The sequence below is a fragment of the Pseudomonas sichuanensis genome (assembly GCF_003231305.1).
GTDB classification, from domain to species: Bacteria; Pseudomonadota; Gammaproteobacteria; order Pseudomonadales; family Pseudomonadaceae; genus Aquipseudomonas; species Aquipseudomonas sichuanensis.
This window is the reverse complement of sequence record NZ_QKVM01000040.1, coordinates 1-57,671: the sequence shown is the minus strand read 5'-3', so window position 1 is coordinate 57,671 and position 57,671 is coordinate 1. Positions and strand designations below refer to the sequence as shown.

Below are 57,671 nucleotides of genomic sequence, written 5' to 3'. Positions count from 1 at the left end.
CGGTGGGTAAGGTCGGCGCGGCGATCATCCCCACCGCCTTCGAACTGGCCGGGTTGCTTGGCCCGATCATCATTGGCCTGGCCTCGGACAAACTGTTCGGTGCCCGGCGCATGCCGGCTTGCGTGATCAGCCTGTTGCTGCTGACCATGGCCCTGGCCGGTTTCATGGCGGCCATGCACAGCGGCAGCGTGGTGCTGGTGGTGGCCTTGCTGTTCGTCATGGGCCTGACCTTGTATGGCCCCGACTCGATGATCAGCGGTGCGGCGGCCATCGACTTCGGTACGGCCAAGGCCGGCGCCACCGCCGCTGGCTTCGTCAACGGCTGCGGTTCGGTGGGCGCGGTGCTCGGCGGCCTGCTGCCGGGGTATTTCGACAGCGTCACGGTGTTCATCGTCTTTGCCGGCACCGCGCTGTTCTCCGCCCTGGTGCTGATCCCGCACTGGAACAGCCGCCCGGCCAGCACCACTGCGGCCAATGACGTGGCCCCCAACACCAGCATGGCGATCAAGCCACTGCGTACTTGAAGGAAAGCAAAGCGATGAGACCGTTCTGGCTGCAACAGGCGCTGGACCAGGAAGACGAGGCCCTATGCCCACCCCTGCAGGGCGACGCACGCTGCGATGTGTGCATCGTCGGCGGCGGCTACACCGGGCTATGGACCGCGTTGATGATCAAGGAACAGGCGCCGCAGCTGGATGTGCTGCTGATCGAGGCAGATATCTGCGGTGCCGGGGCCAGCGGGCGCAATGGTGGTTGTGCGCTGTCCTGGTCGGCCAAGTACTTCACCCTGGAGCGTCTGTTCGGGGTGCAGGAGGCGGTGCGCCTGGTCAGTGAGTCGGAACGCAGCATTGCGGCCATCGGCGCGTTCTGCGCCGACAACGGCATCCGCTGCGATTTCCGCATGGACGGCACCCTGTACACCGCCACCAACCCGGCCCAGGTCGGTGGCACCGACGCGGTGATCGCGGCGCTGGAACGGCGCGCTATCAACTCGTTCCAGCGCCTTGAGCTTGCGCAGTTGCAGCGCCTGGCGGGCTCCGAGCGCCACCTGGAGGGTTGGTACTCACCGGCCGCCGCCACCGTGCAGCCCGGGCGGCTGGTGCGCGGCTTGCGCCGGGTCGCCCTGCAGCGCGGCGTGCGCATCCACGAGGGCACGGCGATGACCGGGCTGGAGCACGGGGCCCCGGCGCAGGTGCGTACCCGCACCGGCACCATTCGCGCCGACCGCGTGGTACTGGGCCTCAACGCCTGGATGGCGCGGGCCTTCCCGCAGTTCGAGCGCAGCGTGGCGATCGTTTCCAGCGACATGGTGATCACCGAGCCATGCCCGGAACTGTTGCGCCAGATCGGCCTGGACAGCGGCGTCAGCGTGCTCGACTCGCGAATCTTCGTGCACTACTACCACAACACTTCCGATGGTCGGCTGATGCTTGGCAAGGGCGGCAATACTTTCGCCTATGGCGGGCGCATGTTGCCGGTGTTCGACCAGCCATCGCCGTACCAGCCGCTGTTGCGCGAGAGCCTGGCCGATTTCTTCCCGGCCCTGGCCGAGGTGCCGCTGGCGGCGAGCTGGAACGGGCCTTCCGACCGCTCTGTCACCGGCCTGCCGTTCTTTGGCCGGCTCGATGGGCAGGGCAACGTGTTCTATGGCTTTGGTTATTCGGGCAGCGGGGTAGGGCCGTGTCACATGGGCGGGCAAATTCTCTCGTCCCTGGCCCTGGGCCTGGACAACCCCTGGACCCGCTCGCCGTTGATCAAGGGGCCGTTGGGGCAGTTCCCGCCGGAGCCGATTCGCTACCTGGGCTCGCTGATGGTACGTAATGCCATTCGGCGCAAGGAGCACGCCGAGGATCGCGGCGCCAGGCCGCGGCGGCTGGATGTGCGGCTGGCCAAATTCGCGGCGGCGGCGGGCAAGGCCGACAAAGGCTAACCCAGATCAGGGCCTTTCGCGGGGACTGTGGGAGCGGGTTTACCCGCGAACAAGCTCATGCGATTTCTTGTCGATCCACAGCGTTTGGGCGTATAAACTCTCCCCACTTTTGGCCGGTCGCTTCCTGAACCGGCCCTTGAAACAAGAGAGTTGAAATGGGCGCACAGTGGAAAGCCAAGCATAGAGAGACCGCGGCCAACGCCAAGGGCAAGATCATGGGCAAGCTGGCCAAGGAGATCCAGATCGCCGCCAAATCCGGCGCCGACCCGGACATGAACCCGCGCCTGCGCCTGGCCATCGTCCAGGCCAAGAAAGCCTCGATGACCCGTGAGACCCTGGAGCGCGCGATCAAGAAAGGCGCAGGCCTGGACGGCGAGGCCGTGCAGTACCATGCGGTCAGCTACGAAGGCTTCGCCCCGCACCAGGTGCCGTTGATCGTCGAGTGCCTGACCGACAACGTCAACCGTACCGTGGCCCAGATCCGCGTGCTGTTCCGCAAGGGCCAACTCGGTGCCAGCGGCTCGGTAGCCTGGGATTTCAACCACGTCGGCCTGATCGAAGCCACCCCGGAAGGTGACGCCGACCCGGAAATGGCCGCCATCGAAGCCGGCGCCCAGGACTTCGAGGACGGTGAGGAAGAGGGTTCGACCCTGTTCATCACCGACACCACCGACCTCGACGCCGTGCAAAAGGCCCTGCCTGAGCAAGGTTTCACCGTCACTTCGGCGAAGATCGGCTACACCCCGAAGAACCCGGTAAGTGCTGCCAGCCTGAGCGCCGAAGCGCTGGCCGAGGTCGAAGCGTTCCTCGAAGCGATCGACGAGAACGAAGACGTGCAGAACGTCTATGTCGGCCTGACTGACTGAGCCGAGTGATGCCATCGCGGGGCAAGCCCGCTCCCACGAATCAACCGTGGGAGCGGGCTTGCCCCGCGATTCTTTTCGGACAGCTAGCATGACCCCCACCTTCGCCTCCCTCAGCCTCGCCCACCTGCGCACCCTCGACTGCCTCCTGCAGCTGAAGAACCTCAGCCATGCCGCCGAGCGCCTGGGCTGCAGCCAGCCCGCGCTGAGCCGCCAGTTGGCGCACCTGCGCGAAGCCTTCGACGACCCGCTGCTGGTGCGCCAGGGCCGTGGCTACGTGCTCAGCGAGCACGCCGAGGCACTGGTGGAGCCGCTGCGCCAGGTGCTCGAAGAGCTCAATGCCCTGCGCCAACCGGCGGCGTTCGACCCGGCCCGCTGCGAGCGACGTTTCTGCCTGGCGGCCTCGGACTACGTGGCCGAACACATGCTGCCGCAGTTGGTGGCGGCGCTTGAGCAGGAGGCGCCTGGGGTGTCGCTGGAGTACCGCACCTGGCAGGCCGGGCAATACGCCTTGCTCGCCAGTGGCGAGATCGACCTGGCCACCACGCTGTTCGACGAATCGCCGCCCAACTTGCACGGGCGCCTGCTCGGCGAGGACCGCGCGGTGTGCCTGATGCGCCATGACCACCCGCTCACCAGGCAGGCCGCACTGAGCCAGGACGACTACCTGGCCTGCAAGCACGTGCGGGTCTCCGGCGGCGGCGACAAGGACAGCTTCATCGACCGTCACCTGCGCGCCCAGGGCCTGCAGCGGCGGATCAGCCTGGAGGTGCCGTTCTTCAGTGCCATGGTGCCGGTGATCGGCAACGGCCAGGCGCTGGCCACGGTGCCCGAGCATATCGCCCGCCAGCTGGCCCGCCTGCATGGGCTGGCCTGGCGACCCTTGGGCTTCGTCGAGCATACCCAGCGCTACTGGGTGGTGTGGCACCAGCGCCTGCAGGCCTCGGCCGAGCATCGCTGGCTGCGCAACCGGGTGTTCGAGCTCTGGCGCCAGTCGCAGTTCGGCGTGCAGGGCGGGCATGCGCCTTTGCCATAGGAGCTATGCGCGAAGCGGGGTTATTCGGCTGATGGCGAGCGCCTAGACTGCATGCCACTGTGTTGCCTGTACCGCCGCCATCGCGGGGCAAGCCCGCTCCCACGGTTGACTCGTGGGAGCGGGCTTGCCCCGCGATGAGGCCGATGGCCTCGCCGCAACCCTCAAGGAGCCCGCCTGTGACCCCCGAACAATTCCGCCAACACGGCCACCAACTGATCGACCTGATCGCCGACTACCGCCAGACCGTCGCCGAACGCCCGGTGATGGCCCAGGTCGAGCCCGGCTACCTCAAAGCCGCCTTGCCGGCTACCGCACCGCAGCAGGCCGAGCCCTTCGCCGCCATCCTCAAGGACGTCGACCAGCTGTTGATGCCCGGCCTGTCCCATTGGCAGCACCCGGACTTCTACGGCTACTTCCCCTCCAATGGCACCCTGTCGTCGGTGCTGGGTGACTTCCTCAGCACCGGCCTGGGCGTGCTCGGCCTGTCCTGGCAGTCCAGCCCGGCCCTGAGCGAGCTGGAAGAGACCACCCTGGACTGGTTGCGCCAGCTGCTGGGGCTGTCCAGCCAGTGGAGCGGGGTGATCCAGGACACCGCTTCCACCAGCACCCTGGTGGCGTTGATCTGCGCCCGCGAGCGCGCCACCGACCATGCCCAGGTGCGCGGTGGCCTGCAGGCCCAGGCCAAACCGCTGATCGTGTACGTCAGCGCCCACGCCCACAGTTCGGTGGACAAGGCCGCGCTGCTGGCCGGTTTCGGCCGCGACAACATTCGCCTGATCGCCACCGACGAGCAGTTCGCCATGCGCCCGGAGGCACTGCGCGAGGCCATCGAACAAGACATCGCCGCCGGCAACCAGCCCTGCGCCGTGGTCGCCACCACCGGCACCACCACCACCACCGCGCTCGACCCGCTGCGCCCGATCGGCGAGATCGCCCAGGCCCACGGCCTGTGGCTGCATGTCGACTCGGCCATGGCCGGCTCGGCGATGATCCTCCCCGAATGCCGTTGGATGTGGGACGGCATCGAGCTGGCCGACTCGGTGGTGGTCAACGCGCACAAGTGGCTGGGCGTGGCCTTCGACTGCTCCATCTACTATGTACGTGACCCGCAGCACCTGATCCGGGTGATGAGCACCAACCCCAGCTACCTGCAATCGGCGGTCGATGGCGAGGTGAAGAACCTGCGCGACTGGGGCATCCCGTTGGGCCGCCGGTTCCGCGCGCTGAAGTTGTGGTTCATGCTGCGCAGCGAAGGCGTCGAGGCCCTGCAGCAACGCCTGCGCCGCGACCTGGACAATGCCCGCTGGCTGGCGGAACAGGTCGAAGCTTCGGCTGAGTGGGAACTGCTGGCGCCGGTGCAACTGCAGACCCTGTGCATCCGCCATTGCCCGGCGGGGCTGGAGGGCGATGCACTGGATGCCCACACCCGTGGCTGGGCGGAGCGGTTGAACGCATCGGGCGATGCCTATGTCACCCCGGCCACCCTGAACGGCCGCTGGATGGTGCGGGTGTCGGTGGGCGCGCTGCCGACCGAGCGCGAGCATGTGCAGCGGTTGTGGGCAGGTTTGCAGGCTGTCGTGATGTGCTGACAAGAGCAAGACTCGATAGGCCAGGGGCCTCGACATCAAGATCAATACCGAGTTGTCAGCGGTTTGAATGAGCAGGCCCCTAAGCCGCTGGTATGTACTACTGGGACTTTCAGTTTTTTGTGTTCGGGCCGGTAATGGGGCCGGCAACACCCACGCTGAAACTGTGTCGAGCCAACAAGGCGGTTTCAGCGTGGACGTTGCCGCCGCCCCATAGGACTCAAGGCATGCACCAAGGCAGGCGCCGGTACTTCCACAGGAATAACTGGCCCGAAACAAACTGTGGGAGCGGGTTTACCCGCGAAGCGCCGCGCGGGCGGCGCTCGATCTCACAGGCGCTGCAAAAACACCGGCAGGCAACTGGTAGCCATTACCGAATCCTGATTACCCAGGGCCAGCGGTGTGACGCCCAAGGGCCCGTCTTGAAATCGCATGTGGGCTACCAGGTGCATGGCGATAGATCTGCAGCGCCCTCAAGATCGAGCGCCGCCCGCGCGGCGCTTCGCGGGTAAACCCGCTCCCACAGTTTGTTTCGGGCCAGTTTTTCCTGGGCCGTCACCAGGTCCGCCTTGTTGGTACGACGCGGTTTCAGCGTGGGCGTTGCCGCCGCCCCATAGGACTCAAGGCATGCACCAAGGCAGGCGCCGGTACTTTCACAGGAATAACTGGCCCGAAAGTACCGCTGCCCGCCCTGGCGCATGGCTTGAGACGGGTAGTGGCCGGCCAGATCACACCGCCCCGCGCAACAACAGCTTGAGCGATGCATCGAATTGGCGCAGCGCATCGGCCTGTACCGTCTGTTCCTCATCCACCTGACGCACCAGCTCGACCCCCTCGACCGGCTTGCGTGCCACCCCTTCGGCACGGCCGATATAGGTCAGTTGACCATCGAAAAAGCGTGCCGCCATGCTGGCCTGGATTGCCTCGTCCCCCGCACTGGCCAGCTTGCTCCGAGCATCGAGCAGCACGATCACGTCCGGGCGATCGGCCAGCAGGGTGTCGAGGTCTTCATAGAAGGTCACTTCGGCAAATTCCTGGGCCAGGGACTGCGCCAGCCACCCATAGGCCTGGCTACCGCTCAGGGTCGCCACCGGCGTGCCCTTGGCTGTGCCCGACACGGCCTGGTCGCGATGGCGTTGCAGGTAGTCGAGCGTAGCGGCGGCGTTGCGCCCGAGCAGCACGGCCACGTGCTGGCCGTGGCCGAGGGTGACGCTGGACAGCTCGGTGGCCGAATAGAAATGCCCGTAGGGTTGCCCGTCAGCCTGGTTGGCTGGGCTGGCACAACCGGTGAGGGTGGCGAGCAGGGCTAGCAGGGCTGCGATCATGCCGGTTTTCATGGGAGAGGCCTTGTCGATGTGCGAATGGGGCCATTCTCCCGGCGCCCTGCCATCAGCGGAACTTGATGGCAAGCATGGTGGCTATCGACGAAGTTGATGGTTCAGCCTGGGCGGCCCATGAACTGCAGGATCCGCTCACGCAGCCAGCGCTCGGCCGGGTCGTTGTCGTGGGCGCTGCTCCAGGCCATCGACAGTTCGGCCTCGCTGATCTCGAACGGCGCCGGGTCGGCGCGCAGCCTGCCGTCGTCGGCCAGGGCGCAGGCCGCGTAGTCGGGCACCGTGGCGATCATCTCAGTGTTGCGCAGCAGCGCGCGCAGGCTGCCGAACTGCGGTACCGCCAGCACCACCTTGCGGCAGCGGCCGATGCGCGCCAGGTCCAGGTCGATGTTGCCGCTCATGTCGCCGGAAAACGACACCATCACATGGGGGCGAGCGCAGTATTCGTCCAAGGTCAGTGGGCCGGGGCGGTCGTCGGCGCGCAGCACCCGCACGCCGATATCGCGCAGTTTGCGGCGCTTGGCGTTGGCCGGCAGGTCGGTGGTGTAGCTGACCCCCACCGAAATCTCGCCCGAGGCCAGCAGGCCCGGCATCAGCAGGAAATTGGCCCGGCGCACCACCACGCTGATCTGCGGCGCCTCCTCGCGCAGCGCTTCGAGCAAGGCCGGGAACAGGCCGAACTCGGCATCGTCCGACAGCCCCAGGCGGAACACGTTGCTGCTGTTGACCGGGTCGAACGCCTTGGCCCGGCTGATCGCCGCCGAGATCACGTCCATCGCCGGGCCCAGTTCATTGAAGATCTGCATGGCCCGTGGCGTGGGTTCCATGGCCCGGCCATTGCGAATCAGCAATTGATCGTCGAACAGGTCGCGCAGGCGGGCGAGGGCGGCGCTGACGGTGGGCTGGGTGATGAACAGCTTCTCGCCGACCCGGGTCAGGTTGCGTTCGATCATCAATGCCTCGAACACCACCAGCAGGTTCATGTCGACGCGGCGCAGGTCGTTGCGGTTCATTCGGGGGGCCTTGGGCGCGGGAAGATGGCAGATTCAAGCACAGTTCATGCCGCTTGGCTTGTGCCGATTTGCCCCGCCGACGGCCCTGACAGAGCCACGCTATCAGCCCTCAATAGCGCTTCTATTAGACCTCTGCCCAAGCTCGGCTAGTCTTTCCCGTGGCCCCGCGAAAAGCCGTCGCGGCGGGTGCCCGCGCGGCCGTCGGCAACCCCCTTGCCAGCGCCGTCGCGACACCCTGTGAGCCCATGTCGGCGCAGACCGACCACACCTGATGAGGGGTAGGCACGAGCCCTTGGCTCGGCTGATCGAACACCTGGCATTGCGTCTGGAAACGCGCCCGGAATCTGAAACGACCCGACCCAAAGGTAGAAGCAGATGTCGAACGAATCGAAATGCCCGTTCCATCAAACCGCTGGTGGCGGCACCAGCAACCGAGACTGGTGGCCTGACCAGCTCAACCTCAGGATCCTCCATCAACACTCGTCCAAGTCCAGCCCCGACCCGGACTTCGACTACGCCAAGGCGTTCAAGAGCCTCGACTTCCAGGCCCTGAAAAGGGACCTGACCGCCTTGATGACCGACTCCCAGGCCTGGTGGCCAGCCGACTTCGGCCACTATGGCCCGCTGTTCATCCGCATGGCCTGGCACAGCGCCGGCACCTACCGCATCGGCGATGGCCGCGGTGGCGCCGGCTCCGGCCAGCAACGCTTCGCCCCGCTCAACAGCTGGCCGGACAACGTCAGCCTGGACAAGGCCCGGCGCCTGCTGTGGCCGATCAAGCAGAAGTACGGCAACAAGATCTCCTGGGCCGACCTGATCGTGCTCACCGGCAACGTCGCCCTGGAATCCATGGGCTTTAAAACCTTCGGCTTCTCCGGCGGGCGCGCCGATGTATGGGAGCCGGATGAAGACGTGTATTGGGGTTCGGAAAAGGTCTGGCTGGGCGGCGATACCCGCTATGGCAAGGAGCAGGTCAAGGCCCAGCCGCCAGGGCAGGGCGACCTGGTGGCGGAGCCTGCCAAGCATGGCGAGGAGCAGAATCGCGACCTGTCGGCCGAGCGCAACCTGGAAAACCCGCTGGCCGCCGTGCAGATGGGCCTGATCTACGTCAACCCGGAAGGCCCGGAAGGCGAGCCCGACCCCGTGAAATCGGGCAAGGATATCCGCGAGACCTTCGGCCGCATGGCCATGAATGACGAAGAGACCGTGGCGCTGATCGCCGGCGGCCACGCCTTCGGCAAGACCCACGGCGCCGGCCCCGCCGACAACGTCGGCCCCGAACCGGAAGCCGCAGGGCTGGAACTGCAAGGCCTGGGCTGGAGCAACAAGTTCGGTACCGGCAAGGGCGGCGACACCATTACCAGCGGCCTGGAAGTGACCTGGACCTCCACCCCGACGAAGTGGAGCAACGAATACCTGAACAACTTGTTCAACTTCGACTGGGAACTGACCAAGAGCCCGGCCGGCGCCCACCAATGGCGACCGAAGGATGGCAAGGGCGCCAACACCGTGCCGGATGCCCACGACCCCGCCAAACGACGCTCCCCCTCGATGCTCACCTCCGACCTGGCGCTGCGCTTCGACCCGATCTACGAACCCATCGCCCGGCGCTTCAAGGACAACCCCGAGCAGCTCGCCGACGCGTTCGCCCGGGCCTGGTACAAGCTGATCCACCGCGACATGGGCCCGCTGGCGCGTTACCTCGGCCCGGAAATGCCCAACGAAGAGCTGCTGTGGCAAGACCCGCTGCCCAAGGCCGGCCCACAGCCCAGCGACGCCGACATTGCCGCCCTCAAGGCCAAGGTGCTGGCCTCGGGGCTGAGTGTCGCCGAGCTGGTTGCCACTGCCTGGGCTTCGGCCTCGACCTTCCGTGGCTCGGACAAGCGCGGCGGCGCCAACGGCGCGCGCCTGCGCCTGGCACCGCAGAAGGACTGGAAAGCCAACCAGGGCACGGACAAGGTGCTGACGGCGCTGGAGAAAATCCGCAGCGAGGGCGGCAACAAGATCTCCCTGGCCGACCTGATCGTGCTGGCCGGCAATGCGGCCGTGGAGAAAGCCTCCGGCATCAGCGTGCCGTTCCGCCCGGGGCGTGTGGATGCCTCGCAGGAGCAGACCGACGTCGAGTCGTTCGCCGTGCTCGAACCGCTGGCCGATGGCTTCCGTAACTTCAGCAAGGACCGCTACAGCGTCAAGGCCGAGAAACTGCTGCTGGACAAGGCCCAGCTGCTGACCCTCACCGCGCCCGAACTGACCGTGCTGATTGGCGGCCTGCGCGTGCTCGGCGCCAACCATGGCGGCAGCAAGGACGGGGTGTTCACCGACAAACCCGGGGTACTGAGCAACGACTTCTTCCGCAACCTGCTGGACATGGGCGTGGAGTGGAAGCCGACCTCGGCCGACAACGAGCGTTTCGAGGGCCGTGATCGCAAGACCGGCGCGGTGAAGTGGACCGCCAGCCGGGTTGACCTGGTGTTCGGTTCCCACGCCCAGCTGCGCGCCTTGAGCGAGGTGTACGGCAGCAGCGATGGCCAGGACAAGTTCGTCAGGGACTTCGTCGCGGCCTGGTCCAAGGTGATGGAGCTCGACCGTTTCGACCTGAAGTAGGCCCCGCCGCAGGGGCGCCTGGCGCCCCTGCGCATCACCTGGGCTACCGTCGCTGTCTTCACCCTTCCTGCAACAATGCCGCCAACCGCCGTGCGACATGGCGCGCCTGCGCCAGGCTCAGCGCCCCACGTTTGGGGGCGCTGAAACGGCACCGATGGCGTGACCCCGGCTCAGAACCTGCCGTCCAGGCCCAGCCTGAACATCTCGCTGCGCTCGTTGCTGCCCAGCGCGGTCTTGTACGACAGCCCCAGGCGCCACGCGCGACCAAGGTTGAGGTCCAGGCCCAGGTCCAGGTCCATGAAATTGGTATCCAGCGGGTCGGGCGACAGTCGATACAGCAGCCCGTCGCTGCCCTGGTCGGTGTAGCGCATGCGGTAGTCTTCGTTGCGGCTGAAGTTATGGCCCCAGGCCAGGCCGACCCTTGGGGTCAGCACGCCGACGCCGGTCGCGATGTCGTAGCCCGAACGCAGCCCCAGGAACGAGGTGAAATAGCGCAGGTCCTGCTCGTCGTAGCTCAGCCCATACACGCCGCCGCCCCGCTCGCTGAACGCATCGAGGCGGGTATAGCTGCCATTGATGCGCGCATAGGGTGCCAGCGACAGGGCGCCGTGACGGTACTCGTAGCTGGCGGTGAGCGAGGCGAACAGCTGGTCGGCGTCACGCGAGCCGTGGGCGTAGCCGTTGGACGGGTCGGCGGTGACATAGCGCCGCGAATCGAAGCGAATGCGGTTGTAGCCCAGCAGCGCATCCATGTACATCTCCGATACCGGGTTGACGCTGAGGTAGGCCGCCAGGCCCAGGGCATCGCCTTCGCTGCGGGTGTCATGCTCGCCGATGTCGGCGCGGTCGTTGCCGTAGCCGATACCCAGGCCGACCACCGTGCGTGGCGAGAGCCGGTAATCCAGGCCGGCGCTCAGGCCATAGGTGGTGAAGCTGTTGTCGTCGGCGCCGCGGGCGCGGTTGGAGCCGGTGTTGACGAAACCGTCGGTCCAGAACGCCAGCGCCTCTTCGCGGCATTCGCCGGAACTGGCGCGGGCGCTGTCCTTCTCCTGGCGTCGCTGTTCGTCATCATTGCCCTGGCCGTTGCCTTCGAGCTCATCGCGCAGGGCCTTGCCCAGGCTGCCCAGGCTGACGTCATCGCGACCATGGCGCACGCTGGCATTGAACGAATCACGGTCACAGGTGGGCCGGTGCAACTGCTCCAGGCGGCGGTTGAAATTGTCCATCTGCGTGGTGGCGAAGCGCTCGGCGGCGCGCGACTGGGCGTTGAGCAGGCCGATCACCTCGGGGTCGCGGGTAGGGTCGGGACGCGCTTGTACGGAGAACGTGACGCTGCTGCTGGCCAGGCTGCCGCCGGTGTTCTGCAGGCTGAAACTCACCACCGCAGTGCCGGCGAAGGCCGCTGCCGGGGTGAAGCTCAGGGTGAACGGGCCCGTCATGCTGGCCCTGCCCGCCGACGCCGGGGTCACGCTCAGCAGGCGTGCGCGCAGGAACGGACCGCCCGTGGCGCCGCGGGTCAAGTCGACGCTGGCGCTCTGGCCGGCCGCCAGGGTTTCGCTGGACGGCGGTACCACGATGGCCTGGGCCAGCACCTGCAGGTTGTAGCTGCGGCTGCCGCTGGCGCCGAGGGCGTCGCTGACGGTGATGGTGAAGGTGCTGGTGGCGAGCGCGCTCGGGGTACCGCTGATGACCCCGGTGCCGGTATCGAGGGTCAAGCCGGCCGGCAGGCTGCCGCTGCTCACGCTGTAGCTGTACGGCGCGGTCCCCCCGCTGACGGCCAGGCTGGCACTGTAGGCGTTGCCTTGGGTGGCGTCGGCGAGGCCTGGGCTAGCAGGGGTGATGGCCAGGGTTGGGGCGGTCACGGTAATGCTCACCGTGCTTGGCGATGAGGTGCCGCCAACCCCTGTGGCGGTGTAGGTGAAGCTGTCGCTGCCCGAGTAACCGGCGGTTGGGGTGTAGCTGATGGTGAGGCCGCTGGCCGAGGTGGTGCCGTGGCTGGGTGCGCTGCTCACGGCCACGCTGCTGGCAGCGCCGCCGCTGAGGCTGAGGGTGATGGGGTTGGCCGAGCTGTTCGCCGCCACGGTGGCGTTGACCGCACCCGTGACGGGTGCCTGGCTGGCAACGCTAAGGTTGTAGAGACGGGAACCGGTGAAACCGGTGTTGTCGGTGGCCTGGACGGTGAAGCTGAAGCTGCCGGCTGCGCTCGGGGTGCCACTTAGGCTACCGCCGTTCGACAACGTCAGGCCACCGGGCAGGCTGCCGCTGCTCAGGCTGTAGGTGTAGGGCGCGCTGCCGCCACTGGCAGTGATGTTCGCCGAATAGGGCGTGGCGATCGTGCCATTGGCCAGGCTGGTCGGCGTCAGCGTCACGGTCGGCGCCAAGACGGTCACGGTCACCGTCGCCACATTCGATGTCCCTCCCGGGCCGGTGGCGTTGTAGGTGAAACTGTCGCTGCCGGCGTAGCCGGGAGCGGGGGTGAAGCTGATGCTGGTGCCGCTGGCTGTCGCCGTGCCGTTGCTGGCATTGCTGGCCACGGCCACCGACGCCACCGGGCCGCCGCTCAGGTTCAGGGTCACAGGGTTGGCGCTGCTGTTGGCCGCGACGGTCAAGCTGACGTTGCCGGCCACCGGCGTGGGCGCGGCGACGGTGAGGCCATAGGCGCGCGAGCCGGTGGAGGCGAGGCTGTCGGTGGCAGTGATGGTGAAGTTGCTCGCCCCCGCGCTGGTCGGCACGCCGGAGAGTAGGCCTCCAGGGCTCAGGGTCATGCCACTGGGCAACGTGCCGCTGGTGACCGTGTAGCTGTAGGGAGCGGTGCCGCCACTGGCACTCAGGGTCTGGCTGTAGGCCACGCCCTGCGTCATTGAACCGAGGGTGGTCGGCGCAAGGTTGATGGTTGGGGCGCCGATCACCAGGCTGTAGGCGCTGTCGACGAGCTGGCCATGGGCGTCGGTGCTGCGCACTGTGAAGTTGGATGTGCCGGAGGCGATAGGCGTGCCACTGAGCAGTCCGCCACTGGACAGGGTTATGCCAGTGGGCAACGTGCCAGTGAGCATGCTGTAGCTGTAGGGTGCGATACCCCCGCTGGTGCTGAACGTCTGGCTGTAGGGGTTGCCGGTGCTGCCGCCCGGTACCGAGGCTGGCGACAGGCTCAGGGTCGGGCTGGCGATCGTCAGGGTATAGCCGCGCGAAGCGCTGAAACCGTTGCCGTCGGTCGCGGTGACGCTGAACGAATAGTTGCCGGAAGCCGTCGGCGTGCCGCTCAGGGTGCCGCCGGGGGCCAGGCTCAGGCCGGACGGCAGGCCGCCAGAGGACACAGCGAAGCTGTAACTGCCATTACCTCCACTGGCAGTGATGGCCTGGCTGTAGGCTGTAGCATAAGTGCCGTTGGGCAACGTCGGGGGGCTCACGGCGATGGTGGGCGGGGCCACGCTGATGGTGTAGCTGACGGTGCCAGTGGCGCCATATTGGTCGGTGCTGCGAATACTCAGGTTGTAGGTACCGTTGCTGCTCGGAGTACCACTGAACACCCCCGCGCTGGAGAAACTCACCCCTGGGGGCAGGCTGCCCGACACTGGCGCGTAAGTGTAGGGCGCAGTGCCATTGCTGCTGCTCAGGGTCTGGTTATAGGGGGTACCGGCGGTGGCGCCCGGCAGGGTCGCCGGGCTGATGTCCACGGTGGGCGGGGCCACCGTGACGGTCACGGTGGCTGGGGCCGAAGTGCCAGAGGTGTTGGTGGCTGTGTAGGTGAAGGTGTCCGGGCCCGAATAGCCAGCCGTTGGCGTATAGGTGATCGAGGTACCACTGGCGACCGCGCTGCCATGGCCGGCGGCGCTGGCGACGGCCACGCTGGTGGCGGCGCCGCCGGTGATGTTCAGTGTGATCGGGTTGTTGCTGCTGTTGGCGGCCAGCGTGGCGCTGACTGCGGCGCTGACAGGTGGCGCAAGGTAGGTGTACCTGCTGGCGGGGCTCACCGCGGATGCCCCACCCGTCGCATTCACCACCACGTCCACGGTGCCGGCAGGGTGGCTGGGCGCAGTCGCGGTGATCTGGCTGACGCTGTTGACCGTGAAGCTGCTGGCCGCTGTGCCGCCGAAGGTCACGCCGGTAACGCCGGTGAAACCGCTACCGCTCAGGGTCACGCTGGTGCCACCCGCGGTAGAGCCGCTGCTGGGGCTGACGCCGGTCAGCGTCGGTCCGCCGCCGCCGGCCACGTCCAGGGTGTAGTGCGCCACTCCAGCTAGCAGGGAGTTGGCGTCGTACACCGAAACGTAGAAATCATAGTGCCCCGCCGCGGTCGGTGTACCGCTGATGGTCGTGGCATTGCTGCCGAAGTTCTCATGGATCTGCAGGCCGGGTGGCATGCACTGGTCGCTAGGGTCGTAGTTGTTGTCGTTGACGTTGCACTCGTACCAGCCCATGTAGCCACCGTTGCCGCCGCTGGCCGTGAGCGCCGCGCTGAAAGGCTGACCGACCGTCCCGTTGCCCAGGCTGCCGTTGCCGGGGCTGATCGAGGGCGTTGCCTGGGCGAGGGCCAGCGCCTGGGCGAGCCAGAGCAGGCAGAAGACGATGAAGGACTGGCATGGCCAGTGGCGGCGAGCTGGATGGTTCATAGGGCTTCCTGCCTGTTTCGGTAAGCGCGGGTTACGGCTCTGAGGGACGAAGGTGACGTCGGCAAGGCCGGCGAGGGTTTCACGGAGCATGTTCCGCAGCGCGCTCAGCCGGTCATGGGCGCAGGCTCCCCATGTTGGCCGATGGGCCGGCGCATTTGCAGGGACAGGCCCTGGTCAGCCAGGGCCAGGAAGCCGTGACGGTGGTACAGCCGGCGTGCGGGGCTTTGGGCGTCCACTGTCAGTTCGACGGGGCTGGCACTGTGTTCGGCCACCGTGATCACCGCCCGCAGCAGGCTCGAGCCGATGCCAAGCCCCTGCCACTCGGGCAACAGCGCGACATCCACCAGGCGCAGGGCGCTGGCGCTGGCGCTCACGCAGAAACGGCCGATGGCCTGCCCCAGGTGTTCGACGATCAGGAATGCGGCGTCGGGGTGATGCTGGGCGTAATGGCGTTGTTGCAGGTCGGCTTGCTGGTGCAGGAAGGCCAGCCGCTGCTGGTCGTCCCAGCCCGGCATCGCACAGGTTTCGCTCCAGCGCCGGCTGACGAACAACTGGCGCAGGAACGCCTGGTCGCCTTCGTCTTGTTGGCGCAGTTCGACGACGATCGGGCAGGCACAGGCCAACCGCAAGCGGTTGGCCAGTTGGCTGGGCATCAAGGGCGTTCCGGCCAAATACCATTCTCCACGCAGATGCAGTAGGCCATCACCAGATAAGGCTGCATATTCGCCCGTGGCTTGGCACTGCCCACCTGGCCGACCACCGTGGGCGCGAGGGTCATCCCGGTGGTCAGTGCAGGGTTGAACAGTTTCGTGGTGCGCGGTGCCTGAAGGAAGAAGCTGTTGTCCGGCGCGTCCATCGGCGAGCCCTCGGTGCCGTTCTTCACGGTCACGCTATGGGTGTGCGCAGGGAAGTTGCTGCTGTTCAGAGACACGGTCTCTGTGCCGGTCTTGTCACCGACCGCGCGCGGCGTCAGGTTTTTGCCGGCGCCCGCGCCCATGACCGTGCGGCCCCTGAGGTCGGGCAGGCCGAAGGTCGTCGAACCGTCGCCGCCGAAGGTCTTGCCGAGGAGCGCAAACAGTGCCGGGTACGACCTGGTCGGCAGCAATCTGCCATCGCACGGGATCCAGTTCTGCGGAACATATTTGAAGGGGAACAGCCGGATTTCGCCAAAGAAAGCATCCATGGTTTTTCCACTCGGTGAGTCGATGGGAGGGCCTTTACCCCTGGGACGGATACAGCCCAGTGGTCGCGATGATGTAGTTGAGCGCCATCGCCGGCATCAGGTTGGAATGGGCGGTCACGCTGCTGCTGCCAGCGGAAGGGTTCAGCGTGGCCGCGTTCAGTTGCACCCGACCTAGCTGGTCGATGGAGTTGTTGTACAACCCGGTCATTGCCTTGACCTTGGTGAAGGTGCCAAAGGTGCGGGTTGCGTTGTTGTTGGCATCGGCAGGGATTGTCGTGTTGGCGAGGGCGCTGCTGACGACGAACGGATGGCTATGGGCCGGCAGTTTTGCCTGGGTCAGCGTGATCGACTCGACGCCGAAGGAGTCTCCGAGCCCCACGTCGTACATGGCCACGCCTTGCCCCTGACCGACCGGCAGGCGCCCGCGCAGATCCGGCAGGGCGAACGTGGTTTGTCCGTTACCGCCGTAGATGTCCCCGATCAGGCTGTACAGCACCTGGTTGGTGCTGATGGGAAGGACGCTGCCGTCGCAGAAGCTCCAGCCCACTGGCGCGTATGTGCCTGCGAAAATGCGGATTTCACCGATAAATGGATCAGACATGATGTAGCCCCTGGTCAGAATGGTTTGGATCGAACGTTAGGAGCGAGGTGGGTAGACGCCCAGCAGGGCGATGCAATAGCTCAACCCGAGCGACGGCTGGTGGTTCTCCAGCGGTGAGGAGGTGCCGCTCGTTCCGACGGTGGCGCTGTTGAGCGTCACCGGATTGCCACTCTTGGCCTCGACGTAGGTGGTTCCTCCGGGCGTACCGTTGTTGAGCTGGCTCATGCCGAAGAAGGCGTCTTCTGCCGCGCTGTTACCGGTGTCGAGGGTGCTGACGTTGACCGTGTGGGTATGAGGCGGCAGGTTGTCCGCAGTCAGGGTGACGCTTTGGCTACCCTGGCTTTGACCAGTGGGGTGCGTCCCATCCGCCGTGGCACCCAGCCCGACTCGGCCACGCAGGTCGGGCAGGGCGAACGTGGTTTTGCCATCACCGCCGTACTGGGTACCGAGCAATGTGAACAGCGCGCTGTAGGTCGTGATCGGCAGCAACTGCCCGTTGCACGGGGCCCAGCCCCTGGGAATCACGCTAAACGGGAACAGGCGAATTTCACCCAGGAAGTTATCCATAGTTATTGTCGACTCCATCAGGGAAGTATCAGGCACGGGTATGCGTTGCGCTCCGTGTAGGGGGCGCAGTTTCAAAACGAACAGCGAATAAGTAAGGGTTACGCGGTCAGTGACCGATCACAGCATCCATCTGTGCAGCATGTACCTTCCTTGGCGCGTGAGGGGAGGGTCGAGCTTGGGGCGGGGTAGGGAAACCACCGCGCCCACGGAATGAAATGGATCCTAGCTTGAATGAGTGCCACTTTGCCATCACCCGGTGAACGGTAAATAAAAAAAATTTTCGAGTAGCTGTTCACGGCGCGCTGGAATATTGGCGTCAATTATAAGTTTGTTGCGTTAGTTGTTTGAAATTCAAATTGAACACGCGGCGGATGCGTATTCCAGGCGAGCAAAAGATATAAAGCCGACCCTTTAAGTCGGCTTTATATCTGCGTCCTTATGCTGAACGCCCGAGGTGGTTATCGCGGGCTGGGTCGGTATCGATGGGGTCGTGCAGTGATAGGCGCGAGGTCTCAGGCAACCCCAGCCCGCCGAGCAACGCCAGCAAGGCAATCGCCACCAGGTAGAACGCCGGCGCCAGGCGGCTGTCGCTCTGCTCGATCAGCCAGGTCGCCACCAGCGGTGCGGTGCCGCCAAACAGGGTGTAGGCGATGTTGTAGGTGATCGCCGAGGCGGTGTAGCGGCTGCGGGTGGGGAAGCATTCGGACAGCAGCGCAGCGGTAACCACGCCGCTCATCAGCGCGCCCACGGCCAGCAGGATCACCCCCAGCAATGCTCCCGACAACGAACCGGAGCTGGCCAGCCAGTAGGCCGGGAACACCGCCAGCATGACCCAGATGCAGGTGAAACCGATGGTCCGTCGACGCCCGACCCGGTCGCTGAACGCCCCTGCCAGCGGGCAGCCGGCGGCAGCGAACAGCAGCGCCACGGTGGACACCAGCAACGCCTGGGCGCGGCTGAGCTGGCCGACGGTCTGCAGGTAAGTGGCGAAGTAGGTGGTGAACATGTAGAACGACAGCGCCGTCAGCGAGATGAACGCACCCAGGTTGCGGATGGTGCGGCCATGGTGGCGCAGGGTGTCGCCCAGCGGCGAGTGACTGTGTTGCTTGCCCTCGGCCATGGCCTGGCGAAATGCCGGGGTTTCCTCCATGCGCCAGCGCAGGTACAAGCCCACCAGCCCCAACGGCGCGGCAATCAGGAAGGGCACCCGCCAACCCCAGCTGTTCATCGCCTCGGCCGACAGGCTGGCCTCCAGGCCATAGGCGATCAGCGCCGCGCAGGCAAAGGCCGAGAAGGTCGAGACCGGCACGAAGCTGCCGTAGAACGCCCGCTTGTCCTGCGGCGCGTGTTCCATCAGGTAGGCGCAGGCGCCTGCGTATTCGCCCCCGGCGGAGAAGCCCTGCAGGCAGCGGGCAAGCGTGAGCAGGGCCGGGGCCAGCACACCGATGCTGGCGTAGGTCGGCAACAGCCCGATCAGGGTGGTGGAGCCGGCCATCAGCAGGATGGTCAGCGACAGGATGCGCTTGCGCCCCAGGCGATCGCCCAGCGCCCCGAACACGATGCCGCCCAGCGGGCGCAGGGCGAAGGCCACGGCGAACACGGCGAAGGTCTTGAGCAGGGCGACGCTGGGGTCTTGGCTGGCGAAGAACTGGCTGGCGATCAGTGTGGCGAGAAACCCGTACACGGCGAAGTCGAACCATTCGACGAAGTTGCCGATGGCCGAGGCGGCGATCACCCGGCGCAGGGTGGCGGGCGGGACCTCTAGGGGGATGGACATGGATGTGCTCTCCGATGGTCTTGGCAGCCTGGGCTAATGCGGCGCAATCGGGTGCGCCGTCGTTGTTTTCAGGCCAGTAGACAAGGGCCGTGCACAGGCCGCTGCTTCGAGGGCGACACCGGGATATCCGTTTCGACCGTCGTACCCGGTGGCGCCAGGCTCATTGGCTTGCCTTGAGCTTCCACGGGGCATATTCGAGCTCAACATGGCCACGATTGGCGCCCTGGCTGTCGAGCGCGAAGCCCGGCATGCGGCGCAGGTCCAAGGCCAGGCAGCGGGCGTGGAGCCGCTGCTTCAGGAAGTTGTCCGGCTTGAACCTGGACGGCGCGAACCGATCGGGCGTCAGTTCGACCAGGCAACGGGTGACCTTTCCATTGGCATCGCCCTCGAACCAGAAAAACGCATAACCGGTGCCTATGACCGTCTCGCCCGCCATCAAGTGCTGCCAGGCAAATGCCTGCCGAGGCACCCTCTGGCGCAGGTACTCGCGAACGGCGGACGAGCCTTCGGACGGCATGAAGCGGATCGGCGCCACCACCTGAAGCTGGCCTTGGTGGTTGCGCATTGCCTTGGGGGGAATGGGGAACAGGCTTTTGCGGCACTGGTCGGTCACCAAGGCAGTCAACGCTTGCTCAGGCGCCCACACGGCATCGGCAGGCATGCGGCTTGTATATTTTTGTGGCGCAAGCCTGGCCTGGCAGGCGCTTGGCCTGCCATCACGCTCAAGGGTGACATCGAGCAACACCGCGCCCACCAGGTCTTGCTGATTGGCCAACTGCATGTCGTTCTGAAGGATGTCGAGCATTTGCCGGGTGAACTGTGCTTCGGCCTGTGCCGGTGTTTCGTGTGGGGTGTGCTGGCTGGCGGCGGTGCAACCGGCCAGGTAGAAGGCGTACAGGCTGATCAGCCCATGACGAAGGGAATGCTGGAGGGTGTTTGGCATGGTGGGATATCCGCAGGAACGAAGCCATGCAGCATCCGGTGCCTGGTGCCGGGGAAACAGCCGCGAGTGGCGATTCGGGCGGTAGGAAGGCTCGCTGGGTGGCGCAGGTGGATGTCATGGAATGGCGTGTGGGCGGTCAGGTGCATGGCGACAGATGTGCAGCGCCCTCAAGATCGAGCGCCGCCCGCGCGGCGCTTCGCGGGTAAACCCGCTCCCACAGTTTGTTTCGGGCCAGTCTCTTCTGTGCCATTACCTGGTCCGCCTTGTTGACACGACGCGGTAGTGAGGTGGGCACCACTGGCGCCTCGCCTGACTTGAGACATGCACCAAGGCGGGCAGCGGTACCCTCACAGGCATAATTGGCCCGAAATAAATGTGGGAGCGGGTTTACCCGCGAAGCGCCGCGCGGGCGGCGCTCGATCTCACAGGCGCTGCAAATCCTCCGGCATGCACCTAGAGGCCTTCACCCAATCCTTCGGCATGCCCGAAGAGCCCCCTAGAACCGCACATCCATCGCCACCTCAAACGTCCTCGGGTCCCCCATGTAGTACTGGGTGTTGTACGCCTGCTTGGCATACACCTCATCGGTCAGGTTGCGCACCCGCGCAGTCAGCGTGGTGTGCGCATCCACCCGGTAGCGGGCAAAGGCCCCGAACAGGGTATAGGCAGGCGCTTCCAGGCTGTTGGCATTGTCGGCATACACCGAGTCGACATAACGCGCATCCACCCCCGCCGACCAGTCCGGCGTGAAGCTGTAGGTCAGCCACAAGTTGCCAACGTTGGCCGGCACGTTCACCGGCGCATTGCCCTCACGTGACACCGACTTGCCCGCCACCGCTTCGTTGAACTCGTCATAACGCGCATGCACGTAGGCATAGTTGGCCTCGGCCAACAGTTTCGGCGTCACCTGCAACCGCCCGGACAACTCGATCCCCCGCGAGGTCTGCTGGCCGGCCTGCACCGACTGGTTGGGATTGTTCGAATCGGCCACGGCAAAGTCCTTGCGCACGATCTGATACACCGCCACCGTCGCCGCACCCCGCCCATCGAGGAAGTCGAACTTGCTGCCGGCTTCCCATTGCTCGCCCTTGGACAAATCGAACAGGCCGACGTTGGAGTAGGTCGCCGCCGCCAGGGAGCCCGCCGGCAGGTCGGCGGCGGTGCTGTACTGCACATAGACGCTGGCCGCCGGGGTCAGCGCATAAGTCAGGCCGACTCGCCCGGACAGCGGCTCCCAGCGGCGTTCGAAGTAGGCCGGCGCGGTAGGCGTGACAGCGCCGTAGTTGGTCACTTGCATGTCCAGGTAGTCATACCGCAGGGCGGTCAGCAGCGCCAGGCGGTCGGTCAGTTGCAGGCGGTTCTCGGCGAACAGCGCGCGGTTGGTGGTTTCGTGCCGGCGTTGCTTGCTCAGCCCGGTATTCACGCCGGGGATGGCGTAGAAGCTGCCGGGGTCGAAGTGGTCCGGGTCGACCGTGTCGCTCCAGCTGCCCGATTTCGGGTACAGGCTCTGGCGCATCTGCGACCAGTCCAGCCCCGCCGACCATTGACTGGCCAGGCCGAACAGGCTGTTGTCGTGGCGCAGCTCGAGGCGGTTGCCCAGCACGCTCTGCTGGTGGCGCTGCAGGTAGGGGCTGGAGCGCGTCACATTGCCCGCGTCGTTGTAGCGGTAGCGCTCCAGGTTGCGGTAGTCGCGCTGGGCCTCGTACTGGTACAGGGTGTTGTGCAGGCTGGTGCTGTCGCTGACCTGGTAGTCGAGCATCGAGCGCAGCCAGCGCACCCGCTGCTCGTAGCGGCCGTCGGCGACGTTGTAGTTCTCGAAACGCCGGCTCTTGTCGATCTTCATGGTGCTGCGCCCAGGCAGGATCGGCGAGCCCCAGTACGGGCTGTCTTCCTTGTCCTCCTGGTACTCCAGCGCCAGGGTGTGGGTCAGGTCGGGGGTCAGGTCGCTGAGCAGCGAAAAGGCCAGGCTGTCGGTCTGCCGTTCATTGCGGTCGATGTAGCCGTTGCCCTGGCTGCGGCTGAAGTCCAGGCGGGCGAAGTGGCGGGCGTCGGCCGGGTTGGCGGCCAGCGCCTGGTTGATGCCGAAGGCGTATTCGGCGGCGTCGTAACTGCCGTAGCGGATACGCCCATCGACGGTCTGCTGGTCGCGGCTGGCCAGTTTGCTGATGTAGTTGATCGAACCGCCCACGGCGCCGGCGCCATGCAGGAACGACGACGGCCCGCCAAGCAGCTCGACGCGGTCGAGTACCCAGGCATCCACTGGCCGGGTAGCGCTGCTGTAGCCCAGGTTGATGCCGTTGTAGAGCTGGGTCACCTGGTTCTGGGTGAAGCCGCGGTAGGTGACGAAGCCGCCGTAGCCGGGGTTGGCCGAGGCGTTCACGCCGGTCATGGCGTTGATCACTTCCTGGCTGTCGCGGGCATCGCGCTGCTCGATCACCCGGCGGTCCGAGACGCTCACCGAGGCCGGGGTTTCCCGCGCCGTCAGGCCCAGGCGCGAGCCAGTGGCGATCGGGGTGTCCAGTTGCACGCCGCTGGGCGCTTCACGCTCGCCATCGACGGTGGTGGCGGACAGTTCGACAGGCGCGCCTTGCGCCCAGGCACAGTGGCAGGTGGCGCTCAGCACGAGCACCAAAGAGGTATTGCGGATCATGTTGTAAGGGTTCCACGCAAAGGTCTTGGCAGGCCCGGCCTTCAGGCGCGCGCACGGGCGCGCCTGCCAGGGTCAGGCGAAGTGTTCTGCTGCGGGGAATGGGGCAGGGGAGGCGCGGGGGTTGATGGCGTGGCGCAGGTAGCGCGGCGGCGGCTGCCCCCAGCTGCGGGTGACGATCGGCGCCGGGGCCTGGCCATGCGTGGCGGAGAAGGTCCAGCCGGCGCTGCAGAGTGGCACGGCCATGGCGAACGAGGAGCACACCGGGCAGTCGAGCTGGGCCATGTGCTGATCGCCACCGCCGCCGTCCAGGTCGATGGCCGGGCCATGGCCGCTGTCCATGCTGCAGTAGCCGCCTTCCAGGCCGGACAGGCGCAGGCCGGTCATCTGGCCATGGTGCAAACCACACAGCAACAGGCTGAACAGGACGCTGGCGTAGAGCGTCCATGCGGTCAGCGAGCGTGTCCGACGAGTGGTTTTCATGGCGGCGAATCTACCATTTGGAGGGTTTCACCGGGTTTCGGGTTGGTGTGGTGGATTGTCGCAGGCAGCAAGTGTATTTGGCGTGGGAGCGGGCTTGCCCCGCGATGAGGCCAGCCCAAGCAACACAGGATCGATCCAATCGCGGGGCAAGCCCGCTCCCACGGTGCACCTTCAGCCGTTGCCTAACGCCTTCACCACCTGCTCGACACTGGCCTTGAGCCCGCCCACGGTGTCCTGCGGGTCGCTGTCGACCACCAGCAACTTCGCGCCACCGGCCTCGATTGCCGCAACCACCTTGGCATCCGGTTGGCGATGGTGCAGCACCAGCGCCACGTCTTGTTGCCTGAGGTTGTCGCTCAGTGCCTTGAGCGCGGCCTCGTCCCACTGCTCGTCGGCGTGCAGGGGCTGCTCGACCACATCCAGGTTGAGCCCGCTGGCCAGGTACCCAAGGCGTTCGGACAGGCTGACCACGCTGAGGTTGTCGAGCTCGGCCAACTGCGCCTGGCTGCTGGCGGTGAGTTCGAGCATCTGGCGCTTGAGCCCGGCCAGGTTGCCCTGGATCTTCGCCTTGTCCGCCGGCGACAAGCGCTCCAGGTCGTTGGCCAGCACATCGGCCATGCGCCCCAGGTTGGTCGGGTTGAGCCAAGGGTAGGCGGCGAAGGCCTGGTCGCCCTTGACCGCGATGCCCGGCAGGGCACCGTCCACCGGGCGCGCGGCGTCGATCTCGACGATGCGGATATTGCTGCGCCGGGCCATCGGGTAGAGCGGGTCGTCACGCCAGATCGAGCGCACGCCGATCACCGCGTCGGCCTGCTGCGCGGCCTTCTGCAGGCTGGCGCCGCCACGGCCCTCGAAGTACGACGGCTGGCGGCTGGCCGGCAGGTTGGCCGGGACGGCGCTCTTGAGCTGCACCGAGGTGCCATCGAGCAGGGCGGCCGCCAGGCTGTGGGTCACCGGCAGGGTGGTCAGCACTTGCGTGGCGTTGGCCAGTAACGGCAGGCCGCTCAAGGCCAGGGCCAGGGTGAGTTTTTTCAGGGTCATGCCGGGTTTCCTTGCAGGCGGGGGACGAGGGCACGGGCCAGGGCACAGAGGGCGAAGCACAGGCCGGCCACCAGGATGATCGCCGCGCCCGACGGCACCGGCAGGTCGAGCGTGATCGGCAGCAGGATGCCCAGCAGGGTGCTGACGGTGGCGATCAGCACCGAGATGAAGAAGAAGCCCTTGAGCGACTGGCTGACCAGCCGCGCGGCCGCCGCCGGGATCACCAGCAGGGCGCCCACCAGGATCGCCCCGATCACCTTCACCGAGGCCACGGTGACCAGCGTCACCAGCACCACGAACAGGTAGTCCAGGGTCTTCACCGCCACCCCGCGCACCGCCGCCAGCTGCGGGTTGAAGCTGGCGAGCATGATGCGGTTGTACAGCGGCAGTGCCAACGCCAGCACCAGCAGCGCGACGATGCCCAGCACCAGCAGGTCGTGGGCGCTGACGGTGAGCACCGAACCGAACAGCACGTTTTCCAGGATATGCACGTTGATCTTGCCGGCCAGCATCAGCAGCAGGCTCGCGCCCAGCGCCAGCGACACCGAGAGGAATACCCCGATCAAGGTATCCGGCGACAGCCCGGTGCGGTTGCGCAGGAAGTTGAGCAAAATGCCGAACAGCAGGCAGTAGCCGAACAGGCTGCCATAGGGGCCGGTGTAGGGCTCGCCCAGCAGGATGCCGATGGCAACGCCCGTCAGCGCGGCATGGCCGACCGCCTCGGAGAAGAAGGCAAAGCGCTTGACCACCACCAGGGTGCCCAGCCCACCTAGCACCGGGCCTATCATCAGGCCCGCCAGCAGCGCGTTGACCACGAAACCGTAGGCCAGCGCCTCCGGCAGATAACCCGCGCCGGCCCATTCCTGGACCAGTTGGCGGAACGCTTCGAAACTCATGAACGGCTCTCGCTGCGAGGGTGGACGGAGAACAGGCTGAGCAGGCGCTCGGGCGTGAGCGCTTCAGCCGGCGGGGCGTCGAACAGCACCTGGCGGTTCAGCCCGGTAACCCGGTCGGCCAGGCGCAGCACCGCCTGCAGGTCGTGCTCGATCCACAGCACGGTGGTGCCGGCCTGGCGCCAGCCGTGCAGCAGTTGCTCGAACACCTGGATGCCGGCTTCATCGAGCGCCGACATCGGCTCGTCGAGCACCAGCAGTTGCGGCTCGGGGATCAGCCCCTGGGCCAGCAGCACCCGCTGGCGTTCACCACCGGACAGCGCGCCCATGCGCCGCTTGCGCTTGTCGAGCATGCCGACCCTGGCCAGCGCCGCGTCGATGGCCGGGCGCACCCGCCGGGACAAGCCGAGGAACGCCGGGCGGCGCTGGCACATGGCGGCCATGAAGTCGTCGACGGTCATCGGCAGGCCGCGGTCGAATTCCAGCGCCTGGGGCACATAGCCGATCACTTCATGCTCGCCCGGCCAGTGCAGGGTCAGTTGGCCCTGGTGCGGCATCTGCCCGAGCAGGGTCTTGATCAGCGAGCTCTTGCCGCCGCCATTGGGCCCGACGATGGCGTGCACGCTGCCAGGGGCGACATTGAAGCGCACGCCTTCAAGGATGCGGGTACGCCCCAGGGTCAGGTCGATGCCATCGAAGTCGATGCGCGGCCCGCCAGCGGCGGTGAGGTGGGCGGCGGCGGTCACGCGCGGTTCTCCTGGATGGCGCGGACCACGGTGTCGAGGTTGCGCTTCATCTCCACTTCGTACTTTTCCTTGGTGTATTCGCCATAGGAGATGTGCGTGAGCGGGTACAGGCGCACGCCCGATTCACGCTGGATGGTCTCGACGTAGGCGGACGGGAAGTCCATTTCCGAGAAGATCACCTTCACGTCCAGCGCCTTGAGCTGGTCGATGGTCTTCTTCAACTGCGCCGGGCTCGGCTCGATACCGTGGGCAGGTTCCACCACGGCGGTCACTTCCAGGCCGAAGTCACGCACCAGGTAGTCGTAGGCGGCATGGATGGTCGCCACGCGGAAGGTCGCATCCGGCGCCTGGGTCACCTGGGCCAGCGCCTCGGCGCGCAGGGCCCGCAGGCGCTTGGCATAGGCACGGGCGTTCTGGGTATAGAACTTGGCGTTGTCCGGGTCGAGCTTGCCCAGTTCGCGGGCGATGTTGTTGACCTGGGCGATGGTCGCGCTGATCGACAGGAAGGTGTGCGGGTTGACCACCTTGCCGGCACCGCGGGCGGCGATACCGGTGGCCGCCAGCAGCGGCACGTTGGCGTTGGCCTCGATGGTCTTGATATCGGGCTTTTCGCTGGCGGCGATCATGCGGTCGGCGAAGTCGTCATGGCCCACGCCATTGAGCACCACCACGTCCAGGCTGCCGATGCGCTTGATGTCTTCGGCACGCGGCTCGTAGGCATGGGGGTTGAAGCCGGCCGGGATCAGCGGCACCACCTCGGCCTTGTCGCCGACGATATTGCTCACATAGCTGTAGTAGGGGTGCAGGGTGATGCCGATGCGTAGCGGCTTGCCAGTGTCGGCGGCGGCCAGGGCAGGCAGGGCGCAGGCCAAAAGCAGCGCCAGGGTGCGGCGGGCGGAGCGGAACATGGGCAAATCCTTAATGACGGTGTTGGCGGGTAACCCCGGCGTCGTAGTGGGTGACGATCTGCCGCCAGCCGGCGGCGATCAGCGTGGCGCTGTCCAGGGCGTCCGGGGCCATCGCGCTGCTGTCGCGGCGCAGCCACACATCGGGCTGGGCGTCGGCCGTCTGCGGCAGGATCAGCAGCAGGCTGCCAGCCACTTCAGGGGCCTGGCTGCGGCCCAGGTAGGCGCCGTTGTCCAGCAGCGCCCACTGCAGGCTGCCGCGGCTCTGGCTGCTGGCATCGGTCACGAAGGGCGGCAGGCCCGCGTCGGCAAGCTCGGCCACCTGCGGCGCGCTGCCGGTTTCCTCACGCAGCGCGCGGATCTCCTCGACCGCCACCCACAGGTCGGTGTGCAGGCCCTGTTCGGCGGCGTTCAGGTCACGCCGGGCGTCGAGCTGGTGGGCGGCCACGGCCTGTTCGTCTTCGCGCTCGCCGCGCAGTGCCACCACGCTGGCGGCCAGCAGCAGGATCAACGCGGCGGTCAGCAGCACATAGAGGGTTTCGTGCCCGGCACCCGCCGGGCGTACCACCTGGGCGCGGCTCATGGCGCACCGATGTCGGCGTGGTCCACTTCCACCACATGGCCGGGGCCGGCATCGAACAGCACGTAGAACTCGCCGTCGGGGCGCTTGAAGGTGAGGGTGGAGTCATCCCCCAGCTTGCTGGCCACCAGCACCTGTTCGTCGTAGCCGATCACGTCCAGGGTCACCCCCGGCGCGCCGCTTCCGTCGCTGAAACCGCCCTTGCAGGTGATCTGCCCGGCGTTTTCGGTGCAATCGCACATCGGGTTGTGCGCCAGCGCCGGGGTGGCGGCCAGCAGCAGGAAGGGCAGGGCGAACCTGCGCAGCAACGGTGGTGTCATTTCTTGCCTCCTTGTTTCTCGAGCCAGGCCACGGTGGCCGGCGATGCCTTGGCCAGCGGCACCGAGGCCTGGTACATCTTGCCGTCCCAGCCTTCGATGGTGACCCACAGGTCGGCATCGGCGCGGGTGCGGGGCGGGATCGGCAGGTTGGTGCTCATGCGGTGCTGCGAGCCGAAGAAGATGGTGCCGGCGGCGCGCAGGCTGCGCGGCTTGCCGACGCGCAGGTAGATCGCCTTGACGCCCTCGGTGCAGGTCTTGCACAGGGCGGCGTTGAACGCCTTGAAGTCGCCGGCGGGGCCGTCGGCGCGCGGTGCTTCGTCACGCAGCTCGGCCAGGTCGAGGCTCCAGCGGTCGATCTGGATGTCGCGGATGACGTTGGCGCCCAGGCCACTGTCGCCGCGCAGCAGGCTGGCGTCGGCGAAGTACTTGGGCATGAAGCCCAGCGGGATGAGGATCAGCAGGATGTTCAGGTGGAAGCGCCATTTCAGCCACCACTGCTTGAAGCCGCCCTGCGGCACGCTGTTCGCCTGGCTCATGGCTGGGCCTCCACAGGGGTTTCACGCGGTTGCCTGGCCCGCGCCGGGCGCTCGCTGCGCTTGAGCGCGGCGGCGGTGGCCTGGGCGGTGCGCTTGGTCCAGATCAACAGGCCGCTGAGCACCATCAGGGTCAGCACCAGGCCGAAGAAGAACCAGATCAGCTTGATCGCCAGGCCGCCGAAGTCGCCGGTGTGCAGCGGGCGCATCGACTCGGTGACGAACTCCAGGGCCGAGCGGTCGCCCAGCAGGAACTGGGCGTCGACGTTGCGCGTGTAGGGGTTCACTTCGGCGGTCTGGAACATCAGCGGGTACCAGCCGCGCCCGCCCATGCTGTAGTGGCTGTAGGCGGTCAGCGGCAGGGAGATGAAGCTCACGTCCAGGCCCGGGATGCGCTCGGTGGCGATGCGCGCGGCCTCGTCCAGGTCGATGCGCGGCGCCGGCGTGCCGTCGGGCGTCTGCGGCACTTGTTCACGGGCGATCACCGGCACCACCGGCTCGGTGGAAATGGTCACGTGGTTGTCGCCGAGGATTGCCTGGATCAGGAACCAGGTGCCGGTGATGGAAATCACCGCGATGAACCAGATCGACCAGACCCCGGCCAGGCGGTGCACATCGCCCCAGAAGATCCGCGAGCCGTGGCCGGTACGCACCGGCTTGAAGAAGCCACGCCAGAACTTCTTGTACACCACAAGCCCGGTGACCAGCGACGCCAGCATCGGCAGGCCCAGCAGCGACACCAGGTACCAGCCCCAGCTGTAGCCGTTGGTGAACGGCACCAGCCACCAGCCGTGCAGGGCGCGGGTGAAGGCCTCGAAGTCGAAGTTCGGCCGCTGGCCCTGGATCGCCCCTGAATACGGGTTGACGTAGAGCAGCGCGGTGGTGCCGTCAGGGCGGGTCACCGAGGCGTTCAGGGCAAAGTGCGAGCCGTCCGGCTGGCTGAGAAAGCGTACCGCCAGTTCCGGCTCGGCCGTGTGCATGGCGTTGAGCACTTGCTGGAAGCTCAGGCGCTCGGCGTCGGGCGCATCGAGCGGCTTGCTGGCGCGCACGTCCGGGTTGGCCAGCCAGACGATCTCCTGGCTGACCACGGCGAGCATGCCGGTGAAACACACGATCAGGACAAAGAACCAGATCGGCAGGGCGAGCCAGCTGTGCACCAGGAACCACAGCTTGGAGGCGGATTTCTTCTTCGGTTGTCGGGCCATCGGTCGGTCTTCTGCATAAAAAGTGCGGTCGAGGCTCGGCTCAACCGTGAAGGCTGCACTTAATAGGACGGATGAGAATGAGAAACCTGCCAAGGCAAATGAAAGTAAATGTTTCAAGGCGACCGACGGCGGCCCGCGCCGTCCGTTAATTTTCCCCTCCGTTCATCCGTTTTCCATGCACGACCGAGCTGCCCCGCTCGTTGCCCCTCTTTACGGATGATCGCCAATGAATGCTCAAGATGCCCGCAACCTTGCCCGCCGATTCCTCGAGTTGCCGGCGCAAAAACGCAGGATCTTCTTGCAGGCGCTGGCCCGGGAGCAGGTCGACTTCGCCCAGTTCGCCATCCCTGCCGGGGTCCAGGCCGCCGAGCGCGGCCTGCCTTCGTATGCCCAGCAACGCATGTGGTTCCTCTGGCAGCTCGATCCCCAAGGTGCGGCCTACAACCTCCCGGGCGCCGTTGGCCTGGACGGGCCGCTGGACCGCGATGCGCTGGCCCAGGCCCTGGAGGCGCTGGCCGAGCGTCATGAAACCCTGCGCAGCGCCTTGCGCCAGGAGGGGGAGCACGGGCTGCGCCAGGTCGCGGCGGCCCAGGCGGTGACCGTCGATTTCGAAGACCTCAGCGCGCTGGATGCCGCCGCCCGCGAACAGGCGGTGCAGGAGCGCGCGCAAGCCCAGGCCCAGCGCCCGTTCGACCTGGAGCAGGGCCCACTGTGGCGGGTGCGCCTGCTCAAGCTGGGCGCCGAGCGCCATGTGCTGCTGCTGACCTTGCACCACATTGTCTCCGATGGCTGGTCGATGAACGTGCTGATCGACGAGTTCATCCGCTGCTACGACGCCTTCAGCCAGGGCCAGCCCATGCCGCTGGCGGCGCTGCCGATCCAGTACGCCGACTACGCCCTGTGGCAGCGCGCCTGGCTGGAAGCCGGCGAGCAGGAGCGCCAGCTGGCCTACTGGCAACAGGTGCTGGGTGACGAGCACCCGGTGCTGGAGCTGCCCACCGACCACCCGCGCCCGGCCACCCCCAGCCATCGCGGCACCCGCTTCAATTTCGCGGTCGATGCCGAGCTGGCCCTGCAGTTGCGCGCCCTGGCCCAGCAACAACAGGCCAGCCTGTTCATGGTGCTGCTGGCGGCCTTCGATGCCTTGCTCTACCGCTACAGCGGCCAGGGCGAATTGCGCGTGGGGGTGCCCATCGCCAACCGCAACCGCGCCGAAGTCGAAGGGCTGATCGGCTTTTTCGTCAACACCCAGGTGCTCAACTGCCGCATCGACGAACACCTCACGGTGGCCGGGCTGATTGCCCAGGTGCGCGACACCGCCCTCGGTGCCCAGGCGCACCAGGAGCTGCCGTTCGAGCGCCTGGTCGAAGCGCTCAAGCTCGAACGCAGCCTGGCGCTCAACCCGCTGTTCCAGGTGATGTACAACCACCAGCCACTGGTCACCGACCTCAGCGCGCTGCAGACCGCCTCGGGCATTCGTTTCGACCTGATCGAGTGGAAGGGCCGCACCACCCAGTTCGACCTGAGCCTGGACACCTGGGAGAAGGGCGGGCAGCTGTACGCCGCACTGACCTACGCCGACGAGCTGTTCGACGCGCCGACCATCGCGCGCATGGCCGGCCACTGGCTCAATCTGTTGCGCGCCATGGTCGCCGACACCCGCCAAACCGTGGCGCGCCTGCCGATGCTGGGCGTCGACGAACAGCAACAGTTGTTGCACGCCTGGAACCCACCGGGTGACGGCTTTGACCAGGTGTCGCGCATCGACCAGAGCATCGCCCGCCAGGCCGCCGAACAGCCCGAGGCGCTGGCCCTCACCTTCGGCCTTGAGCAGTACAGCTATGGCCAGCTCGACCGCTGGGCCAACCGCCTGGCCCAGCGCCTGGTGGCGGCCGGTGTCGGCCCCGAGACCCGGGTCGGCGTGGCCCTGCCGCGTACCCCGCAACTGCTGGTGTCGCTGCTGGCGGTGTTCAAGGCCGGCGGCGCCTACGTGCCGCTGGACCCGGACTACCCGGCGGAGCGCGTGGCCTACATGCTCGAAGACAGCGCCGCGCACCTGGTGCTCAGCGACCCTGAAGTAGCCCAGCGCCTGGCCCTGGCCGACTGCGCCGAGGTGCTGCTGGTGGACGCCGACGAGCAGAGCCTGGCCGCCTGGCCGGGCGTGCCGCCGGCCAATTACGCCGTGGCGCAGAACCTCGCCTACGTGATCTACACCTCAGGCTCCACCGGCCGCCCGAAAGGCGTGGCCATTACCCACCGCAACGTCATGGCGCTGCTGCACTGGTCGCGCCAGGTGTATGGCCGTGAAGACATCCAGGGCGTGCTGGCATCGACCTCGATCTGCTTCGACCTGTCGGTGTGGGAGCTGTTCGTGACCCTGGCCGCGGGCGGCTCCATCGTGCTCGCGCGCAATGCCCTGGAGCTACCGCAGCTGCCGGCGCGCGACCAGGTGCGCCTGGTCAACACCGTGCCCTCGGCCATCACCGCGCTGCTGCGCGACGGCCAGTTGCCCGCTGGCGTGCGCATCGTCAACCTCGCCGGCGAGCCGCTCAAGCAGCGAGTGGTGGACGAACTCTATCGCCAGCCGGGGCTGGCGCACGTGTACGACCTGTACGGCCCCTCGGAAGACACCACCTACTCGACCTGGACCCGCCGCCAGGCCGGTGGCCGTGCCAGCATTGGCCGGCCGCTGCCGCACACCGCCGCCTACCTGCTCGACGCCGCCCTGCAGCCGGTGCCGCAAGGTTGCGCCGCCGAGCTGTACCTGGCCGGCGCCGGTATTACCCGTGGCTACCTCGGGCGCCCGGGGCTGACCGCCGAACGCTTCGTGCCGGACCCGTTCGCCGCCGACGGCGGGCGCCTGTACCGCACCGGCGACCTGCTGCGCTACCGCGACCAGGGTGAGCTCGAGTACATCGGCCGCATCGACCATCAGGTCAAGGTGCGCGGTTTCCGCATCGAGCTGGGCGAAATCGAGGCGCGGCTGCAAGCGCAGGCACAGGTCAGCGAAGTGGCGGTGCTGGCGCCGGAAGGCCCGAGCGGCCGCCAGTTGGTGGCCTATGTGGTGCCGGCCAATGCCGCGTTGCTCGACGATCCGGCAGCCCAGGGCAGGCTGCGCGAGCAGCTGCGCGCCGCGCTGGGCGAGCACCTGCCCGACTACATGGTGCCCGCCGCCATGCCGATGCTGGCCGCGCTGCCGCTGACCCCCAACGGCAAGCTCGACCGCAAGGCACTGCCGGCGCCCGACGCGTTGCAGGCGCAGCGTGAGCATGTGGCGCCCGGCGATGCCCGCGAGCAGGCCCTGGCGCAGATCTGGCAAGCCTTGCTGGGCCTCGAGCAGGTCGGCGTGCTGGACAACTTCTTCGAGCTCGGCGGTGACTCGATCGTCTCCATGCAGGTGGTCAGCCGTGCCCGCGAGGCCGGCCTGGCGCTGACCCCCAAGGACATCTTCCAGCACCAGACCATTCGCGGCCTGGCCCAGGTGGCCGGGCAGGCGAGCCAGGCTGTGGTGCGTGGGCCGGCCAGCGGCGAGGTGCCGTTGACGCCCATCCAGCACTGGTTCTTCGACCAGGCCATCCCTAACCGCCAGCACTGGAACCAGGCCCTGCTGCTCGATGCCCGCGCACCGCTGCAGGGCGAGGCGCTGGCCCAGGCCGTGCAGCGGCTGGTCGAACACCACGACAGCCTGCGCCTGCGCTTCGAGCAGCACGGCGGCACTTGGCAACAGCGCTATGCCGAAAGCGCCGGCGAAGTGTTCCAGCGCTGCACGGCGGCCGACGCCGAAGCCGCGCTGGCCCTATGCGAGGCTGCGCAGCGCAGCCTGGACCTGGCCCACGGGCCGGTGATGCGGGTACTGCTGATCGAGCTGCCCGAGGGCCGCCAGCAACTGCTGCTGGTGCTGCACCACCTGGTGGTGGACGGGGTGTCCTGGCGGGTGCTGCTCGAAGACCTCGAGCAGGCTTACCGCCAAGTGCTGGCCGGCCAGTCGCCACGCCTGCCGGCGCGCACCAGCGCTTACCAAGAGTGGGCGCTGCGCCTGCAGCAGGCCTTGCCCGACTACCAGGCGCAGTTGCCCTGGTGGCGCGAGCACCTGGGGCGCGCGGCAGTCGCCGAACTGCCGTGCGACAACCGCGAAGGCGCGCTGCACAACCGTCATGAACACAAGATCGAATGCCGCTTCGACGCCGAGCTCACCCGCCAGCTGCTGCAGGTTGCGCCAGCGGCCTACCGCACCCAGGTCAACGACCTGCTGCTCACCGCCCTGGCGCGTGTGCTGTGCCGCTGGACGGCGGCACCGGGCGCGCTGATCGAGCTGGAAGGGCATGGCCGCGAAGACCTGTTCAGCGGGCTCGACTTGTCGCGCAGCGTCGGCTGGTTCACCAGCCTGCAACCGGTACTGCTGGTGCCCGAGGCCGAGCTGGGCGCGTCGTTGGTGGCGGTCAAGGAGCAGCTGCGCGGCGTGCCCGACAAGGGCATCGGCCACGGCTTGCTGCGCCACCTCGGTGATGCCGCCACCCGCGCCGAACTGGCGGCGCTGCCGCGCCCGCGGGTGACCTTCAACTACCTTGGCCAGTTCGACCGCCAGTTCGATGAGCAGGCGTTGCTGGTGCCCGCCAGCCATGGCGCCGGCCAAGGCCAGGACTCGGACGCGCCGCTGGCCAACTGGCTCACCGTCGAAGGCCAGGTGTACGGCGGCGAGCTGGCCTTGCAGTGGGGTTTCAGCCAGCAGATGTTCGCGGCCGAACGCATCCAGGCCCTGGTCGATGCTTTCGCCGAGGAACTGCGCGCCTTGGTCGCCCACTGCGTCCAGGCCCCCGGGCAGGTGACCGCCTCGGACTTCCCGCTGGCCGGGCTCGATGGCGCGGCGCTGGCGCAGTTGCCGGTGGCCGCGCGGCAGCTCGAAGACCTCTACCCGCTGTCGCCGATGCAGCAGGGCATGCTGTTCCACAGCCTCTATGAACAAGCCGGCAGCGACTACGTCAACCAGATGCGCGTGGATGTCGAGGGCCTGCACCCCGCACGCCTGCGCGACGCCTGGCAGCAAGCGCTGGACGCCCATGCCATCCTGCGCACCGGCTTTGCCTGGCAAGGCGAGCAGGGCAAGCCCCTGCAAATGGTCATGCGCCAGGTCGAACTGCCCTGGCGTGAACTGGACTGGCGCGACCGCGCCGACCTGCCGCAGGCGCTCGCCGCCCTGGCCCAGGAGGACCGCGAGCACGGCTTCGACCTGGCCCAGGCCCCCTTGCTGCGCCTGACCCTGGTGCGCACCGGCGAGGCCCGCCACCACCTGATCCAGACCTGCCACCACCTGCTGCTGGACGGCTGGAGCAACTCGCGCCTGCTCGGCGAAGTGCTGCAACGCTACGCCGGGCAGCAAGTGGCGCCCCCGGTCGGGCTGTACCGTGATTACATCCAATGGCTCGGTCAGCAGGACATGGCGGCCAGCGAGGCGTTCTGGCGCGACCAGCTCGCCGCGCTGGAAACCCCGACGCGCCTGGCCCACGCGCTGCCCACGCCGGCGCAGGCGGCTGCCCAGGCCAGCCACGGCGACTTCTACCAGACCATCGACGCGGCCTTGGGCGAGCGCCTGGGCGCCTTCGCCCGGCAGCAGAAAGTCACGGTCAACACCCTGGTCCAGGCGGCCTGGCTGTTGCTGCTGCAACGCTGCACCGGCCAGGACTGCGTGGCCTTCGGCGCCACCGTGGCCGGGCGCCCGGCGCAACTGCCGGGCATCGAGGCGCAGATCGGCCTGTTCATCAACACCTTGCCGGTAATCGCCCGGCCGGCCCTGCAGCAAACCCTGGGCGACTGGCTGCAACAGGTGCAGGCGCTGAACCTGGCGCTGCGCGAACACGAACACACGCCACTGTTCGAGATCCAGCGCTGGTCGGGGCAGGGCAGCGATGCGCTGTTCGACACCTTGCTGGTGTTCGAGAACTACCCGCTGTCGGCGGCGCTGGCCGAGTCCGGCCAGGCCGGCGTGCGCTTTGGCGAAGTCGCCAACCTGGAGCGCACCAACTACCCGCTGACCCTGGCCGTGACCCTCGGCGAGCGCCTGCAGGTGCACTACAGCTACCTGTGCGCGGCGCTCGACGCCGGTACGGTGCAGGCCCTCGCGGCGCAGCTGGAATGCCTGCTGGGGCAGTTCGTCGACGGCGCAGGCCAGGTGCTGGCGACCCTGGACAGCGTGCCCCCGGCTGCCCGCCAGGCGCTGCTGGCGATGCCCGCCGCCTTGCCGGCGCAGGCCGCGCCGGTGTGGCTGCACCAGTTGATCGAGGCCCAGGCCCGGCGCACGCCGGAGGCCATCGCCCTGGTCGCCGAGGGTCGGGCGCTGAGCTACGCCAGCCTCGACAGCCAGGCCAGCGACCTGGCCCGACGCCTGGTCGCCGAGGGCGTCGGCCCAGAGGTGCTGGTGGGCATCTCGCTGCCCCGTGGCGAGCGCCTGATCATCGGCCTGCTGGCCATCCTCAAGGCCGGCGGCGCCTATGTGCCGCTGGACCCGGAATACCCCGCCGAGCGCCTGGGCTACATGCTTGAAGACAGCGGTGTGCAGCTGGTGTTGGGTGATGCCCGCAGTGCGGCGTTGCTGGCCGGCAGCGCCGCACGCCTGCTGCGGGTCGATGAGCTGGTGCTGGCCACCCAGGGCGTCGAGTCCCCGTCGCCAACCCTCGCCGGCAACAACCTGCTGTGCCTGCTGTACACCTCCGGTTCCACCGGGCGGCCCAAGGGCGTGGCCCTGGAGCAGGGCGCCTTGCTGCGCCACCTGCTGACCATGCAGCGCTTCTACCGCATCGACAGCCGCGACCGCTTCCTGCATTTCGCCTCGCTGAACTTCGACTGGGGCACCGAGCAGTGGCTGCTGCCTCTGATCAGCGGCGCCCGCTGCGTGCTGCGCGGCGAAGGCCTGTGGAGTGCCGAAGAGGCGCTGGCGGTGATCGAGCGCGAGCAGGCCAGCCTGGTCTATTTCCCCACCCAATACGCCTGCCAGCTGGCGGCCTGGGCCGCGGCCCACGGCCGTGCGGCGTCGGTGCGCTCGTTCAACGTGGCGGGCGAGGCCTTCCCGCGTGAGGGCTTCGAGCAGATCCAGGGGCAACTGCGCCCGCAGCACATCGTCAACGGCTATGGGCCCACTGAAACGGTCATCACCCCCTTCCTCTGGGAGGCCGATGCCGCCACCCGTTTCACCAGCGCCTATGCACCCATCGGCCGACCGGTGGCCGGGCGCAGCGCCTACCTGCTGGCCGAAGGCCTGGCCTTGCAGGCCGATGGCGTGGTCGGTGAGCTGTATATCGGTGGCGAGGCCCTGGCACGCGGCTACCATGCGCAGCCGTCGCTGACCGCCGAACGCTTCGTCCCCGACCCGTTCGCCAGCACCCCCGGCGCGCGGCTGTACCGCAGCGGCGACCTGGTCCGGCGCCTGCCGGACGGGCAGATGGAATACATCGGCCGGGTCGACCATCAGGTGAAGATCCGCGGTTTCCGCGTCGAGACCGGTGAAATCGAGGCCTGCCTGCTGGCCCAGGCGGCTGTCGCCGAGGCGGCCGTGGTGGCCGTGCCGGGCCCGGTCGGCCAGCAACTGGTGGCCTACGTGGTGCCGCGACAGGCGCTGGCCGACGCTGACCGCGAGGGCCAGGCCGCACTCTGTGAAGGGTTGCGCGCAGCGCTCGGCGTAGCGCTGCCCGACTACATGCAGCCGGCCCACTGGCAGGTCATGGCGCAGTTGCCACTGACCCCCAACGGCAAGCTCGACCGCAAGGCCTTGCCGGCGCCGGACGCCAGCCTGCTGGCACAGGCCTTCGAAGCACCGCGCAGCGCCCTGCAAGGCGAGCTCGCCGCGCTGTGGGGCGAACTGCTGGGCGTCGAGCGGGTAGGCCTGCGCGACAACTTCTTCGACCTCGGCGGCCATTCGCTGCTGGCCACCCAGGTGATCAGCCGGGTGCGCCATGCCCGGGGCGTCGAGCTGCCCTTGCGCAGCCTGTTCGAAGCCCGTGACCTGGAGGCGTTCGCCGCCACGGTCGATGCCTGCGTGGCGGCCCCGGCCGTGCTGGCGGTGCCGCAGTTGCAAGCGCTCGACCCCGCGCAGCGCCAGCCGCTGTCGTTCGCCCAGCAACGCCTGTGGTTCCTCTGGCAGCTGGAGCCGCACAGCTCGATGTACAACATTCCGCGCGCCCTGCAACTCGACGGCGAGCTGGACATCGACGCGGTGCGCACGGCCTTCGAGGGCTTGCTGCAACGCCATTCGGTATTGCGTACCACCTACGCCCAGGAAGGCGGCGACAGCTGGCAGCAGGTGCATGCGCACATGGCCTTGCCGTTGGCCGTGGTCGATCTGCGCGAGGCTCCGGTCGCCACCCGCGAGGTGGCGATCGCGCACGCCCTGGCCGAGCAGGCGCAGGCGCCGTTCGACCTGGTCAACGGCCCGCTGCTGCGGGTGGCGGTGCTGCGCCTGGCCGAACAGCAGCACCTGCTGTTGGTGACCTTGCACCACATCGTCGCCGACCACTGGTCGTTCGGCATCCTGCTGCGCGAATTCGTCGCCCTCTACGACGCCGCCGTGCAGCGCGCCCCGGCCTCGCTGCCGGCGCCGGGCCTGGCCTACCTGGACTTCGCCGTGTGGCAGCGCCAATGGCTGGCGGCCGGGCAGCTGCAGCGCCAGCTCGATTACTGGCAGCGCACCCTGGGCGACGACCATCGCCTCAGCCGCCTGCCCGGCAGCCCGCAGGCCGGCGTGAGCGCCGGTACCTGCCAGGTGCACGCCTTCGATTTCCCGCCAGCCTTGGCCGAGGCCCTGCGCGCCACCGCCAAGGCCCGTGGCCTGACCCTGTACATGCTGTTGCTGGCCGGCTTCTCGCTGGTGGTGGCGCAGCGTTGCGACAGCCCGCGGGTGCGCCTGGGCACCGACGTTGCCAACCGCAACCATGCGGGGGTTGAAGAAATGGTCGGCTTCTTCGTTAACCAGTTGGTACTGCAGCTGACGCTGGACGACAGCCTCAGTGGCGAACAGTGGCTGGAGCGTTGCCGCGACGTGGTGGTCGGTGCTTCCGATCACCAGGACCTGCCGTTCGACCGCTTGGTCGAGGCCCTGCGCCTGCCGCGTCAGGCCGGCCGTTCACCGCTGTTCGCGATCAAGTTCATCTACCAGGAAGGCAGCCTGCCGATGCAGGCGCCGCAAGGCCTGCAGGTGACCCCGCAGGACGCGGGGCAGGGCGCCACCGAGCTGGACCTGATCGCCGAGTTCGTCAACGCCGAGCGCCTGACCGCCGCCTTCAAATGCGACGCCAGCCTGTACACGGCGGCCGACATGCAAGGGCTGTTCGTGCAGTTGCAAGGGGTGTTCGAGCGCTTGCTCGAAGCGCCCGAGGCGCCTTTGGCGCAGTTGCTGGCCCATGCCGCACAGCTGCAGGCCAGTGCCGAACAGGCGGCGGCCGAGGCGCGCCAGGCGCAGCTCAAGGCGCAGCACCCGATCCGCCGGCGCGCCCGTGGGGTCGAGCTGCAGTAGTGATTGTCATGCCGGTGGCCGCTGGGCCGCCGGCTTTACCGAACGGGAGATGGAAATGTCCAACAGCGAGGCGCAAGCCATTCCGGTATTGGCCAAGGGGCGGCGCAAGAGTTTGAGCATGGACCACGACAGCCTCGTGGCCTTTTCGCCGATGTTCGAAGGCCACAGCCTGCCGTTGCTGTGCACGCCCAAGGTGGCGGGCATCAACCTGGCCGAATGGGCCGGGCAGAACCGTGCGCTGATCGAAAGCAAGCTGGACCAGCACGCCACCATCCTGTTCCGCGGCTTCGCCGTGCAGGACATCGGCGAGTTCAACCAGTGCGTCGATGCGATTTCCGGCGGCGCCCTGGAGTACCTGTTCCGCGCCTCGCCGCGTACCCAGATCACCCGCAAGCACAATGTCTACAGCTCGACCGACTACCCGGCGGTGGAGAAGATCTTCCCGCACAACGAGCACTCCTATTCGCCGGTGTTCCCGCTGCACCTGTATTTCTACTGCGACCTGCCGTCGCCCACCGGTGGTGAAACCCCGTTCGGCGATACCCGGTTGATCCTGCCGCGCATCGACGCCGAGGTGCGCGATGCCTTCGTGCGCAAGGGCGGCGTGCTGTACGTGCGCAACTACGGCGACGGCATGGGCCTGCCCTGGCAGACCGTGTTCCAGACCGAGGACCGCGCCGAGGTCGAGGCCTACTGCGCCAAGATCGGCGTGGAGCCGGAGTGGAAATCCGGCAACCGCCTGCGCACCCGCCAGAAAGGCCCGGCCATGGTCCGCCACCCGCGTACCGGTGAAACCGTGTGGTTCAACCACGCCACCTTCTTCAATGCGCTGACCCTGCCGGACAGCATCCGCGACAGCCTGCGCGCCGAGTTCGCCGACGACGAGCTGCCGCAGAACACCTTCTACGGCGACGGCAGCCCGATCCCCGAGGATCACATCCGCCACCTGCAGCAGATCTACCGCGACGTCATGGTCGAGTTCCCCTGGCAGAAGGGCGACGTGGTGATCCTCGACAACATCCTCACCATCCACGCGCGCAACGGTTACACCGGCCCGCGAAAGATCCTCACGGCCATGGCCATTCCCCTGAAAAGCAGCGAAGTGGCACTGGGCCAAGGAGTTCAAGCATGACCGCAAGCAACGCAGAAATTTTCCAGACCTCGGCGCAACAGGCGCATCTGCTCCAGGCCAGCGGCGGCCAGGTGCTGGCTGCGCGGCTGTGGCTGTCGCTGGACGCCGAGCCCTCCCTTGAGGCGCTGCAGCAGGCCCTGGCGCAGCTGTGCGAGCGTCACGAAATCCTGCGCACCCGCTACGTGCAGGTGCCGGGCCTGAAACACCCGGCGCAGGAAATCCACGCTCAGGTGAACCTGCGCGTGCGTCACGCAGCCTCGGCCGAGCAGGCCCGCCTGCAGGTGGCCGAAGACCTCGGCCAGGCCCCGCTGGCGGCAAGCCTTGCGGGCCGCAACCTGCTGCTGGGCGTGGCACTGGCCAGTGCCGACCCGGCCGCCTTGCGCCTGCTGGGTGATGAGCTGCAAGCCTTGCTGCGCGGTGAAGCGCTGGCCGAGTTCGATGCCTTGCAGTACGCCGACTACGCCGCCTGGCAGGGCGACCTGGCCCAGGAAAGCATCGGCCAGCAAGGGCGTGCGTTCTGGCGCGGCCTGCTGGCCGAGCAGGCGCGCCCGCTTGCCTTGCCGTTCGAGCGCCGCGTGGCGCTGGCCGAGGCGCCGTGCGTCGAGCAACTGGCCACCCCCGTGGCTGACGCCTTGGCCAAGCTGGCCGAAGCGGGGCGGATCAGCACCGACGAAGCCCTGGCGGTAGTCTGGGCCGCGTTCCTGGTCGAACTGGGGCAGCCCGCCAGCGTGGTGCTGGGTCTGGAGGTCAGCGGGCGCAACGAACAGCTCGAACAGACCGTCGGCCACTTCGCCCGCCAGTTGCCGCTGGTGCTGGCGATCGACAGCAGCCGTGGCCTGCGCGAGCAACTGCCGGGCTTGCTCGGCCAGTTGCGCCAGGGGCTGTCCTGGCTCGACTGCCTGGACGAAACCGACCTGGGCGAAGCCCTGCTGCCGGCCTTCGCCTGTGGCTATCGCGCCGAGGCCGCGCAGCTGGAGCAGGATTGGCCGCTGGGGCAGAAGCTGCTGTTGCGCGCCGAACAGCGCGGGCAGGGCCTGGCCCTGCGCCTGGTCAGCCCGGCGCGGGTATTCGATGCCGCCCAGTTGCAGGCGTGGCTGGCGCAGTTCGCCCAGTTCGCCGTGCAGGTGGCCGCCAACCTCGATCAGCCGCTGTGCCAGCTCAACGGTGTCGATAGCGCCCAGGCCGAGCAGTTGCTGCAACGCTTCGACCGCAGCGCCGAGCGGGTGGAGCTGCCTGGTGAAACCCTGCACGGGCTGTTCGAGCAGGCCGCCAAGGCCACCCCAGGGCATATCGCCCTGCAAGTCGGCGCGCAGGCGCTGGACTATGCCAGCCTCGATCAGCGCGCCAACGGCCTGGCCCAGGCCCTGCGCGAGCGCGGTGTCGGCCCCGACAGCGTGGTGGCGGTGTACGGCGAGCGTTCGGTGGAAATCGTCGTGACCCTGCTGGCCATTCTCAAGGCGGGTGGCGCCTACCTACCGCTGGACCCCAGCTACCCGGCCGAGCGCCTGGCGTTCATGCTGCATGACGCCCGCGCCCAGTGCCTGATCACCCTGCGCCCCCTGGCCGACGGCATCGAGGTGCCGGACGGCGTTGCCCGCCTGGCCCTGGAACAGGGCCTGCCGGCCGCCCAGGCGCAGGCCCCGGCCGTGACGCTCGCCCCCGGCAACCTGGCCTACGTGATCTACACCTCCGGTTCCACCGGCAAGCCCAAGGGCGTGATGATCAGCCATGCCAACGCCTGTGCCTCGACCCGCGCCCGTGGCGAGTTCTACCGGGCCCCGCTGCGGCGCTTCCTGATGCTGTCGTCGTTCTCGTTCGACAGCTCGGTGGCGGGGATCTTCTGGACCCTCGGCCAGGGCGGCACCCTGTACCTGCCTGAAGAGCAGGCGCACAAAGACCCGGCGCGCCTGGCGCAGTTGATCGGCGAACAGGGCATCAGCCATTTCCTGGCCCTGCCGTCGTTCTACGCGCAGATTCTCGAACAGCTGCAGCAGCCTGCGCTGGCCTGTGTGATTGTCGCAGGCGAAGCCTGCCCGCTGGAGCTGCCGGCGCGGCATGCCGAACGCCTGCCGCAGACCTTGCTGGTCAACGAGTACGGCCCGTCGGAGAGCTCGGTGTGGTGCTCGGCGCACACCGTGCAAGCCCTGCCTGCCCATGAGCGGGTGTCGATCGGTGGCGCCATTGCCGGCACCCGCCTGCGGGTGCTCGATGAACAAGGCGAACTGGTCGGCTTCGGCCGCGAGGGCGAGCTTTACGTGGGTGGCCCGGGCCTGGCCCGTGGATACCTGCAGCGCCCTGGCCTGACCGCCAGCCGCTTCGTGCCCGACCCGTTCGCTTTGGTGCCGGGCCAGCGCCTGTACCGCACCGGCGACCGGGTCAGCCCCGGCGTCGAAGGCACCCTGGACTACCTCGGGCGCCTGGACTTCCAGCTCAAGCTGCGCGGTTTTCGCGTGGAGCTGGGCGAAATCGAAGCACGCCTCGCCCAGCAGCCCGAGGTACGCGAAGCCGCCGTGGTGGTGCGCGAGACGGGCGCCGGCGCGCAGCTGGCGGCCTTCGCCACCCTGCGTGACCCGGCCAGCGCCAGCGGCCTGGAAAACCGCCTGCTGGAGCGCCTGCGCGAGCAGATGCCCGAGTACATGGTGCCGGCCTTCCTGCGCGTGCTCGACCGCTTGCCGCTGACCCCCAATGGCAAGCTCGACCGCACCGCGCTCGCCGCCCTGCAAGCCCAGGGCAGCGCCTACCAGGCGCCGCGCAACGAACTGGAGCAGACCCTGGCGCAGATCTGGCAGGAGGCGTTGCAGCTGGAACAGGTGGGCGTGCATGACAACTTCTTCGCCCTGGGCGGCCACTCGCTGCTGGCCACGCGCATCCGCTCCCAGGTGCAGGAACGCCTGAACCTGGACCTGCCGCTGCGGGTGTTCTTCGAAGGTGAAACCGTGGCCTTGCTGGCCGAGCAGGTCGAGCGACATCGCGGCTCGGGCGTCAGCGATGACAAGGCCGACGCCCTCGAAGCGCTGTTCGATGCGGTGGAGGACGTATGACCGCGCTGTCCGACCGCATGCAGGGACTGGCCAAGCGCTTCGCCGCGTTGCCAGCCGAAGAGCGCCAGGTGTTGCAAGGGCGCATGCGCGAGCAGGGCCTGGCCTTCGATCTGCTGCCCATTCCACCCCGGGACAACGTCGATCAACCGGTGCAGGCCTCGTTCTCCCAGCAGCGCCTGTGGCTGCTGTGGCAGCTCGACCCGCAGTCCACGGCCTACAACCAGCCGGCACTGCTCAGTGTGCGCGGGGCGTTCGACGCCCAGCGCCTGGAACGCAGCCTGCAGGCCTTGGTGCAGCGCCACGAGGCGCTGCGCACCAACTTCCGCCAGGACGAGCAAAAGGTCCTGCAAGTGCTGCGCAGCCACCGCGCCTTCAGCCTGCAGCATCAGGACCTGCGCGCCAGCAATCAGGCACAGCAGGAGCAGGTGGCCGAGGCGCTGAGCGCGCAGCCGTTCGACCTCGAACACGACCTGCTGCTGCGTGCCACCCTGCTGCACACCGGCGAGCAGCAGTGGGTGCTGGTGTTCTGCACCCACCACATCGTCACCGACGCCTGGTCGATGCCGATCCTGATCGAAGAAGTGCTGCGCCATTACCAAGAGCAGGCGCCGGCGCCGGCCTTGCCGATCCAGTACGCCGACCACGCCCGCTGGCAGCGCCTGTGGCTGGAGGCCGGCGAGGCCGAGCGCCAGCTCGGCTACTGGCGCGAGCGCCTGGGCGTGGCCGAGGATTCCCTCGAACTGCCCGCCGACCATCCGCGCCCGGCACGGCGCAGCGGCCGTGGCGCGCGGCTGGCCATCGAATTGCCGGAGGGGCAGGGCGAAGCGGTCCGGCAACTGGCCGCGGCCAACGGTTGCACGCCGTTCATGGTGCTGCTGGCGACCTTGCAGGTGCTGCTGATGCGCTACAGCGCCAGCGAGGTGATCCGCGTCGGCACGCCGATCGCCAACCGTACCCGCGCCGAGGTCGAGGGGCTGATCGGCTTCTTCGTCAACACCCAGGTGTTGCAGGTGGAGCTCGATGGCCGCCACAGTTTCGTCGAGGTGCTGGCCCAGGTGCGCCAGCGCGTGCTCGAGGCCCAGGCCAACCAGGACCTGCCGTTCGAGCACCTGGTCGACGCCCTGCAACCCCAGCGCAGCCTGGACCGCACCCCGCTGTTCCAGGTGCTGTTCAATCACCAGGTCGCGACCCGCCAGGGCAGCCGCTGGCAATTGCCGGGCGTCGAGCTGGTGCCGCTGGAAATCACCCGCGAATCCGCGCGCTTCGACCTGGCGCTGAACACCGAGGAGCAGGGCGAGCGCCTCAGCGCCTCGCTGCTGTATGCCACCGACCTGTTCGAGGCCCGCACCATCGAGCGCCTTGGCCAGCACTGGGCGCAACTGCTGGGCGCCGCCCTGGCCGAGCCGGCGCGGGCCATCGAAACCCTGCCGCTGGGGCCGGTTGCCCAGGCCAGCGAGGCAGATGCGACAGTACGCGGCCCGTGGCTGCACCAGCGCTTCGCGGCCCAGGCCGCCGCGCATCCGCAGCGCATTGCCCTGGTTGAAGGGGCGCGCTCGCTGACTTACGCCGCCCTCGACGGCAAAGCCAACCAGCTGGCCCGCCGCCTGATCGACAGCGGCGTGGCCCCGCGCACGCAGGTGGCCCTGTGCGCCGAGCGCCGCCTGGAAACCCTGGTGGGCCTGCTGGCCGTGCTCAAGGCCGGTGCCTGCTACGTTGCCCTCGACCCGCAGTACCCGCGCCAACGGCTGGAGCAGATGCTCGCCGACAGCGGCGCCACTCACCTCCTGGCGCCCGGCGACCAGGCCGAACGCTTCAGCGGCTTCACCGACGTGACGCTGCACCTGCTGGACGACGCCAGCGGCCCGCTCGAGACCCCGTGCGCCGCGCCGACCTTGAGCGTGTTGGGCGGCGACCTGGCCTATGTGATCTTCACCTCCGGCTCCACCGGCAAGCCCAAGGCCGTCGGCGTCAGCCAGGCGGCGCTGGCCAACTACCTGGACGGCATCGAACAGCGCCTGCCCCTGGGCCAGGTGCAGAGCATGGCACTGGTCTCCACCCTGGCCGCCGACCTTGGCCATACCGTGCTGTTCGGCGCCTTGGCCGGCGGCCGCACCCTGCACCTGATCGATCCCGACACCGCGGTCGATGGCCAGGCCTTCGCCGCCTACATGCAGCAGCACGGCGTCGATGCGCTGAAGATCGTGCCGTCGCACCTGGGCGCGCTGCTGGGCAGCGACAACCTCGGCGTGCTGCCGCGCCGTTGCCTGGTGCTGGGCGGCGAAGCCAGCCCGCCGGCCTTGCTGCAACGCATCCGCGCCCTGGCGCCGGGCTGCGCCTTGGTCAACCACTATGGGCCGACCGAAACCACGGTGGGCGTGTTCACCTGCCTGCTCGATGACCTGGGCAGCGCCGCGCCGCTCGGCGCGCCGCTGCCCAACCTGCGCGCGCAGGTGCTCGATGGCGCCTTGCAGCAGGCGCCGCTGGGCAGCCAGGGCGAGTTGTACCTGGGCGGCGCGGGCCTGGCCCGTGGCTACCTGGGCCAGCCTGGGCTGACCGCCGAGCGCTTCGTCCCAGACCCGTTCGGCGACGGCCAGCGCCTGTACCGCACAGGCGACCGCGTGCGCCAGCGCGCCGATGACCAGTTGCAGTACCTGGGCCGTGGCGACCAGCAGCTGAAGATTCGCGGTTACCGGGTCGAGCCCGGCGAAATCGAACAGCAACTGCTGGCCCATGGCGAGGTGAACGAGTGCGTGGTCAGCGGCCAACCCGGTGCCAATGGCACCCAGCTGGTGGCTTACGTGGTACTGGCGGCCGACGCGACGCTGCAGGCCGACAGCCTCAAGGCTTATCTGCGCGAACGACTCTCGGCCCACCAGGTGCCGGCCCATGTGCTGGCGCTGGCGGCATTGCCGTTGACCGCCAACGGCAAGCTCGACCGCCGTGCCTTGCCGCAACCGCAGGCGCAGGCGGGTAGCACGCCCGCCGCCCAGGGCGACGAGCGTCAGCAGCGCATCGCCGCGCTGTGGCGCGAGGTGCTGCGCAGCCCGCAGATCGGCCTGGACGACAACTTCTTCGAGCTGGGCGGCGACTCCATCGTCGCCATCCAGCTGGTCAGCCGCGCGCGTGCTGCCGGCATTGCCTTCAGCGCCAGGGATGTGTTCGAACACCAGACCGTGCGCAGCCTGGCGGCCCGTGCCGGGTTCGACCAGCTGCAAACGCTGGTCGAGCAGCCCGCCGCTGAAGGGCCGTGCCTGCTGCTGCCGATCCAGCAGGCATTCTTTGCCGCCGACCCGGTCGAGCGCCATCACTGGAACCAGTCGTTGCTGTTGCAGCCGCGCCAGCCACTGGACGCTGCCGTGCTGGAGCAAGCGCTGCTGCAGCTGTGGCGCCACCATGACGTGCTGCGCAGTTGCTTCAGCCAGGGCGCGCAGGGCTGGCAGGCGCATATCCCGGCCGCCGATGAACCGCCGGCCGCGCTGCTGTGGCAGCGCCACTGCGCCACGCCCGAGGAGCTGGAAACCCTGCTGAACCAGGCCCAGCGCAGCTTCGACCTGGCTCGTGGCGATGTGCTGCGCGCTGTGCTTGCAACCCTGCCCGACGGCAGCCAGCGGCTGCTGCTGACCGCCCACCACCTGGTAGTGGACGGGGTGTCCTGGCGCATCCTGCTGGAAGACCTGCAGGCCTGCCATGACGCCTTGCAGGCCGGTGCGCAGCCACGCCTGCCGGCACGCAGCAGTTCGGTGCAGCGCTGGGGCCAGGTACTGGCCGACTGGGCGCAAGCCGAGCCGCAACGCGCCACCCTGGATTACTGGGCGGCGCAGTTGCCGCAGCACGACCAGGACCTGCCGCAGATGCGCAGCCGCGAACCTGCGCGCAGCGCCGACCGCCAGGTCGCCGTCACGCGCCTGGATGCGCGCCTGACCAGTGGGCTATTGCAGGGCGCTTCGGCGGCCTACCGCACCCAGGTCAACGACCTGCTGCTGGCCGCCCTGGCGCGGGTGCTGTGCCGCTGGACCGGCGAAGCGTCGGTCAGCGTGCAGCTCGAAGGCCATGGCCGCGAGGACCTTGGCAGCGACCTGGACCTGTCGCGCACCCTGGGCTGGTTCACCAGCCTGTTCCCGGTGCGCCTGCAACCCGCCGCAGACCCGGCGGCGACCATCAAGCAGGTCAAGGAGCAACTGCGTGCGGTGCCAGACCGTGGCCTGGGCTTCGCCGCGCTCAAGTACCTGGGGGCCGCCGAAGACCGCGCGCGCTTGCAGGGCTTGCCGCTGCCGCGCATCACCTTCAATTACCTGGGGCAGGTGGACGCCACCTTCAACGATCAGGCGCTGCTGCGCCCGGCCCCCGAGGGCAAGGGCGACGAGCGCAGCCCCGAGGCGCTGCTGGGCAACTGGCTGACCCTCAGTGGCCAGGTGTACCAGGGCGTGCTGACCCTGGAATGGAGTTTCAGCGGGCAGATGTTCCAGCCCGATGCCATCCAGCGCCTGGCCGATGCCTACGCCGTCGAGCTGGGCGAGCTGGTGGAGCATTGCCTGGCGCCTTCGGCCGGTGCGCTGACGCCGTCGGATGTGCCGTTGGCCGGGCTCGACCAGGCCGCCCTCGACGGCCTGGCGCTGACTGCGCGGGAGGTGGCGGACCTGTATCCGTTGTCGCCGATGCAGCAAGGCATGTTGTTCCATTCGCTGTACCAGGCCGAGGCCGGCGCCTATATCAACCAGTTGCACGTCGAGATCGGCGGGCTGGATGTCACGCGCCTGCGCATGGCCTGGGAGCAGACCGTGCAGGCCCACGACATCCTGCGCAGTGCTTTCCTCTGGGGCGATGAGCAGACCGAGCCGTTGCAGGTGGTGCAGCGTCAGGTGACGTCGCCGCTGCAGGAACTCGACTGGCGGGCGCAGGCCGACCTGCCGGCCGCTCTCCAGGCGCTGTACGCCGAGCAGCGCAGCACGCCGTTCGACCTCGGGCGCGCACCGCTGCTGCGGGTGTGCCTGGTGCAGGTGGCGCCGGAGCGCCATGTGATGGTGTACACCCACCACCACATCCTCATGGACGGCTGGAGCAGCGCCCAGGTCATGGGCGAGGTGATGCAGCGCTACCACGGTACGCTGCCGGCCCAGGCGCCGCAGCCGCTGCGTGACTACATTCGTTGGCTGCAAGCCCAGGACCCGGCCAGTGCCGAAGCCTTCTGGCGCCAGCAGTTGGCCGGGCTGCCGGCGCCGACCCGCCTGCTGGACTGCCTGCCGGGCGCGCAGGCCGGGCAGGGCGGCATGGCCAACGTCGACCGCACCCTGGACGTTGCCCAGACGCAACGCCTGGAAGCCTTTGCCCGCGCCCAGCGGGTGACGCTCAATACCCTGGTGCAGGGCGCCTGGGCATTGTTGCTGCAACGCCTGGCCGGGCAGCAGGCGGTGTGCTTCGGCGTCACTGTGTCTGGGCGGCCGGCGCAGTTGCCGGGCATCGAGCAGCAGATCGGGCTGTTCATCAACACCCTGCCGATGCTCGCAAACCCAGCGCCCGGGCAGGCCCTGGGCGAATGGCTGCGGGCCTTGCAGGCCGGCAACCTGGCCATGCGCGAGCATGAACACACCCCGCTGTACGATATCCAGCGCTGGGTGGGGCAGGGTGGCGAGGCGTTGTTCGACCATATCCTGGTGTTCGAGAACTTCCCCATGGCCGAGGCCCTGCAAGAGGCCGGTGGCGCCTTGAGTTTCGGCGAGGTTCACCAGCACGAGCGCACCAGCTACCCGCTGACCATCGCCGCCGGTGTCGGCCAGACCTTGCAACTGCAAATGAGCCACGACCTGGCGGTGCTGCCTGCGGCCGTGGTCGAGGACCTGGCCGAACAGCTGTGCAACCTGCTGCTGGCCATGCCGGCGGCAGCCGACCGCGCGGTAGCCGAACTGCCCGTGCTGGGCCTGGTGCAGAACGAAGCACGGCTGCGCCATGAGCGTGCCCGGGTGGACGACTGCGCCGCCTTGGTGCCGGTGCATCTGCGCCTGCAGGCCCAGGCGCTGCTGCAACCCCAGGCCTGCGCGGTGGTGTGCGACGGGCAACAGCTGAGTTATGCCGAGCTGAACCGGCGCGCCAATCGCCTGGCCCATGCCTTGCGCGGGCGCGGCGTAGGCCCCGAGCACCTGGTGGGGATCTGCATGGGCCGCAGCGTCGAGCTGCCGGTGGCGGTGCTGGCCGTGCTCAAGGCCGGCGCCGGCTACGTGCCGCTGGACCCGGACTACCCCCAGGAGCGCCTGCAGGCCATGGTCGAGGACAGCGGTATCAGCCTGTTGCTCGGTGAAGCCGCGCTGCTGCGCGGTCACGCCGACACCGGGGTGGCCACCCTGGCGCTGGACCAGCCCTTGGCCCAGCTTGCCGGGCAGGATGACGACCCGGCTTGGTCGGGCCTGGTGGACAGCCTGGCCTATGTGATCTTCACCTCCGGCTCCACCGGCCGGCCCAAGGGCGTGGCCTTGACCCACCGGGCGCTGGCCCGGCACACCGAGGCGGCGATCCAGGCCCTGGGGCTGGTGGCGAGCGACAAGGTGCTGCAGTTCGCCACCTTCAACTTCGATCCCTTCGTCGAGCAGCTGTTCGCCACCCTGGCGGTGGGGGCCACGCTGGTCATGCGCGGCCAGGCGGTGTGGAGCAGCAGCCAGTTCCGCGATGCGGTCGATACCCAGGGCATCACGGTGGCCGACCTGAGCACCGCGTACTGGGCGACCATCGCCCGCGACCTCGCCGACAGCGGGCCCCATGCCCTGGCGAGCCTGCGCCTGGTGCTGTGCGGCGGCGAGGCGATGCCCGGTAGCGCCGTGCAGGACTGGGCGCGTGCGCTGGGCCGCACGGTAACCTTGCTTAATGCCTATGGCCCGACCGAGGCCACTGTGACTGCCACGCTGCAGGACTGCACGCCGTGGCTGACCAACCCGCAGGCGGTGCCGGCGGTGCTGCCGATCGGCCAGGCGCTGGCGGGCCGTGCGCTGTACCTGGACGACGGCCAGGGTGGCGCCGCCGCCCAGCATGGCGCCGGCGAGGTGTGCATCGGTGGCGAGCTGCTCGCCCGTGGCTACCACGGCCGGCCGGGGCTTACCGCCGAACGCTTCGTGCCCGACCCGGATGGTACGCCGGGCAGCCGCCGCTACCGCACCGGCGACCTGGCCTGGCGCGATGCCGAGCAGGTGCTGTGGTACCTGGGCCGTGGCGACGAGCAGGTGAAGATCCGCGGCTTCCGCGTGGAGCCGGCGGAGATCGAGGCCCGCCTGCGCGAGCATGGGCTGGTGCGTGAAGCGCTGGTGCAGGTGCACCAGGCCGCGGCTGGCGCGCAGCTGGTCGCCTACCTGGTGCTGGCGGCGGCGGTCGACGATGCCGCGCTGAAGGCCTGGGTCGGCGCCACGCTGCCGGGGTACATGGTGCCGGCCCGGGTGGTGCGCCTGGAACGCATGCCGCTGAGCCCTGCCGGCAAGATCGACCGCCGCGCGCTGCCGGCGCCGGAAGCGGCCGTGAGCGGCCCGCACCGCGCACCGGGCGACGAACTTGCGCAGCAGGTCGCGGCGATCTGGCAGCAGGTGCTGGAGGTGGAGCGGGTAGGGCTGGACGACAACTTCTTCGAACTGGGCGGGCATTCGCTGCTGGCCACCCAGGTGATCGTCCGCCTGCGCGGGCAGCTGGGGGTGGAAGTCAGCCTGGAAAACCTGTTCATGGCGAGCAACCTGGAGGCGTTCTGCGCTTACGTGCGCGGCCTGCGCGACGTGGCGCAGCCCGTCGAAGACGAATTGGCTAAATCTTTGGAGGCACTCAAACGTTTATCAAGCGCAGAGCTTGAAAAGCTGATTTCTTAAAGGAGTGCGGGACGTGCAAGAGTTGATCGGTGCGGTTGGAGCGTTGTCGGCCAAGGAACGGAAGGCCCTGGCCAGGATGCTCAAGGAAAAGGGGATCGACCTCTTTGCTGTCGCACCGGTGTTCAAGCGCGACCCGCAGGCGCCTTTACGCCTGTCTTACGCCCAGCAGCGCCAGTGGTTCCTCTGGCAATTGGACCCGCATAGCGCTGCCTACAACATTCCCACCGCCCTGCGCTTGCAGGGCGAGCTCGATCATGGCGCCCTGCAAGCGGCATTTGATGCCTTGCTGGCGCGCCATGGCGCCTTGCGCACTGGTTTCGTCGAGGATCAGGACCAGGTGCTGCAGTTCATCCGCGAGCCGCAGCCGTTCGCCTTGCCGCTGCAGACCCTGCAGCCCGGCGAAGCGCCCCAGGCGCGCATCGAGCAGCTGCTCGGCCAGTGCCTGAGCCAGCCGTTCGACCTGCGCCGCGAGCCGCTGCTGCGCGCGGCGTTGCTGCGTACCGGCGAGCGCGAGCACGTGCTGGCCCTGGCCATGCACCACATCGTCTCCGACGGCTGGTCGATGCAGTTGATCGTGCGCGAGCTGATGCAGTGCTACGCAGCGTTCAGCCGCGGCGAGCAACCGGTATTGGCGCCGTTGACCATCGACTACGCCGACTATGCCGCGTGGCAGCGCGAGTGGATGGAGGCCGGCGAACGCGAGCGCCAGCTGGCCTACTGGGTCGAGCAACTGGGCCGCGAGGCGTTGGTGCTGGAGTTGCCCACCGACCGCCCACGGCCGCTGCGCCAGTCGTTCCGTGGCGCGCGCCTGGACATCCAGATCGATGCCGGGCTGGCCGAGGGCCTCAAGCAACTGGCCCAGCGCAGCAACGTGACCCTGTTCATGCTGCTGCTGGCCAGCTTCCAGACCCTGCTGCACCGCTACAGCGGGCAAACCGATATCCGTGTCGGTGTGCCGGTGGCCAACCGTACCCGGGTGGAAGTGGAAGGGCTGGTGGGCTTCTTCGCCAACACCCAGGTGCTGGCCGCCAGGTTCGATGCCTGCGACGGCTTTGCCGACCTGCTGGGCCAGGTCAAGGCCCGGGTGCTGGGCGCGCAATCGCACCAGGACCTGCCGTTCGAGCAACTGGTCGAAGCCTTGGCGCCTGAGCGCACCCTGAGCCACAACCCGCTGTTCCAGGCCATGTTCAACCACCAGGGCAGCAGTGCCGCGCTGGCCCCCGCCGGCGGCGGCCTGGGCCTGACGGCCGAGGTGATCGAACGCGAGGGCTGCACCGCCCAGGTCGACCTCACCCTGGCCACCGAAGAGCATGCCCAGGGCTTGGCCGCCAGCCTCACCTACGCCACCGACCTGTTCGATGTCGCCAGCGCCGAGCGCATGGCCCGGCACTGGGTCAACCTGCTGCGCGCCGTGGTTGCGACGCCGCAGGGCAAGCTGGGTGAGCTGGCGATGCTCGACGCCGACGAGCGTGAGCGCATCGTCGGGCAGTGGAACGCCACCGCCGATGACAGCTTCCCGCTCGATCAGCCCGTGCAGCGCCTGATCGAGGCCCAAGTGTCGCGTACCCCGGATGCCCCGGCCCTGCAACTGGGCGAAGAGGTGCTCAGCTACGCCCAGCTCAACGCCCGGGCCAACCAGCTGGCGCGCCACCTGGTGCACTTGGGCGTCGGCCCGGACTGCCTGGTGGGCATCGCCCTGGAGCGCAGCGTGGAGATGGTCGTCGGCCTGCTGGCGGTGCTCAAGGCCGGTGGCGCCTACGTGCCGCTGGACCCGGAGTACCCCACCGACCGCCTGGCCTACATGATCGAGGACAGCGGCGTGCAACTGCTGCTGACCAGTGCCGGGCTGCTGGAGCGCCTGCCGGTGCCGGCGGGGGTGAACTGCCTGAGCCTGGATACCCTGGCCCTCGGCCACTTGGCCGAGGACGACCTGGGTGTGGCGGTGCAAGGCGAAAACCTCGCCTACATGATCTACACCTCCGGCTCCACCGGTCGCCCTAAGGGCGCGGCCAACCGCCACCGGGCCCTGACCAACCGCCTGTGCTGGATGCAGCAGGCCTATGGCCTGGATGCCAGCGACGCGGTGCTGCAGAAGACCCCGTTCAGCTTCGACGTTTCGGTGTGGGAGTTCTTCTGGCCGCTGATGACCGGCGCGCGGCTGGTGCTGGCCCGCCCGGGCGAGCACCGCGACCCGGCGCGCCTGGTGCGCCTGATCAACGACCATGGCATCACCACGCTGCACTTCGTGCCGTCGATGCTCCAGGCGTTCATGCTCGACCCCCAGGCCGGCAGCTGCCAGGGGCTCAAGCGCATCATCTGCAGCGGCGAGGCGCTGGCGCTGGACACCCAGCAGCAGGTGCTCGCCCAGCTTGGCCAGGCCGGCCTGTACAACCTGTACGGCCCGACCGAGGCCGCCATCGACGTTACCCACTGGACCTGCCGCGAGCAGCACCAGCACAGCGTGCCGATCGGTGAGCCGATCGCCAACCTGTCCACCCACATCCTCGACGCCGGCCTCAACCCGGTGGCGGCCGGCGTGGTCGGTGAACTGTACCTGGGCGGGGAAGGCCTGGCGCGCGGTTACCACCAGCGCCCTGGCCTGACCGCCGAGCGTTTCGTCGCCAGCCCGTTCGGTGCCGGCCAGCGCCTGTACCGCACCGGTGACCTGGCGCGCTATCGCGCCGACGGGGTGATCGAGTACGCCGGGCGCATCGACCATCAGGTCAAGATCCGGGGCCTGCGCATCGAGCTGGGTGAAATCGAGGCGCGCCTGCAAGAGCAGGCGCAGGTGTCCGAATGCGTGGCGATTGCCGGGCAGGGCGCTGCCGGCGTGCAGTTGCTGGCCTACGTGGTGCCCAGCGACCCGGCCTTGGCCGGCGCCGAGGCGGCGGTGCAGCGCGCGCTGGTCGACCAGCTCAAGGCGGCGCTGGGGCAGAGCATGCCCGACTACATGGTGCCGGCGCACATGATCCTGCTGCCAGGCATGCCGCTGTCGCCCAACGGCAAGCTCGACCGCAAGGCGCTGCCGGCCTTCGACCAGCGCCAGGTACAGGCGCTGTACCGCGCGCCGGAAACCGAGCGCGAGCGCAGCGTGGCGGCCATCTGGCAGCAGCTGTTGGGCTGCGAGCAGGTGGGCCTGGATGACGACTTCTTCACCCTGGGCGGGCACTCGCTGCTGGCGACCCAGCTGGTCTCCCGCGTGCGCCAGGCGCTGGCCATCGATGTGCCGCTGCGGGTGCTGTTCGAACACAGCCAGTTGCAGGCCTTCGTCGGCGCATTGGCGCAGGGCGAGCGCCGCGAGGTGGCTGCCATCCCGGCATTGCCGCGGGATACCGGGCTGGCGCTGTCCTATGCCCAGGAACGCCAGTGGTTCCTCTGGCAGTTGGAGCCGCACAGCAGCGCTTATGTGATCCCCATGGTCCTGCAACTGCAGGGCGAACTGGACGTGGCCGCACTGGGCCAGGCGTTCCAGGCGCTGTTCGAGCGCCATGAGAGCTTGCGCACCTGCTTCCAGGAGCAGGACGGCCAGTGTGTCCAGGTGTTCCATGACGGCGTGCAGTTCCCGCTGCCGGTGCAGCACTTGCCCGCCGGTGCCGAGGAGCAGGCGGCCATCGCGGCCTTCGTCGGCGAACAGGTCGGCCGGCCGTTCGACCTGCGCGGCGACCTGCTGATGCGTGCCGCGCTGCTGCAGCTGGCGCCACAGCGCCATGTGCTGGTGGTCACCCAGCACCACATCGTCTCCGATGGCTGGTCGATGCAGGTGATGATCGACGAGTTGCTGCACTGCTACGGCGCCGCCCGCGCCGGGCAGCCGGTGCAGTTGCCGGCGCTGGCGATCCAGTACGCCGACTACGCCGCCTGGCAGCGCCAGTGGATGGACGCCGGCGAGCGTGAGCGCCAGCTGGACTACTGGAAAACCCACCTGGGCACGGCGCCGGTGGTGCTCGAACTGCCTACCGACCATGTGCGCCCGGTGCAGCAGAGCCTGCGCGGTGCGCGCCTGGAAGTGCCGGTGGACGCGGCGCTGCACCAGCGCCTCAAGGCGCTGGCCGAGCAGCAGGGCAGCACCCTGTTCATGCTGCTGCTGGCGGCCTACCAGACCCTGCTGTTCCGCAGCAGCGGCCAGCCGCGCATTCGCGTCGGCGTGCCGATCGCCAACCGCAACCGCCTGGAAACCGAGCGCCTGATCGGCTTCTTCGTCAACACCCAGGTGCTGCAGGCCGACCTGCGCGGCGAGGACAGCTTCCTCGACCTGCTGGCGCAAGTGCGCCAGACCACGCTGGCGGCCCAGGACCACCAGGACCTGCCGTTCGAGCAACTGGTCGATGCCTTGCAGCCCGAGCGCAGCCTGAGCTACAGCCCGCTGTTCCAGGTGATGTTCAACCACCAGGCCGAACATGCCGGCGCCGCCCAGGCGCCACGTGCCCTGGCCGGCCTTGAGGTGCGCAGCCTGGGCTGGTCGGGTGACGACGCCCAGTTCGACCTGACCTTGAGCACCCACGAAAGCCCCGGGCAACTGGCGGCCTCGTTCACCTACGCCACCGACCTGTTCGAGGTGGCGAGCGTGCAGCGCCTGGCTGGCCACTGGCTGGGCCTGCTGGCGCAGATCGTCGAGCGGCCCGAGGCCGCCCTGGGCGAGCTGCGCCTGCTGGACTCCGCCGAACAGGCGCGCCTGGCCAGCTTCAACCCGGCCCGCGAGGCCTATGAAAGCCAACTGTGCATCCATCAACTGATCGAGCGCCAGGCGGCCGAAGCGCCCCAGGCGCTGGCCCTGATCGATGGCGAGCGGCGCCTGGACCACGCCTGGCTGCAGGCCCGGGCCAACCGCCTGGCCCACCACCTGGTGAGCCTGGGGGTTGGTCCCGAGGTGCGGGTGGGCGTGGCCATGCCGCGCAACGCCGAACTGCTGGTGGCGCTGCTGGCGGTGCTCAAGGCCGGCGGCACCTATGTGCCGCTGGACCCGGACTACCCTCGCGACCGCCTGGCCTACATGCTCGAAGACAGCCAGGCCCGCGTGCTGCTGACCCAAGCCGGGGCGCTGGATGGCGTGCCGCTGGAAGGGCTGGCCACGGTGCTGGTCGATGAAGATGACGCGACCCTGGCCGCATACCCGCACACCGCGCCAGCGGTGGCGGTGCGGCCCGACAACCTGGCCTATGTGATCTACACCTCCGGTTCCACCGGCAAGCCCAAGGGCGTGGCGATTGCCCACCGCAACGTGGCCGCGCTGGTGCACTGGTCGGCCGGGGTCTACCCGCGCGAGGCGATCCGTGGCGTGCTGGCCTCGACCTCGGTGTGCTTCGACCTGTCGGTGTGGGAGCTGTTCGTCACCCTGGCCAACGGCGGCCACCTGATCCTGGCGCGTAACGCCCTGGAGCTGGGCAGCCTGCCGGCGCGGGCCGAGGTGCGCCTGATCAACACCGTGCCATCGGCGATTGCCGCGCTGCTGCGTGCCGGCGACATTCCGGCGGGGGTTAAGATCGTCAACCTGGCGGGCGAGCCGCTCAAGCAAGAGCTGGTCGACAGCCTGTACGCGCTGGGGACGTTGGATCACGTGTACGACCTGTACGGGCCGTCGGAAGACACCACCTATTCGACCTACTGCCGTCGCGAAGCCGGTGGGCAGGCCAGCATCGGCCGGCCGCTGTGCAACAGCCAGGGCTACCTGCTGGATGATCAATTGCACCCGGTACCGGTCGGTGTCGCTGCCGAACTGTATCTGGCCGGTGACGGGGTGACCCGTGGCTACCTGCTGCGCCCGGGGCTGACTGCCGAGAAATTCGTGCCCAACCCATCGGGCGCTGCCGGCGAGCGGATGTACCGCACCGGCGACCTGACCCGCTACCGCGAGGACGGCCAGCTGGAATACATCGGCCGGGTCGACCATCAGGTCAAGGTGCGCGGTTTCCGTATCGAGCTGGGCGAGATCGAGACCCGTCTGCAACAGCAGGCCGGCGTGCGCGAGGCGGTGGTGCTGGCGGTGGAAGGGGCCAGCGGCCATCAGCTGGTCGGCTACCTGGTGGCCAATGCCACGCTGGACAGCGAGCAGGTCAAGGCCGCGCTGCGCGAACAGCTACCGGAGTACATGGTGCCGGCGCACCTGCTGCAACTGCCGGCGCTGCCGCTGACCCCCAACGGCAAGCTGGACCGCAAGGCGCTGCCGCTGCCGGACCTTGAGGCGGCGCAGGCCGACTACCAGGCCCCGGCCACTGACCTTGAACAACGCATCGCGGCGATCTGGCAGGACGTGCTCAAGCTGGAGCGCATCGGTGCGCGGGACAACTTCTTCGAGCTGGGCGGCGACTCGATCATCTCGTTGCAGGTGGTCAGCCGGGCACGCCAGGCGGGGATTCACTTCACGCCCAAGCAGCTGTTCCAGCACCAGACGGTGCAGGGCTTGGCTGCGGTGGCCAGTGAAGGCGAGGGCGTGGTGCAAGTAGCGCAGGGCCGGGTCGAAGGACCGACGGCGCTGCTGCCGATCCACCGGGTGTTCTTCGACGAGGTGCAGGTCGAGCGCCATCACTGGAACCAGTCGGTGCTGCTCAAGCCGCAGCAGCCACTGGATGCCGAGCGCCTGGAGCAGGCGCTGGCGGTGGTGCTGGAGCATCACGACGCGCTGCGTTTGGGCTTCGTCGAGGCGCAAGGCCAGTGGCAGGCGACCTACCATGGCCTGCCGGCCCACAGCGTGCTGTGGCGTCGCGAGGTGGCCGATGCCGCCGCGCTAGAGGCGCTGGGCCGTGAAGCCCAGGCCAGCCTGAACCTGGCCA

The 57,671-nt window shown here is 68.2% G+C and carries 30 protein-coding genes (1 of these 30 running past the window's edge); 11 read left to right on the top strand and 19 right to left on the bottom strand.

The features are described from left to right. The 5 genes from DM373_RS19730 to DM373_RS19710 all read left to right on the top strand — a co-directional run. On the top strand, positions 1–524 hold the final stretch of the coding sequence (locus DM373_RS19730; RefSeq protein WP_110995177.1) for an MFS transporter. 793 nt of this gene lie to the left of the window's left edge; 524 of the gene's 1,317 nt are visible here — the last part of the coding sequence; its start codon lies beyond the left edge, outside the window; the stop codon is at positions 522–524. 14 nt (positions 525–538) lie between these two features. Then, positions 539–1,930, top strand: a complete 1,392-nt coding sequence (locus DM373_RS19725) for an FAD-dependent oxidoreductase (RefSeq protein WP_110995176.1) — start codon at positions 539–541, stop codon at positions 1,928–1,930. A 155-nt stretch (positions 1,931–2,085) separates the two neighbouring features. Next, on the top strand, positions 2,086–2,796 hold the full coding sequence (locus DM373_RS19720) for a YebC/PmpR family DNA-binding transcriptional regulator (RefSeq protein ID WP_110995175.1): 711 nt from the start codon (positions 2,086–2,088) through the stop codon (positions 2,794–2,796). A gap of 88 nt (positions 2,797–2,884) precedes the next feature. Next, a complete protein-coding gene (locus tag DM373_RS19715; protein ID WP_110995174.1) occupies positions 2,885–3,829 on the top strand; it encodes a LysR family transcriptional regulator in 945 nt (314 codons plus the stop codon). A 176-nt stretch (positions 3,830–4,005) separates the two neighbouring features. Further along, the gene (locus tag DM373_RS19710) at positions 4,006–5,418 is read left to right on the top strand and encodes a DOPA decarboxylase (protein ID WP_110995173.1); all 1,413 of its coding nucleotides are present in this window, start codon (positions 4,006–4,008) and stop codon (positions 5,416–5,418) included. 725 nt (positions 5,419–6,143) lie between these two features. Here DM373_RS19710 and DM373_RS19705 read toward each other — a convergent pair. Beyond that, positions 6,144–6,752 carry a hypothetical protein gene (locus DM373_RS19705; protein ID WP_110995172.1) on the bottom strand — a complete coding sequence of 203 codons (609 nt, stop codon included), beginning with the start codon at positions 6,750–6,752 and terminating at the stop codon, positions 6,144–6,146. 101 nt (positions 6,753–6,853) lie between these two features. After that, complete coding sequence (locus tag DM373_RS19700) at positions 6,854–7,762, bottom strand: LysR family transcriptional regulator (RefSeq protein WP_110995171.1); 909 nt, start codon at positions 7,760–7,762, stop codon at positions 6,854–6,856. Between the two features lie 375 nt (positions 7,763–8,137). Here DM373_RS19700 and katG point away from each other — a divergent pair, with 375 nt between their 5' ends. Further along, positions 8,138–10,366: a catalase/peroxidase HPI gene (gene katG / locus DM373_RS19695; RefSeq protein WP_110995170.1), complete on the top strand. Its 2,229-nt coding sequence runs from the start codon at positions 8,138–8,140 to the stop codon at positions 10,364–10,366. 170 nt (positions 10,367–10,536) lie between these two features. Here the strand turns inward: katG and DM373_RS19690 are convergent, their stop codons facing one another. The 17 genes from DM373_RS19690 to DM373_RS19605 form a co-directional block, all read right to left on the bottom strand. Continuing rightward, complete coding sequence (locus tag DM373_RS19690) at positions 10,537–14,976, bottom strand: putative Ig domain-containing protein (protein ID WP_110995169.1); 4,440 nt, start codon at positions 14,974–14,976, stop codon at positions 10,537–10,539. 104 nt (positions 14,977–15,080) lie between these two features. Beyond that, positions 15,081–15,629, bottom strand: a complete 549-nt coding sequence (locus DM373_RS19685; protein WP_110995168.1) for a GNAT family N-acetyltransferase — start codon at positions 15,627–15,629, stop codon at positions 15,081–15,083. After that, on the bottom strand, positions 15,629–16,159 hold the full coding sequence (locus DM373_RS19680) for a phage tail protein (protein ID WP_110995167.1): 531 nt from the start codon (positions 16,157–16,159) through the stop codon (positions 15,629–15,631). Before DM373_RS19680 ends, DM373_RS19685 begins: the two co-directional genes overlap by 1 nt. A gap of 34 nt (positions 16,160–16,193) precedes the next feature. Continuing rightward, a complete protein-coding gene (locus DM373_RS19675; protein WP_110995166.1) occupies positions 16,194–16,760 on the bottom strand; it encodes a phage tail protein in 567 nt (188 codons plus the stop codon). Positions 16,761–16,796: 36 nt separating this feature from the next. Then, positions 16,797–17,327 carry a phage tail protein gene (locus DM373_RS19670; RefSeq protein WP_110995165.1) on the bottom strand — a complete coding sequence of 177 codons (531 nt, stop codon included), beginning with the start codon at positions 17,325–17,327 and terminating at the stop codon, positions 16,797–16,799. Between the two features lie 436 nt (positions 17,328–17,763). Continuing rightward, on the bottom strand, positions 17,764–19,104 hold the full coding sequence (locus tag DM373_RS19665) for an MFS transporter (protein WP_110995164.1): 1,341 nt from the start codon (positions 19,102–19,104) through the stop codon (positions 17,764–17,766). A 160-nt stretch (positions 19,105–19,264) separates the two neighbouring features. Then, positions 19,265–20,047, bottom strand: a complete 783-nt coding sequence (locus tag DM373_RS19660) for a hypothetical protein (RefSeq protein ID WP_110995163.1) — start codon at positions 20,045–20,047, stop codon at positions 19,265–19,267. 496 nt (positions 20,048–20,543) lie between these two features. After that, positions 20,544–22,697: a TonB-dependent receptor gene (locus tag DM373_RS19650; protein ID WP_110995162.1), complete on the bottom strand. Its 2,154-nt coding sequence runs from the start codon at positions 22,695–22,697 to the stop codon at positions 20,544–20,546. 72 nt (positions 22,698–22,769) lie between these two features. Beyond that, positions 22,770–23,177 carry a DUF2946 domain-containing protein gene (locus DM373_RS19645; protein ID WP_110995161.1) on the bottom strand — a complete coding sequence of 136 codons (408 nt, stop codon included), beginning with the start codon at positions 23,175–23,177 and terminating at the stop codon, positions 22,770–22,772. A gap of 171 nt (positions 23,178–23,348) precedes the next feature. Then, a complete protein-coding gene (locus tag DM373_RS19640; protein WP_110995160.1) occupies positions 23,349–24,218 on the bottom strand; it encodes a metal ABC transporter substrate-binding protein in 870 nt (289 codons plus the stop codon). Continuing rightward, positions 24,215–25,114: a metal ABC transporter permease gene (locus DM373_RS19635; RefSeq protein ID WP_110995159.1), complete on the bottom strand. Its 900-nt coding sequence runs from the start codon at positions 25,112–25,114 to the stop codon at positions 24,215–24,217. Before DM373_RS19635 ends, DM373_RS19640 begins: the two co-directional genes overlap by 4 nt. Then, positions 25,111–25,857 (bottom strand): metal ABC transporter ATP-binding protein, encoded by a 747-nt coding sequence (locus DM373_RS19630; RefSeq protein WP_110995158.1) that lies wholly within the window; start codon positions 25,855–25,857, stop codon positions 25,111–25,113. Before DM373_RS19630 ends, DM373_RS19635 begins: the two co-directional genes overlap by 4 nt. After that, positions 25,854–26,765, bottom strand: a complete 912-nt coding sequence (locus DM373_RS19625) for a metal ABC transporter substrate-binding protein (protein ID WP_167409847.1) — start codon at positions 26,763–26,765, stop codon at positions 25,854–25,856. Before DM373_RS19625 ends, DM373_RS19630 begins: the two co-directional genes overlap by 4 nt. 10 nt (positions 26,766–26,775) lie before the next feature. Continuing rightward, positions 26,776–27,345: a DUF6162 family protein gene (locus DM373_RS19620; RefSeq protein ID WP_110995156.1), complete on the bottom strand. Its 570-nt coding sequence runs from the start codon at positions 27,343–27,345 to the stop codon at positions 26,776–26,778. After that, on the bottom strand, positions 27,342–27,662 hold the full coding sequence (locus DM373_RS19615; RefSeq protein ID WP_110995155.1) for a hypothetical protein: 321 nt from the start codon (positions 27,660–27,662) through the stop codon (positions 27,342–27,344). Before DM373_RS19615 ends, DM373_RS19620 begins: the two co-directional genes overlap by 4 nt. Then, positions 27,659–28,198, bottom strand: a complete 540-nt coding sequence (locus DM373_RS19610) for a thiamine pyrophosphate-binding protein (RefSeq protein ID WP_110995154.1) — start codon at positions 28,196–28,198, stop codon at positions 27,659–27,661. The genes DM373_RS19615 and DM373_RS19610 overlap by 4 nt, the downstream gene beginning before the upstream one ends. Then, complete coding sequence (locus tag DM373_RS19605; RefSeq protein ID WP_110995153.1) at positions 28,195–29,400, bottom strand: PepSY-associated TM helix domain-containing protein; 1,206 nt, start codon at positions 29,398–29,400, stop codon at positions 28,195–28,197. The genes DM373_RS19610 and DM373_RS19605 overlap by 4 nt, the downstream gene beginning before the upstream one ends. A 226-nt stretch (positions 29,401–29,626) precedes the next feature. Between DM373_RS19605 and DM373_RS19600 the strand changes: the two genes are divergently transcribed. The 5 genes from DM373_RS19600 to DM373_RS19580 all read left to right on the top strand — a co-directional run. Further along, on the top strand, positions 29,627–38,899 hold the full coding sequence (locus tag DM373_RS19600) for a non-ribosomal peptide synthetase (RefSeq protein ID WP_110995152.1): 9,273 nt from the start codon (positions 29,627–29,629) through the stop codon (positions 38,897–38,899). 55 nt (positions 38,900–38,954) lie between these two features. Next, positions 38,955–40,031 carry a TauD/TfdA family dioxygenase gene (locus tag DM373_RS19595; protein WP_110995179.1) on the top strand — a complete coding sequence of 359 codons (1,077 nt, stop codon included), beginning with the start codon at positions 38,955–38,957 and terminating at the stop codon, positions 40,029–40,031. Further along, complete coding sequence (locus DM373_RS19590; RefSeq protein WP_110995151.1) at positions 40,028–43,072, top strand: non-ribosomal peptide synthetase; 3,045 nt, start codon at positions 40,028–40,030, stop codon at positions 43,070–43,072. Before DM373_RS19595 ends, DM373_RS19590 begins: the two co-directional genes overlap by 4 nt. Beyond that, complete coding sequence (locus tag DM373_RS19585; protein WP_110995150.1) at positions 43,069–50,904, top strand: non-ribosomal peptide synthetase; 7,836 nt, start codon at positions 43,069–43,071, stop codon at positions 50,902–50,904. Before DM373_RS19590 ends, DM373_RS19585 begins: the two co-directional genes overlap by 4 nt. Positions 50,905–50,908: 4 nt before the next feature. Then, positions 50,909–57,671, top strand: a 6,763-nt coding sequence (locus DM373_RS19580) for an amino acid adenylation domain-containing protein (RefSeq protein WP_482822402.1), incomplete at its 3' end; no start/stop codon positions are given.

Bases quoted from the DNA above. Each gene is read 5' to 3' on its own strand.
- DM373_RS19725 (WP_110995176.1), top strand. From the start codon at position 539: ATGAGACCGTTCTGGCTGCAACAGGCGCTGGACCAGGAAGACGAGGCC.
- DM373_RS19720 (WP_110995175.1), top strand. From the start codon at position 2,086: ATGGGCGCACAGTGGAAAGCCAAGCATAGAGAGACCGCGGCCAACGCC.
- DM373_RS19715 (WP_110995174.1), top strand. From the start codon at position 2,885: ATGACCCCCACCTTCGCCTCCCTCAGCCTCGCCCACCTGCGCACCCTC.
- DM373_RS19705 (WP_110995172.1), bottom strand. From the start codon at position 6,752: ATGAAAACCGGCATGATCGCAGCCCTGCTAGCCCTGCTCGCCACCCTC.
- DM373_RS19700 (WP_110995171.1), bottom strand. From the start codon at position 7,762: ATGAACCGCAACGACCTGCGCCGCGTCGACATGAACCTGCTGGTGGTG.
- katG (WP_110995170.1), top strand. From the start codon at position 8,138: ATGTCGAACGAATCGAAATGCCCGTTCCATCAAACCGCTGGTGGCGGC.
- DM373_RS19690 (WP_110995169.1), bottom strand. From the start codon at position 14,976: ATGAACCATCCAGCTCGCCGCCACTGGCCATGCCAGTCCTTCATCGTC.
- DM373_RS19685 (WP_110995168.1), bottom strand. From the start codon at position 15,629: ATGCCCAGCCAACTGGCCAACCGCTTGCGGTTGGCCTGTGCCTGCCCG.
- DM373_RS19680 (WP_110995167.1), bottom strand. From the start codon at position 16,159: ATGGATGCTTTCTTTGGCGAAATCCGGCTGTTCCCCTTCAAATATGTT.
- DM373_RS19675 (WP_110995166.1), bottom strand. From the start codon at position 16,760: ATGTCTGATCCATTTATCGGTGAAATCCGCATTTTCGCAGGCACATAC.
- DM373_RS19670 (WP_110995165.1), bottom strand. From the start codon at position 17,327: ATGGATAACTTCCTGGGTGAAATTCGCCTGTTCCCGTTTAGCGTGATT.
- DM373_RS19665 (WP_110995164.1), bottom strand. From the start codon at position 19,104: ATGTCCATCCCCCTAGAGGTCCCGCCCGCCACCCTGCGCCGGGTGATC.
- DM373_RS19660 (WP_110995163.1), bottom strand. From the start codon at position 20,047: ATGCCAAACACCCTCCAGCATTCCCTTCGTCATGGGCTGATCAGCCTG.
- DM373_RS19650 (WP_110995162.1), bottom strand. From the start codon at position 22,697: ATGATCCGCAATACCTCTTTGGTGCTCGTGCTGAGCGCCACCTGCCAC.
- DM373_RS19645 (WP_110995161.1), bottom strand. From the start codon at position 23,177: ATGAAAACCACTCGTCGGACACGCTCGCTGACCGCATGGACGCTCTAC.
- DM373_RS19640 (WP_110995160.1), bottom strand. From the start codon at position 24,218: ATGACCCTGAAAAAACTCACCCTGGCCCTGGCCTTGAGCGGCCTGCCG.
- DM373_RS19635 (WP_110995159.1), bottom strand. From the start codon at position 25,114: ATGAGTTTCGAAGCGTTCCGCCAACTGGTCCAGGAATGGGCCGGCGCG.
- DM373_RS19625 (WP_167409847.1), bottom strand. From the start codon at position 26,765: ATGTTCCGCTCCGCCCGCCGCACCCTGGCGCTGCTTTTGGCCTGCGCC.
- DM373_RS19620 (WP_110995156.1), bottom strand. From the start codon at position 27,345: ATGAGCCGCGCCCAGGTGGTACGCCCGGCGGGTGCCGGGCACGAAACC.
- DM373_RS19615 (WP_110995155.1), bottom strand. From the start codon at position 27,662: ATGACACCACCGTTGCTGCGCAGGTTCGCCCTGCCCTTCCTGCTGCTG.
- DM373_RS19610 (WP_110995154.1), bottom strand. From the start codon at position 28,198: ATGAGCCAGGCGAACAGCGTGCCGCAGGGCGGCTTCAAGCAGTGGTGG.
- DM373_RS19605 (WP_110995153.1), bottom strand. From the start codon at position 29,400: ATGGCCCGACAACCGAAGAAGAAATCCGCCTCCAAGCTGTGGTTCCTG.
- DM373_RS19600 (WP_110995152.1), top strand. From the start codon at position 29,627: ATGAATGCTCAAGATGCCCGCAACCTTGCCCGCCGATTCCTCGAGTTG.
- DM373_RS19595 (WP_110995179.1), top strand. From the start codon at position 38,955: ATGTCCAACAGCGAGGCGCAAGCCATTCCGGTATTGGCCAAGGGGCGG.
- DM373_RS19590 (WP_110995151.1), top strand. From the start codon at position 40,028: ATGACCGCAAGCAACGCAGAAATTTTCCAGACCTCGGCGCAACAGGCG.
- DM373_RS19585 (WP_110995150.1), top strand. From the start codon at position 43,069: ATGACCGCGCTGTCCGACCGCATGCAGGGACTGGCCAAGCGCTTCGCC.